This is a genomic window from Enterobacter sp. MGH119 (assembly GCF_001037675.1).
In the GTDB taxonomy this organism is placed as follows: Bacteria; Pseudomonadota; Gammaproteobacteria; order Enterobacterales; family Enterobacteriaceae; genus Enterobacter; species Enterobacter hormaechei_C.
The window spans coordinates 1-57,671 of the sequence record NZ_KQ089932.1 but is presented as its reverse complement, the minus strand read 5'-3'; the positions used below and the strand labels follow the sequence as shown (position 1 = coordinate 57,671).

Sequence of the window (57,671 nt, the reverse complement as noted above, 5' to 3'; positions counted from 1 at the left end):
CATTTGTCGCGCTCGGCGGTAGGAAAAAGCATTGCTCGTCTTGAAGAGAGGCTGGGGGTTCGTCTGTTTCATCGGACCACCCGCAGCCAGAGGCTGACCGATAACGGCGCGCTTTTTTATGAACGCTGCCTGCGCGCGCTGGAAGAGATCCGTGGCGCTGAATCGCAGCTTGAAACCGGAAAACATCAGGTCAGCGGTCGGCTGCGTGTTGCCATGCCGGTGCTGTTTGGTCGCCAGTGTATCGCCCCGCTGCTAATAGAGCTGGCGCAGGAGCATCCCGGGCTTGAGCTTGAAATGTCCTTTAGCGACCGCATCGTGGATCTTGTGGAAGAAGGGTTTGATATGGCGGTGCGCAATGGCACCCTGGCTGACAGCGCCGTGCTGGTCGCCAGAAGGCTGGGAGTGCACCGAATGGTTCTGTGTGCCGCGCCGGATTATCTGCTTAAGAATGGCCAGCCGCAAAGCGTTGATGATTTACGCCAGTATACGGCCATTAACTACACGCGTGCGGGCAGAGTCTTACCCTGGCAGCTGATGGATTACGATGGCACGTCGCGCACGTTTATTCCCCGCTCATCCCTCAATATGGATGATTTGCAGGCGATCTGCGACGCGGCGCTGGCCGGCCACGGTATTGCATGGTTACCCTGCTGGATGGTCATCAAAGAAATTCATCAGGGAAATCTTGTCCCGCTCTTTAAGCAGGCCCCGGATGTACGCTTCGACGTTCATGCCGTCTGGCAGCAGACGCCACACCTGCCGCTAAGGGTAAGAATTGCCATAGATATGCTGGTCAAACGTTTACCGGCAGTGATGTCGCTGGAGTTTCCTGCGTCCATAAAAAAGCCGCGCTAAAGCGCGGCCAGTTATGTTGTCGTGAAGCGACGATTAAATATCGATATTCGCCGCCTTCAGGGCGTTCTCTTCGATGAAGGCGCGACGTGGTTCAACCGCATCGCCCATCAGGGTCGTGAACAGCTGATCCGCTGCAATCGCGTCTTTAACGGTAACGCGCAGCATGCGGCGGCTTTCCGGATCCATGGTGGTTTCCCACAGCTGATCCGGGTTCATTTCGCCCAGGCCTTTATAACGCTGAATAGAGAGGCCGCGACGGGACTCTTTCACCAGCCACTCCAGCGCCTGTTCGAAGCTGGCTACCGGTTGACGACGCTCGCCACGTTCGATGAACGCGTCGTCTTCGATCAGACCGCGCAGCTTCTCGCCCAGGGTGCAGATACGGCGGTATTCCGGACCGGTCACAAACTCGTGCTCCAGCGGGTAGTCGGTATCGACGCCGTGGGTACGCACGCGAACAATCGGCTCGAACTGCTGCTCAGCGTTCTGCTGAACGTCGAACTTCCACTGGCTGCCGTGCTGCTCTTTCTCGTTCAGCTCGCTCACCAGGGTGTTCACCCAGCGGGTGACGGTCTGCTCGTTGCTCAGATCGGCTTCGGTCAGGGTCGGCTGATAAATCAGCTCTTTCAGCAGCGCTTTCGGATAGCGACGCTCCATACGGCCAATCATTTTCTGCGTGGCGTTGAACTCGGAAACCAGACGCTCCAGCGGCTCACCGGCCAGCGCTGGCGCGCTGGAGTTTGCGTGCAGGGTCGCACCATCAAGGGCGATCGCGATTTGGTACTGATCCATCGCGTCGTCATCTTTAATGTACTGTTCCTGCTTGCCTTTCTTCACTTTGTACAGCGGCGGCTGGGCAATGTAGACGTGGCCGCGCTCAACGATTTCCGGCATCTGACGATAGAAGAAGGTCAACAGCAGCGTACGAATGTGCGAGCCGTCGACGTCCGCATCGGTCATGATGATGATGCTGTGATAACGCAGTTTGTCCGGGTTGTACTCGTCGCGACCAATGCCGCAGCCGAGCGCGGTGATGAGCGTCGCCACTTCCTGAGAAGAGAGCATCTTGTCGAAGCGCGCTTTCTCAACGTTGAGGATTTTACCCTTCAGCGGCAGAATCGCCTGGTTCTTGCGGTTACGGCCCTGCTTTGCAGAACCGCCCGCGGAGTCCCCTTCCACAAGGTACAGTTCAGACAGCGCCGGGTCGCGTTCCTGACAGTCAGCCAGTTTGCCCGGCAGGCCTGCCAGGTCCAGCGCGCCTTTACGACGGGTCATTTCACGCGCTTTACGCGCCGCTTCACGGGCACGCGCCGCATCGATAATTTTACCCACCACGATTTTCGCGTCGGACGGGTTTTCCAGCAGGTATTCGCTCAGCAGTTCGTTCATCTGCTGTTCAACCGCCGATTTCACCTCAGAAGAGACCAGCTTGTCTTTGGTCTGTGAGGAGAACTTCGGATCCGGCACCTTCACGGAGACCACGGCAATCAGGCCTTCACGGGCATCGTCACCGGTGGCGCTGACTTTCGCTTTTTTGCTGTAGCCTTCTTTGTCCATGTAAGCGTTCAGGGTACGGGTCATCGCCGCGCGGAAGCCCGCAAGGTGCGTACCGCCGTCGCGCTGTGGAATGTTGTTGGTGAAGCAGTAAATGTTTTCCTGGAAACCGTCGTTCCACTGCAAGGCCACTTCCACGCCGATACCGTCTTTTTCAGTAGAGAAGTAGAAGATATTCGGGTGAATTGGCGTTTTGTTCTTGTTCAGATACTCAACGAACGCCTTGATACCACCTTCGTAATGGAAGTGGTCTTCTTTGTTGTCGCGTTTGTCGCGCAGACGAATCGACACGCCGGAGTTCAGGAACGACAGTTCACGCAGGCGTTTCGCCAGAATGTCGTACTCGAATTCGGTGACGTTGGTGAAGGTTTCAAGGCTCGGCCAGAAACGCACCATGGTACCGGTTTTCTCGGTATCGCCCGTGACGGCCAGCGGCGCTTCAGGCACGCCGTGCTGGTAGATCTGACGGTGAATTTTGCCTTCGCGCTGGATAACCAGCTCCAGCTTCTGCGACAGGGCGTTTACTACGGATACACCTACGCCGTGCAGACCGCCGGAAACTTTATAGGAGTTATCATCGAACTTACCGCCTGCGTGCAGAACGGTCATGATGACTTCCGCCGCGGAGACGCCCTCTTCCGGGTGAATACCGGTTGGGATGCCACGGCCGTCATCGGTGACGGAGACGGAGTTATCCGCATGGATCGTGACCACGATGTCTTTACAGTGACCCGCGAGCGCTTCGTCGATAGCGTTATCTACCACCTCGAATACCATGTGGTGCAGACCGGTGCCGTCATCCGTGTCGCCGATATACATACCCGGGCGCTTACGCACCGCATCCAGCCCTTTCAGGACTTTGATACTGGAGGAGTCATAAGAATTCGACATCAACGTTTCTCGCTCATTTCAACTTGGGTTAATCCGTTATTTTACCCTTTTCCACGGTAAACATCTTCGAATTTTCGTCCGACATGTCCATAACGTGTTCAGCGCTAATGGCGCTGACGAAAACCTGCGACTGCGTGGCTTTTAAGCGGCTGGCAAGCAGCCCGCGCCGCGCGTCGTCAAGTTCCGAGGCAAAATCATCTATCAGGTACAGGCAGCGTCGCCCGCTTTCGCGGGTGAGGAACTCCCCCTGTGCCAGGCGCAACGCACACATCAGGAGCTTGAGCTGCCCGCGCGACAGCGTGTCTTCCACCGGCGCACCGTCGGCACGAATGCGGAAATCCGCCTTGTGCGGGCCGTGCGCGGTGTAGGTCAACATGCGATCGCGCTCGAAGCTTCTCTCTAACACCTCGGCATAGTCCGTCTCTTTTTCCCAGCCACGCTGGAAAGAGAAGGTGAGAGAGAACTCGGGTAAAAACTGTTTGCAGGTGTCGGCCATGTCTTCGGCGATACCTGCGCTGTATTCGGCACGCCAGCGGCTGATTTGTTCCGCTAGAGGGATGAGTTCCATGTCCCACGGACGCAGCTGGGCGTAGCGCGTGACCTGGCGCAATGCGGCGTTACGCTGTTTAAGCAGACGCTTCAGGTTGCTCCAGGCGTTAAAGAAACCGGCTTCATTGTGAAAGCATCCCCAGTCGAGGAACGCTCTTCTGTATTTGGGGCCGCCGTTGAGTAAAGTAAACCCCTCGGGCGTAATCAGCTGCATCGGCATCAGCAGCGCCAGCTCCGCCACCTTGTGGCCATCGGTGCCGTCGATGCGCACCTTGCTGTCACCCTGCTTATCTTTGGTCAGGCCGATGGCGGTCTCTCGCTCCTCTCCCTGCAAACGCCCGTGCAGAACAAAAGAATCCTGCTCGTGGCGAATCACGCGACCAATCTGCAAACTGCGAAACGCCCGGCCGTGGCCGAGCGTATAGATGGCTTCCAGCACGCTGGTTTTGCCGCTGCCGTTCGCGCCAACCAGGAAGTTAAAGCCAGGGGATAAAGCGAGATCCGCGCTTTCGATATTGCGAAAGTCGCGGATCAACAGACGGGTGAGCGACATTACAGTCTCATTGGCATAACAACATAAGCAGCCGACTGTGATGCGGCATCTTCAATCTGTACGCTCGAAACGGAGTCAGTCAGCAGGATGCGAACGTTCTCGCATTTCAGTGCATTCAGCACATCCAGCACGTAGCTGACGTTGAAGCCGATTTCCATCTCAGCCCCGGCGTAGGTGACGTCCAGAATCTCTTCTGCCTCTTCCTGCTCCGGGTTGTTGGCGGTGATTTTGATCTGGTTTTCACTCACGTACAGACGTACGCCGCGGAATTTCTCGTTCGAGAGAATAGCGGCACGCGCAAACGCCTGCTTGAGGATGTCGCAACCCGCCTCCAGCGTTTTGTCCGGATTCTTCGGCAATACGCGGCGATAATCCGGGAAACGACCGTCTACCAGCTTCGATGTGAAGACAAAATCGCCCACGTGGGCACGAATATTGTTGCTGCCAATCTGCACGCGCAGTGGGGTATCGCCGCCGTCGAGCATGCGCATCAGTTCAATTACGCCTTTACGCGGTACGATCACCGAATGGTTTGGCAGTGAATCGCCAATCGGCATGGAACAGACCGCCAGACGGTGACCGTCGGTCGCCACGGTACGCAGCTCTTCACCTTCGGTTTCGAACAGCATGCCGTTTAAGTAGTAACGAACGTCCTGATGCGCCATGGAGAACTGCGTGGCTTCAATCAGACGCTTCATCGTCGCCTGCGGCAGGGTAAATTCAACTTCGCTCTGCCAGTCATCCAGGTTCGGGAAGTCCGCAGCGGGCAGCGTGGAGAGGGAGAAACGGCTGCGGCCAGAGCGCACCAGCATGCGGTCGCCCTCCAGCTGCACGGCGATTTCAGCGCCTTCCGGCAGCCCACGGCAAATATCAAAGAATTTACGTGCCGGAACCGTGGTCGCGCCCGCGTCGTGCGGCTGAGTCAGCGTAACGCGCGCGATCATTTCCATTTCCAGATCTGTGCCGGTCAGCGACAGCGTACCGTCCGCGACCTGAAGCAGCAGGTTTCCAAGAATAGGCAGCGTAGGGCGGCCACCTAATGGGCCACTCACCTGTTGCAGCGGTTTTAATAAATGTTCACGTTCAACGGTAAATTTCATAGCGTCACGATGATAATGTTCTGATTAAATTGGAAAAATCTTCTTTTATGTCGTGGCTTTCTTCGCGTAGCTGCTCGATCTTGCGACAGGCGTGCAGCACGGTCGTATGGTCACGGCCACCAAACGCATCACCGATTTCCGGCAGGCTGTGGTTGGTGAGCTCTTTTGCCAGCGCCATCGCCATCTGACGCGGACGCGCCACCGAGCGGGAACGACGTTTAGACAGTAAATCTGCCACTTTGATCTTGTAGTACTCAGCCACCGTCTTCTGAATATTGTCGATAGTGACCAGTTTTTCCTGCAAAGCCAATAAATCGCGCAGCGCTTCACGCACAAAATCGATGGTGATCGCACGACCGGTGAAGTTGGCGTTAGCGATAACGCGGTTCAGCGCCCCTTCCAGCTCACGCACGTTGGAACGCAAGCGCTTGGCAATAAAGAACGCCACTTCACCCGGCAGGCGAATGTCGTTCTCGTCGGCTTTTTTCATCAGGATCGCGACGCGGGTTTCCAGTTCCGGCGGCTCGATCGCCACGGTCAGGCCCCAGCCGAAGCGGGATTTGAGACGATCTTCAACGCCGTTGATCTCTTTTGGATAACGATCCGAGGTCAGAATGATCTGCTGATTGCCTTCCAGCAGGGCGTTAAAGGTATGGAAAAACTCTTCCTGCGATCGTTCTTTATTGGCAAAGAACTGAATGTCATCGATCAGCAGCGCATCAACGGAACGGTAGTAGCGTTTAAACTCTTCGATCGCATTGTTTTGCAGGGCTTTTACCATGTCCTGAACGAAGCGTTCGGAGTGCATATACACTACTTTGGCATTGGGCTTACGCGCCATAATGCCGTTGCCCACCGCATGCAACAGGTGCGTTTTACCGAGACCCGTGCCGCCATACAGGAACAGCGGGTTGTAAGCGCCACCGGGGTTATCGGCAACCTGGCGAGCCGCCGCGCGCGCCAGCTGGTTCGACTTACCTTCAACGAAGTTATCGAACGTGTGTTTCACGTTAACGTTAGAGCGGTAGGTAGGCTCAGCGGGGGCCGGAACGTTATCCCAGCCCTGACGAGCCGGTGCAACGCGAGGCGCTGGAGCGGGCGCCGCCTGTGCAGGGGCTGCCACATTGACAACTTCACGAACGGTTTGGGTGACCGGCTTTGTGCCCACTTCAAAACGCAGCTGTGGGGCATCTGACCCGCAGAAATCGTTCAGCAGTCCATTGATGTTATTAAGGTATTTATCCCTTACCCAATCGAGCACGAAACGGTTTGGCGCATACAAAGCCAGCGTGTTATCGCTCAGTTCCGCCTGCAACGGGCGGATCCACATACTGAATTCTGTGGCTGGTAACTCATCCTGCAATCGGGCAAGACACTGCTGCCAAAGCGAAAGTGACACGGCGGACTCCACTCGAACAATAAAAGAAAACTATTGAATATTCATGATTGTTGGCGCACATCGACATGACCCCATCAGGGTGATGTGCGAACCGCTATCTGCGGTTATACACGCTATCGTTGATACAGCCTGAACGATGTTGTGTTTATGCCCGACCAGGATCGCTGGATCCCGATCGGGACCGCGGATCATAGCCTAAACTGAGCCAGAGATCTTCTGTTTCTCACAGATTCTTCCCGATTTATCCACAGGAAGATCCGGAATCGGGTAAGTGTAAACGATCCTGACGCGAGTGCCTCGCGATTTAGGCCGCATATTGGAAAATTTAATGAGCACAGACAATTTTTGGCTTAAATGATCTAACGAAGATCCGGGACGATCCTTGCGCTTTGTTGGCGAGCCCGTATAATCCTCGACCCGGCGCGTGATGCTCATCTTCCTGCGTCGTCCGTTGCTCATTTTCCACGCGAAATCGTGCGGAAATACGCGGGAAATAAGGAAAGAGAATTGACTCCGGAGTGTACAATTATTACAATCCGGCCTCTTTAATCACCCACGCTGAGGCGTTAGTCGTTCGAATCTCGTTCGGGTATACGCAAAAGTCAGTGAATTTATTCAAGTTTAGGTAGAAATCGCCATGAAACGCACTTTTCAACCGTCTGTACTGAAGCGCAACCGTTCTCACGGCTTCCGTGCTCGTATGGCTACTAAAAATGGTCGTCAGGTTCTGGCACGTCGTCGTGCTAAAGGCCGCGCTCGTCTGACCGTTTCCAAGTAATAAAGCTAACCCCTGAGTGGTTAAGCTCGCATTTCCCAGGGAGTTACGTTTGTTAACTCCCACTCATTTCACTTTCGTCTTCCAGCAGCCACAACGGGCTGGCACGCCGCAAATCACCATCCTCGGCCGCCAAAATTCGCTGGGGCATCCCCGCATCGGTCTCACAGTCGCCAAGAAAAACGTTAAGCGTGCGCATGAACGCAACCGGATTAAACGTCTGACGCGTGAAAGTTTCCGTTTACGTCAGCACGAACTGCCTTCAATGGATTTCGTGGTGGTGGCGAAAAAAGGGGTTGCCGACCTCGATAACCGTGCTCTCTCGGAAGCGTTGGAAAAATTATGGCGCCGCCACTGTCGCCTGGCTCGCGGGTCCTGATAGCCCTCATTCGGGTCTATCAACGCCTGATTAGTCCGCTACTCGGGCCACACTGCCGTTTCACGCCAACATGCTCAAGCTACGGAATTGAGGCATTGCGCAGGTTTGGAGTGATAAAAGGCAGTTGGTTGACGGTGAAACGCGTATTAAAATGCCACCCTTTACACCCAGGTGGAGACGACCCCGTCCCTCCAGGACCTTTTGATACCAGAGAACACTAACGATGGATTCGCAACGCAATCTTCTTATCATCGCTTTGTTGTTCGTGTCTTTCATGATCTGGCAGGCATGGGAGCAGGATAAAAATCCTCAACCCCAGCAGCAGACCACGCAGACCACGACCACCGCAGCGGGTAGCGCCGCCGACCAGGGCGTACCGGCCAGTGGCCAGGGGAAACAGATTACGGTTAAGACCGATGTGCTTGAGCTGACTATCAACACCCGTGGTGGTGATGTTGAGCAGGCGCTGCTGTTGACCTACCCGAAAGAACTGAAGTCTACCGAACCGTTCCAGTTACTGGAAACCACGCCTGAATTTATCTACCAGGCGCAGAGCGGCCTGACCGGTCGTGATGGCCCGGATAATCCGGCTAACGGTGCGCGTCCACTGTATAACGTCGAGAATGACACGTTTGTACTGGCTGATGGTCAGAACGAACTGGTTATCCCGATGACCTACACCGACGCGGCAGGCAACACCTTCACCAAAACCTTCACCCTGAAACGCGGTGAGTATGCGGTGAACGTGGGCTACAGCGTACAGAACGCCGGTGCGAAACCGCTGGAAATCTCTACCTTTGGTCAGCTGAAGCAGTCCATCAATCTGCCGTCTCACCGTGATACAGGAAGCAGCAACTTTGCGCTGCATACCTTCCGTGGCGCGGCTTACTCCACGCCAGATACCAAGTACGAGAAATACAAATTCGACACCATTGCCGATAACGAAAACCTGAACGTCAGCTCTAAAGGCGGTTGGGTCGCAATGCTGCAACAGTATTTCGCGACGGCGTGGGTACCGAATAACGACGGTACGAACAACTTCTACACCGCGAACCTCGGCAACGGTATTGCAGCCATCGGCTACAAATCTCAGCCGGTTCTGGTGCAGCCGGGTCAAACCGGTAAACTGGCAAGCACCCTGTGGGTCGGCCCGGAAATCCAGGACAAAATGGCTGCCGTTGCGCCGCACCTGGATCTGACCGTGGATTACGGTTGGTTGTGGTTCATCTCTCAGCCGCTGTTTAAGCTGCTGAAGTTCATCCACAGCTTCCTGGGTAACTGGGGCTTCTCCATCATCGTTATCACCTTTATCGTTCGTGGCATCATGTACCCGCTGACTAAAGCGCAGTACACCTCCATGGCGAAGATGCGTATGCTACAGCCGAAGATTCAGGCTATGCGTGAGCGTCTGGGCGATGACAAACAGCGTCAGAGCCAGGAGATGATGGCCCTGTATAAAGCAGAAAAAGTGAACCCACTGGGTGGTTGCTTCCCGCTGCTGATTCAGATGCCAATCTTCCTTGCGCTGTACTACATGCTGATGGGTTCCGTTGAGCTGCGCCACGCGCCGTTCGCCCTGTGGATCCATGACCTGTCCGCACAGGACCCGTACTACATCCTGCCGATCCTGATGGGCGTGACGATGTTCTTCATTCAGAAGATGTCTCCGACCACCGTGACCGACCCGATGCAGCAGAAGATCATGACCTTTATGCCGGTCATATTCACCGTGTTCTTCCTGTGGTTCCCGTCAGGTCTGGTGCTGTACTATATCGTCAGCAACCTGGTGACCATCATCCAGCAGCAGCTGATTTACCGTGGTCTGGAAAAACGTGGCCTGCATAGCCGCGAAAAGAAAAAGTCCTGATTCGGTAACTTAACGCTAAAATAAGGGCGGTCGATTGACCGCCTTTTTTATTTGTATTGAACGAGAGCAACCATGAGCCATAACGACACTATCGTCGCCCAGGCAACCCCACCGGGACGCGGTGGTGTAGGCATTCTGCGTATCTCCGGCCTGAAGGCGCGTGAGGTGGCCGAAGCGGTGCTGGGTAAACTGCCAAAGCCGCGCTACGCTGATTATCTGCCGTTTAAAGATGCTGACGGCACACCGCTGGACCAGGGCATCGCGCTGTGGTTCCCCGGCCCAAACTCCTTTACCGGCGAAGATGTGCTGGAACTTCAGGGCCACGGCGGCCCGGTGATCCTCGACCTGCTGTTAAAACGTATTCTGACCCTGCCTGGCCTGCGCATTGCGAAGCCGGGTGAGTTCTCCGAGCGTGCTTTCCTCAACGATAAGCTCGACCTGGCGCAGGCCGAGGCGATTGCTGATCTGATCGACGCCAGCTCCGAACAGGCGGCCCGCTCCGCGCTGAACTCGTTGCAGGGCGCGTTTTCCGCACGCGTGAATCACCTTGTGGAAGCACTTACTCACCTGCGAATCTATGTCGAAGCGGCTATCGACTTCCCGGACGAGGAGATCGACTTCCTCTCAGACGGTAAAATTGAAGCTCAGCTCAACCAGGTGATGAACGATCTCGATGCCGTCCGCGCCGAAGCGCGCCAGGGCAGCCTGCTGCGTGAAGGCATGAAGGTGGTCATTGCCGGACGCCCCAACGCCGGGAAATCGAGCCTGCTGAACGCCCTGGCGGGCCGTGAAGCGGCGATCGTCACCGACATAGCCGGCACCACCCGCGACGTGCTGCGCGAGCATATCCACATCGACGGAATGCCGCTGCACATCATCGACACCGCTGGCCTGCGCGATGCGAGCGATGAAGTCGAGCGTATCGGTATCGAACGCGCCTGGCAGGAGATCGAGCAGGCCGACCGCGTGCTGTTTATGGTGGACGGCACCACAACCGACGCCGTTGACCCGGCTGAAATCTGGCCAGACTTTATCGCCCGTCTCCCGGCTAAACTGCCGATCACCGTGGTGCGCAATAAGGCCGACGTGACCGGCGAAACGCTGGGCATCAGCGATGTGAATGGTCACTCACTTATTCGCCTGTCGGCCCGTACCGGTGAAGGCGTGGAAGCCCTGCGTAGCCATCTCAAACAGAGCATGGGGTTCGACACCAGCATGGAGGGTGGCTTCCTGGCGCGTCGTCGTCACTTGCAGGCGCTGGAAGAGGCGGCTCGCCACCTTGAGCAGGGTAAAGCCCAGCTGATCGGCGCGTGGGCCGGTGAACTGCTGGCGGAAGAGCTGCGTCTGGCGCAACAGAATCTGAGCGAGATCACCGGGGAGTTTACGTCGGACGATCTGCTTGGACGGATTTTCTCGAGCTTCTGCATTGGTAAGTAATTCACGTTAATACAGGGTGATTTCCTCCAGGGAAATCACCATTGTCCAAATGGCAACTCGCCTAATCCCCTTTCACCCCCTATCCTGCATGCCTGCATCTATGGGGGGTTTATGGCGCGTTTTCTGTTTTGTAGTTTCGCATTAGTTCTGCTTTATCCGTCCGGCATTGATATGTATCTGGTAGGGCTACCGCATATTGCCCGCGATCTGGGTGCCAGCGAGGCGCAACTGCACATCGCGTTTTCGGCCTACCTCGCGGGAATGGCGTCGTCGATGGTATTTGCCGGGAAAATCGCGGATAAAGCAGGCCGCCAGCCCGTCGCGATTACGGGTGCAGTTATCTTTGCGCTGGCATCAGTACTCTGTTCAGTGGCTCAGGAAAGCACAATGTTCCTGTCAGGACGTTTTATCCAGGGCATTGGCGCAGGCGGCTGTTACGTGGTGGCCTTTGCCATTCTGCGCGATACCTTGAGCGCCCAGCGCCGCGCCAAGGTGCTGTCGATGCTGAACGGCATTACCTGCATCATCCCGGTGCTGGCACCGGTTGTAGGCTACCTGATTATGCTTAAATTTCCGTGGCAGAGTCTTTTCTGGACCATGGCAGCCATGGGCGCCATCGTCTTTATCCTGTCCGTGACGGTGCTGAAAGAGACCCATCCCGGTTCGCAACAGCCATATCACACCGCAACCCTCCATCCGGCTGAAAAGCTGGCGAATCGCTTTTTCCTGAGTCGGCTGGCAATCACCACGCTTAGCGTGGCGGTGATCCTCACCTATGTAAACGTTTCCCCGGTGTTGCTGATGGAGACGATGGGCTTCGATCGCGGTGAGTATTCGACGGTGATGGCGCTAACCGCGATGGTGAGCATGGCGGTTTCATTCTCAACGCCCTTTGCGCTCAACATCTTCCGCCAGCGCACGCTGATGCTCACCTCACAGACGCTGTTTCTCGCCGCAGGCGTGATCCTGGCGACCGCCACCTCACACGCTGTAATGCTGGTGGGCATTACTCTGATCTGCGCCGGATTCTCCGTCGGCTTTGGTGTGGCGATGAGTCAGGCGCTTGGCCCCTTCTCGCTGCGGGCTGGCGTGGCCAGCTCGGTGCTGGGCATTGCGCAGGTCTGCGGTTCTTCGCTATGGATTTGGCTGGCGGCGGTGATCGGCCTTAACGCGCTGAATATGCTGATCGGGGTTCTGATTGGCTGTAGCATACTCTGCATTACCTTACTTATGGTCATCCAGCCCGCGGCGCACTATGAAGAAGCCCATCAGCAGTCTCGATCTTAATCTTTTACTTTGCCTGCAACTTTTGTTGCAGGAGCGCAGCGTCACCAAAGCCGCGAAGCGGATGAACGTGACGCCGTCCGCGGTGAGTAAATCGCTGGCGAAGCTGCGCGACTGGTTCGACGATCCGCTGTTTGTGAAAACGCCTTTAGGGCTACTGCCCACGCCGCTGACGGTGAGTCTGGAAAAGGATTTGGCCGACTGGATGCAGATTGGCAACCAGATCCTCGATAAATTCCACCATAGCTCTCCAGGCGGGCTTAAGTTTGTGCTCGCCGCCGAAACACCGCTGATGCTGATCCGCTTTAATACCCTGCTGGAGCAGGTGAACGAGCGCTACCCACAGGCGACGGTGAAGCTGCGGCAATGGGATTACGATTCGCTGGACGCCATTACGCGCGGAGAAGTGGATCTGGGCTTCACCGGGCGTGAAACGCACCCTCGCTCGCGCGAACTGCTAAAGCTGATGCCGTGGTTTATCGACTACGAAATCCTGTTCAGTGACCGTCCGTGCGTGTATTTGCGCGAGGATCATCCCGCGCTCCAGGAAGCGTGGGATCTGGAGACGTTTCTGCGCTACCCGCATATCAGCATCTTCTGGGAACGCAGTGACACCTGGGCGCTCGACGAGGTGCTAAGGGAGATGGGCCGGGAGCGTAACATCGCCATGAGTTTGCCCGGTTTTGAACAGTCGATGTTTATGGCGGCCCAGCCGGATCACAACTACATAGCCACTGCGCCGCACTACTGCCATCACTACAACCAACTCCACCAGCGTAATCTGGTCTGTCTGCCCATTCCCATCGATGAGGCGCAGGCAGAAAAGCTCACCGTACCCTTCACGCTGATTTGGCATAAACGGAACAGCCATAATCCGAAAATCCTCTGGCTGCGTGAGACGATTAAAGCGCTGTATACCGCACCAGATCAGGTTTTTGCCTAAGATAATGTAAAGTTCGGTGCTCAGGCTTCTCTTATTTCCATTTACTGATTAAAACAGAAGCTAAGTTAAGCGATAATCATGTAACCGTTTAACCGACTACGACCATTATCAAGGAGCGAAAAATGGCTACGCACTTTGCACGAGGAACATTAACGGAAGGGCATCTCGTATCGGCCAGACTTTCTTCAGCCTGTCACAGTGAGGCGCTCAAACTACCTGAACACCGCAGGACGCGGTTTTTAGCTTCCAGAGCGCTCCTCGCAGAACTGCTTTTTATGCTCTACGGCACTAGCGAACTACCGGACATAATCACCCAGCCAGAAGGTCGCCCGGTTTTTGCGGACCCGGCACTCCCCCATTTTTCCATTGCGTACACCGGCAACATTGTTGGCGTCGCGCTGACGACTGAAGGTGATTGTGGCCTGGATATGGAGCTGCAACGCGTCACGCGTAGCTTCCATGGTGCTAACGCGCTCGATGAATACCCGCTCTCCAGCAATGAAAAGCTGTGGATACGTAACCAGAACGACCCTGTTGAAGCCAGAGCGCAGCTCATCACCCTTCGCCAGAGCATCCGCAAACTGAACGGCGCGGCGTCAGACGACGCCAGCCTGTTGCAGCTGCTCCCCGGCTCCGGACGCCTGCGCGCGACAAAAGCCTCGCTGGTAGAGGCGCTCAGCGACGCTGAGGACGTACTGATCTGGTCCGTTGCGGTGAGCCCCGCCATCGAACGGCTGAAAATCTGGGAATTTGACAGTATTCGCGGTTGGCGTAGTCTTCCGGATGTCCCTGAGCGCGCCAACGAGCCCGCCGCGCGCCTGATGCGATTAACCAGTTTACCGGCAGAAAAAGCATACACCCATAGCTGATCCGTCCAGGGTCATCATGATGAAACAGGAGTAATCATGTCTGATACGTTGAAAGTTGTTACGTTACTGGGAAGCCTGCGCAAAGGTTCTTTTAACGGGATGGTTGCCCGTACGCTGCCGCAGCTGGCGCCTGCGGGAATGGAGATCAGTGCCCTGCCGTCCATTGGCGACATCCCGCTTTATGATGCTGATGTTCAGCAGGAAGAAGGGTTCCCGCAAAGCGTGGAAGCGATAGCCGAGCAGATCCGTCAGGCTGACGGCGTGGTGATTGTGACGCCTGAGTATAACTACTCGGTGCCGGGTGGTCTGAAGAACGCCATTGACTGGCTGTCCCGTTTACCGGAGCAGCCGCTGTCTGGTAAACCTGTGCTGATCCAGACCAGCTCAATGGGCGCCATTGGCGGCGCGCGCTGCCAGTATCACCTGCGTCAGATCCTGGTGTTCCTGGATGCGATGGTGATGAACAAGCCGGAATTTATGGGCGGCGTGATTCAGAACAAGGTCGACCCGCAGACGGGTGAAGTGGTGGATCAGAGTACGCGTGACCATATCTCTGGCCAGCTGACCGCGTTTGGGGATTATATTAAGCGGGTGAAGGCGTAAGCCTTCGCCCTAACCCTCTCCCACAGGGAGAGGGAACTTTGCCCGTAGGTCAGGTAAGCGAAGCGCCACCTGACACCACCAGCATCTTAGTGTGAATCAATAAACACAATCTTCAGCACAAACAGCAGCGCAACAATAATCACGCACGGGCTGAGTTCGCGGAAGCGGCCGGTACCCATCTTCATCACGCAGTAAGAGATAAAGCCCAGCGCGATACCTTCGGTGATCGAGAAGCTGAACGGCATCATCACCGCGGTAATAAACGCCGGAACGGCTTCCGTCAAATCTTCCCACTTCACGCGCGCCAGGCTTGAGGTCATCAGCACGCCGACGTAAATCAGCGCGCCAGCTGCCGCGTATGGTGGCACCATCCCCGCCAGCGGAGAGAGGAAGATCACTAGCAGGAACAGCAGACCCACAACTACCGCCGTCAGGCCAGTACGACCGCCCACGGACACACCGGAAGAGGATTCAATGTAAGCGGTAACAGACGAGGTGCCGATGAAAGAGCCAGCGACGGACGAGATGCTATCCACATACAGCGCCTGCTTCATGCGCGGGAATTTGCCTTTTTCATCCGCCAGACCCGCTTTGTCGGTCACGCCAATCAGCGTACCGGAGGAGTCAAACAGGTTGACCAGCATGAAGGAGAAAATCACCCCGGCCAGACCCAGGTTCAGCGAGCCCGCCAGATCAACGTGACCAATCACGGTAGAGACGCTTGGTGGCGCAGAGACGATACCGTTGTAATGTACGTCACCCAGCATCCAGCCCAGCAGCGTGGTCACAATGATAGAGACCAGCACCGCAGCATGGATGTTGCGCGACGCCAGGATCGCGATGATAAAGAAGCCCAGCACGCCCAGCAGCACGCTGTGAGAGGTCAGGTTACCAATGCTCACCAGCGTTTCCGGGTTCGCCACGATAACGCCAGCGTTTTTCAGCCCCATCATGCCGATAAACAGACCGATACCGCTGGTGATACCCACGCGCAGGCTCACGGGAATGTTCGCAATCATCCAGTAGCGCACACGGAAGATGGTCAGCAGCAGCAGGCCGACCGCGCCCCAGAAAATAGCGCCCATCCCGACCTGCCACGGCAGACCCATCGCCTGAACCACCACGAACGCAAAGAACGCATTCAGACCCATTGCCGGGGCCAGCGCCACGGGCAGATTAGCGAAAACGCCCATCAGGATGCTGCCAAGCGCCGCGATCAGACAGGTGGTCACGAAGACGGCGCTGGTGTCCATGCCAGCCACGCCCAGAATTTGCGGGTTAACGAAAACGATATAGACCATCGTCAGGAAGGTAGTAAAACCGGCGATCACTTCGGTGCGTGCCGTTGTGCCGTGCTCGCGCAGTTTGAACACGCGCTCAAGCAGCCCCTGACCAGACGTCTGGGTAGTGTGTTGTTGACTCATCATCAATTTCCGAACAAGGAGGGAAAATTCGTCGCTATCCTATACCAAAATGCGACAATAGTGGCGGTTACGGGATACTTTTTTCATTGATTTTGCTTATACGGCAACGATTGCGTCCCGGTGAACTGCCGTACGAAAACGTTAAACTTGTTAAAAGGGAAAGGCATGTCCGGAATTGAAGCGGTATTTTTCGACTGTGACGGTACGCTGGTCGACAGTGAGGTCATTTGTTCCCGCGCGTATGTCGCCATGTTCCAGGAATTTGGTATTACGCTCGATCTCGAAGAGGTGTTTAAACGCTTTAAGGGCGTGAAGCTGTACGAGATCATCGACATCATTAACGAAGAGCACGGGGTGGATCTGGCGAAAGCGGATCTGGAACCGGTGTACCGCGCCGAGGTCGCACGCCTCTTCGACGCCGAGCTGGAAGTTATCGCTGGCGCTAACACGCTGCTGGATGCGATGACGGTGCCGATCTGCGTGGTCTCTAACGGCCCGGTCAGCAAAATGCAGCACTCGCTCGGCAAGCTGAACATGTTGCACCACTTCCCGGAAAAACTGTTCAGTGGCTACGATATCCAGCGCTGGAAGCCGGATCCGGCATTGATGTTCCACGCGGCGAAGGCGATGAACGTCAACGTGGAGAACTGCATCCTGGTGGATGACTCGTCTGCGGGCGCGCAGTCGGGGATTGATGCGGGGATGGAGGTGTTTTACTTCTGCGCCGATCCGCACAACAAGCCGATCGATCATCCAAAAGTGACGACCTTTACCGATCTGGCGCAACTGCCAGCGTTGTGGAAGGCGCGCGGGTGGGATATTACTCGCTGAGTTTTCCCCTCACCCCGGCCCTCTCCCACAGGGAGAGGGAGAAAACCGAATGGTCCCCTCTCCCTGTGGGAGAGGGTTAGGGTGAGGGTAAAAATCACTCTTTCGGATCTTTGCCCGCCAGCAGCTTGTCCAGCTCGTCGCCGCCCACGTGTCGGAAATCCTGCCCCTTCACGAAGTAGAAGATGTATTCACAAATATTCTGGCAGCGGTCACCGATACGCTCGATTGAGCGCGCGCAGAACAGCGCGGTGAGTACGCTTGGAATGGTACGGGAATCTTCCATCATGTAGGTCATCAGCTGACGCACTATGCCTTCGTATTCCTGGTCAACTTTCTTGTCTTCACGGTAGATACGGACCGCTTCGTCCAGATCCATGCGCGCGAAAGCGTCCAGCACGTCGTGCAGCATCTGCACGGTGTGGCGACCGAGAGACTCCAGACTCACCAGCAGCGGCTGGTGCTGCTGGGAGAATTTCTCCAGCGCGGTGCGGCAGATTTTATCCGCCACGTCACCAATACGCTCCAGCTCGGCGATAGTTTTGATGATCGCCATCACCAGACGCAGGTCGCTCGCCGTCGGCTGACGCTTCGCAATGATGCGCACGCAGGCTTCGTCGATGGCGACTTCCATCATATTGACGTTGTGGTCGCCTTCAATAACGCGCTTCGCCAGCTCGCTGTCCTGGTTGTGCATCGCCGTGATCGCATCAGAAAGCTGCTGCTCGACCATGCCGCCCATGGTCATCACCTGGGTGCGAATGCTTTCCAGCTCTGCGTTAAACTGGCCGGAAATGTGTTTATTAAGATTGAGGTTGTCCATGGTTTCTCCACATGCACTAAGGCAAATCAACCGTAGCGGCCAGTAATATAATCTTCGGTTTGTTTCTTCGCCGGACGGGTGAACAGCGCATCCGTATCGCTGAACTCAATCAACTCGCCCAGGTACATAAACGCCGTGTGGTCAGAACAACGTGCAGCCTGCTGCATGTTGTGGGTCACGATCACCACGGTGTAATCCTGCTTCAGCTCGGTGATCAGCTCTTCGATACGCCCGGTTGAGATCGGGTCCAGGGCTGAGCACGGCTCATCCAGCAGCAAGACTTCCGGGCGAATGGCGATACCGCGCGCAATGCACAGACGCTGCTGCTGACCACCGGAGAGAGAGTACCCACTCTGGTGAAGTTTATCTTTGGTTTCGTTCCATAATGCGGCCTTGGTCAATGCCCACTGCACGCGCTCGTCCATATCCGCACGGGAGAGCTTCTCAAACAGACGCACACCAAAGGCGATGTTGTCATAGATCGACATCGGGAACGGCGTGGGTTTCTGGAATACCATCCCCACTTTCGCACGCAGCAGGGCGATATCCTGGGTATTGGTCAGGATGTTGTCACCGTCCAGCAGAATTTCACCTTCTGCGCGCTGCTCCGGATAGAGCGAATACATTTTGTTAAAGGTGCGCAGCAGCGTGGATTTACCACAGCCGGACGGACCGATGAATGCCGTTACCTGGTTCTTCGCGATATCCAGATTGATATTCTTCAGGGCATGGAATTTGCCGTAGTAGAAGTTCAAATCACGAACCTGAATCTTACCCGGGGCAGTATCAACCATACTCATTGACTCATTTCCTCATTCGGCGCCGCGAGCTGCCGCGCCGTAAAAATTTAACCGTGTTTCTTCTTCGCGAAAATGACGCGCGCCAGAATGTTCAGCAACAGTACGCAAAGGGTGATGATCAGCACCCCGGCCCAGGCCAGCTGCTGCCATTCCGCGAATGGGCTCATCGCAAATTTAAAGATCGTCACCGGCAGGTTGGCGATCGGCTGCATCATGTCCGTGCTCCAGAACTGGTTGGAGAGGGCGGTAAACAGCAGCGGTGCGGTTTCACCGGCGATACGGGCGATAGCCAGCAGGATACCGGTCATGATCCCCGAGACGGATGCTTTCAGGGTGATCGCCGAAATCATTTTCCATTTCGGCGTGCCCAGCGCGTAAGCCGCTTCACGCAGGCTGTCCGGCACCAGTTTCAGCATGTTTTCAGTAGTACGAATAACGATAGGCACCTGCAACAGCGCCAGCGCAATCACACCCGCCCAGCCGGAGAAGTGTTCCATTTGCGCCACCACGATGGTGTAAACAAACAGACCCACGACAATCGACGGGGCAGAAAGCAGAATGTCGTTAATAAAGCGGATGACTTCAGCGATCCAGGACTTGCGCCCATACTCCGCCAGATAGATACCCGCCATGATGCCCAACGGTGTACCGAAAACGGTCGCCCACAGGATCAGCAGGCCGCTACCCGCCAGGGCGTTTGCCAGACCACCGCCCGCCGTGTTCGGCGGCGGCGTCATTTCCGTGAACAGCGCCAGGGACATTCCATCGATGCCTCGGGTGATGGTTGACATCAGGATCCAGATCAGCCAGAACAGGCCGAACGCCATCGTGGCCATGGAAAGCGTCAGCGCAATGCGGTTTTTAATCCGGCGCTTTGACTGCATTTTGCGACGGGATTCCGCAAGCTGAGCGGTATTTTGCATATCGAGAGTTGCCATTAGCGTGCCCCCTCGTTTTTAGCCAGACGCATAATCATCAGCTTGGAGATAGCCAGCACAATAAAGGTGATAACAAACAGGATCAGGCCCAGTTCCATCAGCGCCGCGACGTGCAGCCCGGATTCCGCTTCGGCAAATTCGTTCGCCAGCGCAGAAGTAATACTGTTCCCCGGCATATAGAGCGAAGCGCTGTCGAGCTGGTAGGTGTTACCGATGATAAAGGTGACCGCCATGGTTTCACCGAGCGCGCGACCTAAGCCCAGCATAATGCCGCCAATCACCCCATTTTTGGTGAACGGAAGGACGATGCGCCAGATAACTTCCCAGGTGGTGCAGCCGATGCCGTAGGCGGACTCTTTCATCATCACCGGGGTTTGTTCGAAGACATCGCGCATGACCGCCGCAATGTACGGAATAATCATGATGGCGAGGATCACACCCGCCGCCAGAATGCCGATACCGAATGCCGGGCCGGAGAACAGCGCCCCCACAAACGGAACGGCAGAAAGCACGTTACCGACCGGCTCCTGGAAGTACGTTGCAAACAGCGGAGCAAAAATAAACAGGCCCCACATGCCGTAAACGATACTTGGGATGGCCGCCAGCAGTTCAATGGCGATACCCAGCGGACGCCGCAGCCAGCCTGGCGCCAGTTCCGTCAGGAACAAGGCAATACCGAAGCTCACCGGAACCGCAATTAGCAGGGCGATAAAAGAGGTCACCAGCGTGCCGTAAATCGGCACCAGCGCACCGTAAATATCGTTCGGCGCATCCCACTCTTTGGTCCACAGGAAGGCGAAACCAAATTTTTGAATGCTCGGCCAGGAGGAGAAAATCAGGGACACGATAATGCCGCCCAGCAGCAATAGCACAATCAGCGCAGCCAGTTTCACCAGCGCGCTGAAAATCATGTCACCTTTTTTACCCGGAGGGTTAAATGCAGGCTTGGTTGCAGCCATAAATTACTCTTCTTTATGAGACGTCTTACGAATATGCCCGGTGGCGCTGACGCTTACCGGGCCTACAGAGTAAACCGTAGGGCGGGATCGCTGCGCGCCACCCGCCATCTTCGTTAAAAATATCCTGTTAGTACAGCGCTTTACCGCTGCTGTCTTTCACGTTGGTTTTCCATGCAGCACGAATCTGCTCAACCACGCTGTCTGGCAGGCTGGCGTAATCCAGGTCATTAGCCTGTTTGCCGCCGTTTTTGTATGCCCAGTCGAAGAACTTCAGCACTTCTGCGCCCTGCTCTGGTTTCTTCTGCTCTTTGTGAACCAGAATGAAGGTGGTAGAGGTGATTGGCCACGCGTCTTCACCTTTCTGGTTAGTCAGGTCCTGAGCGAAGGATTTGCTCCAGTCAGCGCCTTTGGCGGCGTTGGCGAAGTTCTCTTCGGTCGGGCTAACCGGTTTGCCGTCGGCAGAAACCAGTTTGGTGTAGGCCAGATTGTTCTGCTTAGCGTAGGCGTACTCTACGTAGCCGATAGAGCCAGGCAGACGCTGTACGAAGGCTGCGATACCGTCGTTGCCTTTACCGCCCAGACCGGTTGGCCAGTTAACGGTAGAGCCGGAACCGACTTTAGATTTCCACTCTTCGTTCACTTTCGCCAGATAGCTGGTGAACACGAAAGAGGTGCCAGAGCCGTCAGCACGACGAACCACCGCGATATTCTGCGAAGGCAGCTTAACGCCCGGGTTCAGCTTAGTGATGGCTTCGTCATCCCATTTTTTGATTTTGCCCAGGTAGATGTCACCCAGGGTTTTGCCGTCCAGCACCAGCTCGCCTGATTTCAGGCCAGGGATGTTAACAGCCAGCACAACGCCGCCGATCACGGTCGGGAACTGGAACAGGCCTTCCTGATTCAGTTTCTCATCAGACAGCGGAGCGTCGGATGCGCCGAAATCAACGGTATTCGCGGTAATTTGTTTTACGCCACCGGAGGAGCCGATACCCTGATAGTTGACCTTGTTACCGGTCTCTTTCTGGTAGGTATCCGCCCATTTGGCATACACCGGCGCAGGGAAGGTTGCACCAGCGCCAGTCAGGCTTGCTGCTGCGAAGGCAGAGAAAGCGCTCATCGATAAGGTCGCGGCGACAACAGTTGCGACAGTGGTACGCATAACTTTCATAATGTCTCCTGCAAGGATTTCGTAAATCATTGTTTAAGTGGCTACGATGAGCAAAATAGGACAAACAGGTGACAGATAAATGTACGAAATATGACAGTTTTATGACAATGAGAGAGTGTAAAATAAGCCACTGATATTAATGATTATTTGTTCAGGGGAGCATCATAGAGTTGTCATATAGAAAGGGATAAGCCTGGTGCAAAAGAGGAAAAATGACAACGGCTGTCATAAACAGCCGTTGGGTGATTAATGTTCAATTTCCAGCGTGACCGTTGCGTACGCTTCAAACGTTCCAGGTTTTGGCTGCGCCCCCGTTGCGCTTGCAGGCGCAGCGGAAAAGGTAAGCGAATTGTTTTCGGCGCCGTTATTGTTTTCTCCCCTATCCATGTCCATCCTGCCGCCGTTGACGCTGACCTGACGATCCCACTTGTCGTATACCACAATGCCTACATCATCATTGCCGTTGACTTTCATCATCGTGGCATCGGCGTCGACAGGGTCTCCATGGAAAGTGGAGTAGACAATATTCTCATCCAGCATGCCTGTGCACTGTACCTGAATCGTCTTTTTTACCTTGTGACTCGTCACGGCGGTGCCTTTGGTAGCGGAAAATTCCGGGGCCGGGATTTTGCCAAAATCTATCTCAAGCGTCTGCCCGGGCGCGATCTCGCAGTTTTGCGGCACGACGATATCGCCAGCGATTTTGATCTCTGCCATTTTTTCGGTGCTGGAGGTCGAGGAGGCCGCATCCAGCCCGCCATAAAGATCGGCGACTATCGTACCTGGCACACTCACCCGGCCAATAAACGGCTTGTTAATTAAGAATGATATTTTTATTTTTGAACCGGTATTGAGTGTTGGTTCGCTCCCTTCCTCACCAGGCGCATAACAATAGGAGCTATGAGACATTACGTTTGGTTCTGCGCTGAAAGGTACCGGTATATAATCTCTGCCGAGCACAAGTATCGACGTGGCGATGCTGAGGTTGTTATTAAGGGTAAAATAGGTATACCCGTTCTTTACCACATCTTCACTTAACGACGATCGTGCGGTGTAGTAGATTTGGCGAAAGCCCGTAGAGTAATGCGTAAGACAGTTGCATTGCGCTTTGTAACTCGCAGATGAACTGAGCGTTTCCAGATCCCTGATCTCTGTACCTGCTTTATTTTTATCCGCCGGGATCGACTGCCCGTTCAGATTAAGGTTATAGATATAAGCGCCACCTTCGGAGTGACAAATCCCGTCGCCCGTGGTGTACGCTTTGCATACTGGCGCCATAAATATTATCAACGCGCTTAAAAACAGAGGTGTCCTGAATTTCATCTTATTTCCCTATTGGCATACTGCCGATATTTGTATCAGTTCGACGCCTTCTGGCGGGGTAAAGTGGTAGTTAACCGGGCAGGTCATCGTGTTATCTGCGCCCCACTTCAGGACAAACGCCCCCTCTTCCGGCATGCCGGACAGATAAAGCTCGCCATTTTCGCCCACAATGCCGGTTACGCTGCCGTGGGGTAAATCAGCCGAGGCCATGGCGCCAAACGGCACCGGTTTGCCACTCTTCTGCCGCACATTGAACAGGACGCGATAGCCCACGTGAGTGACAAACTCCGCCCGTACCACCGCGCCGCGCGTCGGGATAACGCTGAGGATACTGTTGTCGATTTCGACGTTGGCCTTCGCAAAGTAATCGCTGTCGATCTCCACTCTGTTTTCATCGTAGGCGTTGAGCTGCGTCTGTACCGTATAGCCGCGCCAGTCCGTCGCCTTACCCGTACCATTCTCCAGCGCCAGGCCGGAAGCTCCCGGGGCTTTAACCAGCGCGACGGTTTCCCCCAGTTCCTGAGAGAAAGTTATGCCATCGCTGTGGGCCAGAATCCCGCCCTTCATTCCATAGTTGAGGCGCTGGTTGTCCTGGGTATAGTCGTAACTGGCGTTTACCGAACCATAGGTGCCGTCATAGCCCACCCCTGCGCTGTTGTTGTAATCTTCGTTATCCGCATCGTAAGACTGCTGAACGTTCCAGGAGAGGTTGTGCGCATCCAGCGCGTTACCGCTCAGCCCCACCTGGTGCATCCCTTTTCCGTGGTTGTTTTGGGTGTACCCATAGTTGACGTAGCTGTCATGCAGCCAGCCTGACAACGGTATGGAGAGGGAGAGCATAAAAATCTGTTCGCTGCCCTGACTGTCGCTGACGTCAGTGTCGGTGCTATTTTGGGCCGAGGTGAGTGAATCGGTGTAGTTCCAGGAGACGTTCCAGGAAATAGCGCGCCAGCTATTGCTGTAGCCCAGCTGCACCAGCCGCTCGACTTCATCCGTCTTCCAGTACTGCTGGCGGCTAAGGGTAAGATAAATATTTCCCATCCCGTCGCCAAAGGTCTGCGTCCATGTTCCCTCCAGACGGCTACGGCGGTTACCTGTCGTCCAGAAGTCGCTCTCGTTATTCTGCCGGGACGCCCATTCGTTCAGGGTGTAGTAGCCCTCTGTGGAGTAGCGGTAGCCCACCAGCCGAAACGTTGTGTTCGTTTCATCAAAACGTTTGGAATAGAGAAAACGGTAAGATTGCCCGCTTTCGTCATCGTCCTCAAACCGCGAGCGGGCATGCGTTACGTCCAGCGAAAGGGCGCCCAGCGAACCCATATCTTTCCCCACGCCAAGCGCGGCGGAGGTGTAATCGCTGGTTCCCTGCACGCCCCCGTAGAGGGTAATACCCGCAGGAAAACCGTGTAACACCTGCGCCTGAAAAACGGTCGGCTGAAAATCGTTTTGATCGCGCAGTTCACCCGCGCTGATATCGACATCGGTTTGGTCTTCACGCTTCAGGATCGCCAGTGAGGCGTAAGGCTGGGTAAAATGTTGCTCGCTGCCATCCTCTTCTTTGATGGTAACATCCAGATCGCCACCCGAATTGGTGGTGTTTAAATCCTTGAGCGCAAACGCTCCCTGCGGTACGGCAGACTGGTAAATGATGTAACCGTTTTGCCGCACAATCACGGTCGCATTGCTTTTCGCCACGCCGCGAACCACTGGCGCAAACCCCGTCAGGCTCGAAGGCAGCATGTCATCATCCGTGTAGAGACGCATCCCTCGCAGTTGCGTGCTGTCAAACACGTCGCTTGCGGTCCATGTATCCCCCAGCATAATTTGGCTGCGTAACGCGGCGATATCGCGCTGTAAATAGGTATTGATCGAATGATACGAAGACTCGCCATCGGTCACGTTTAGCGTACTGTAGTTACGTAAACGCCATGCCCCCAGGTTGGCACCGTTGCGCAGGTTCAGATAATAAAAATCGTTGTTATCATCCTCGTTCGAATGCACCGTGCTGGAGCCGGAAAAATCGTAGTTCACCATCAGCGCATTGATGCCCTCATCCCAGCGTGAGGGATTAATATAGCCGCGCGCCGATACATCAATATAGATTTGCGGCAACGTGACGTTAAGCTGGAGTTTATCCGTATCAAACGTCCAGGCTGAGCCAGGAACGAGCGGCGCGGGGTCCAGACAGGCTTTGTCATCTATGTCGTTAAGGGCCTTGATAGCCGCCACTTTGACCCCAAGCTCAGCGAGCACGGTTTTGATGTCTGAGAAGCAAGGATGCAGGTTGCTGGTGGCAGTATCTTCGACAAAGGTCACCTCCCGGCGGTCAACATATTCGCCGTTTACATAGATGCTTACCTTATAGTTCCCGGCAGGCAGACTGTTCGCGCGATTAAACTGGTGGATATCCACGTCCACCGGATGATCGATTTCAAGCAGCGCAGGGTTAAACATATCCCTCGCGGCCACCTCGCCGGATAAACCAAGCACCATCCCGGAAGCAAGCGCGATGAAAATACGGTAACACTCCATAAATAAACCATCCTTTGCTTAAAGCGCTGCTTTTAAATCCTGACTAATCGCACCGAAATCATTCACATACCGCCAAACCAGCGCATGGCCATTCACGCCTTCCGGTAAGGGTAAACGCAGGGTTTCAAAGGGATGGACGATATTGAGCGGCACATCTTTGCCGTCCACTGTCACATTCATAACGTTGATATTTAGCGGCGTGGGATTTTCAACTACCAGCTGCCGATTTTCTCTGTGCCACTTCACCTGCGTGGCGGCGCGCTCCGGGGTAATGTTCAACGAGGCCGGACGCCAGATCAGCTTGATACGTGTCTTAATGGCGATTTCCATCGCGTTCGGCTTATTGCTCGCCGGGGGAATATTTTTGATGTTCAGCCAGAACACCGACTCCCGATCCTGCGGTAAATTGCCCTCGGTTTTCATAATGCGCAGAATTTTTTCCTGCCCAGCCTCCAGACGAGATACCGGTGGAATGACGGTAAACGGTGGTTTTTTCGCGGTTCCTGTATTACTGAAGGGGTCAACCCATGTTTGAATAAGATAAGGGATAGCCGCTTCGTTATTTTTGACAGTAATGGTTGCGTCGGATTTATCACTCGAATAAACCACTCGTGTGCCACCGATAACCACACCTGCCGATGCCATTGTAGAAATACCCGTAAGACAACACGCTAATAATACATTCACTATACGCCCTGGCATAATCCAATGTCCTTATATATAAAGGAGCCTGTAAATAAGTTCTTAACAGGCTCCGAATCCATAACCGCTGATTATTTCAGGTATTCAATAGTAAACTGAGAGTCAGCATTCGCAGTACCCGGCGTCACTGTTGCCAGAGTCTGGACGAATTTCGCCTTGAATCCCATATCCGCTTTACCATCTGCAATGGCAACGTATTTAGAATTGTTATACAAAGGGATCGCGGTATCATCGCTCAGGTTGAACAGTTTTATCGCCACGCCCGTCGCCGCAATGGCGTCGCCGCTGCCAGTGAACTCACCGTCCGTACCGTCTTCGTTCACCGGCGTACCGATTGAAAGATAACCTTTACCGATGGTATCTTTATCTTCCGTCCCGTCAAAGCGTACCGCCGCCTGAGTATAGGTTGCCGGGCAGCCTTCCAGACGGATGTGGAAATCTTTAACAGACGCGGTGGAATCAATACCCGCGAAGGTTTTTACCGATACACGACCAATATTAACAGTCTGATTACTGGTATCAGTCGTGACTGTACAAGTAGAATCAATCACCTCGCCACGGAAATGAACAGTACCGTCAGCCGCTAATGTCGCACCTGAAAACAGGACGGAAGATAAAACCAGTGAAGTGGCTATAACGTTTAATTTCATGAAACTCTCCATAATTTACATTATTTGTATGCGTCTCATTTATACATTCAAATAAAACACACCATCCTTTAAAGCGTGGCGATAGTACAGTTCATTCCTGCTCTATGACAAATATGTTTTCCCACATGAAATATCTTTAAAATGGAACAATAAAAATTAAAAATAAAAAAACCCTTAAAAATAAGAACAAAACATAATTAAAAAATGCTATTGATATCTCTTCTCTATTTTTTTAAGAATTTATCAATATCTTTTCTTTGTCATAGCTAAATCAGATTCTTTTTTAAGCAGACATAGGTGAAATGAGCAGATAGAGCAAAAATGTAAGAAAAAATGAAAAAAGAAACAGGTTGCGATAAAAAGAAATAATCGCTGAGGGGAGGGCTATGAGGCTGCCAGAATACTGGCAGCCTCGGGTAGGCTGGAGATTATTCTACGGTGACGGACTTCGCCAGGTTACGTGGCTGGTCTACGTCGGTGCCCTTGATCAGCGCGACGTGATAAGCCAGCAGTTGCAGCGGTACGGTGTAGAAGATCGGCGCAATCACCTCTTCCACATGCGGCATCTCGATGATGTGCATGTTGTCGCTGCTGGCGAAACCGGCATCTTTATCCGCAAAGACGTACAGAACACCACCACGGGCGCGCACTTCTTCGATGTTAGATTTCAGTTTTTCCAGCAGTTCGTTGTTAGGTGCCACCACGATAACTGGCATATCCGCATCGATCAGCGCCAGCGGGCCATGCTTCAGCTCGCCTGCCGCATAGGCTTCAGCGTGAATATAAGAGATCTCTTTCAGCTTCAGCGCGCCTTCCAGCGCAATCGGATACTGATCGCCACGGCCCAGGAACAGGGCGTGATGTTTGTCAGAGAAATCTTCCGCCAGAGCTTCAATGCGTTTGTCCTGAGAGAGCATCTGCTCAATACGGCTCGGCAGCGCCTGCAGACCGTGAACGATGTCATGCTCAACAGAGGCATCTTCACCTTTCAGACGCGCCAGTTTCGCCACCAGCATCAGCAGAACCGTCAGCTGAGTGGTAAACGCCTTGGTGGAGGCCACGCCGATTTCGGTACCCGCTTTGGTCATCAGCGCCAGATCGGATTCACGCACCAGCGATGAGCCCGGGACGTTACAGATGGCCAGAGAACCCAGATAACCCAGCTCTTTAGAGAGACGCAGCGCCGCCAGGGTATCTGCCGTTTCACCTGACTGGGAAAGGGTGATCATCAGGCTGTTACGACGTACGGCAGATTTGCGATAGCGGAACTCAGACGCAATTTCTACGTCGCACGGCACGCCCGCCAGAGATTCAAACCAGTAGCGAGAGACCATACCGGAGTTGTAGGAGGTGCCGCAGGCCACGATCTGAATGTGCTCGACTTTGCTCAGCAGTTCGTTGGCATTGGCGCCCAGCTCGCTCAGATCCACTTCACCATGGCTGATGCGACCAGTCAGGGTGTTTTTAATGGCGTTTGGCTGTTCGTAGATCTCTTTCTGCATGTAGTGACGGTAAGCACCTTTGTCGCCCGCGTCGTATTGCAGGTTTGATTCGATCTCCTGACGCTTAACCTGCTCGCCTTTTGTGTCGAATACGGTCACGCTGCGACGTGTCACCTCGGCAATGTCTCCCTCTTCCAGGAAGATAAAGCGACGGGTAACCGGCAGCAGCGCCAGCTGGTCGGAAGCGATAAAGTTTTCACCCATGCCCAGACCAATCACCATCGGACTACCGGAACGCGCGGCCAGCAGCGTGGACGGGTCGCGGGAATCCATGATCACCGTACCGTAAGCACCACGTAGCTGAGGGATAGCGCGCAGCACCGCATCACGCAGTGTACCGCCCTTTGCCAGCTCCCAGTGCACCAGGTGAGCAATCACTTCGGTGTCGGTTTCAGAGACGAAGGTATAGCCGCGCGCTTTCAGTTCTTCACGCAGCGGTTCGTGGTTTTCGATAATGCCGTTATGCACGACCACGATGTGTTCAGACACATGCGGGTGTGCGTTGCCTTCAGATGGCTCACCGTGGGTCGCCCAGCGGGTATGCGCAATACCGGTGCCACCGTGCAGCGGATGTTCTTCCGCAGCCTGGGCCAGCATCTGCACTTTACCGAGACGGCGCAGACGGGTCATATGACCTTCTGCATCAACGACAGCCAGCCCGGCTGAGTCGTAACCACGGTATTCCAGACGACGTAAACCTTCGAGAAGGATTTCAGCAATATCACGCTGCGCAACTGCGCCAACAATTCCACACATAGTTATATTTCCTGATTATGGCGTTATGCCATGCGTTGTCGCTGACCTGTATTTGCCCTTTCCGGGCGCCCCGAGCCTTGTAGAGAGTGGGGTTATTTTTATGGGTACTGCTTGTGGGGGGAGGATTATGTTATCCCCTCACCCCGGCCCTCTCCCCAAAGGGGCGAGGGAGAAAAACACCGCACCGAACAATCCCCTCTCCCCTGTGGGGAGAGGGTTAGGGTGAGGGGTATAAATCCGTTACTTCTGCTTCACCGGGCGTTTCCAGCCCTGCTTGCTGACCTGCGGAACGCGGCTTAACACCAGCTCGTTCTCGGCCACATCGCGCGTAACGGTTGTCCCGGCGGCAATGGTCACGCCTTTGCCCACGGTAACAGGCGCCACCAGCTGGGTATCGGAGCCTACAAACACGTCATCACCAATGATGGTTTTAAACTTATTGGCGCCGTCATAGTTACAGGTAATCGTCCCTGCACCAATGTTTACGTTGTCGCCAATTTCCGCATCGCCCAGATAGGTCAGATGACCCGCTTTAGAGCCCTTACCCAGACGCGCTTTTTTCATTTCCACGAAGTTACCTACGTGAGCACCTTCCAGCAGCTCAGCGCCCGGGCGCAGACGCGCAAATGGGCCAATCGTACAGGCCGCCTCAAGATGGGCATCTTCCACCACGCTGTACGGGCTGATTTCGCAGTCGTCACCGATCGCGCTGTTTTTAATCACACAGCCGGTGCCGATTTTGACGCGGTTGCCCAGCGTGACGTTACCTTCCAGGATAACGTTAGTATCTATTTCAACGTCGCGCCCGTGGGTCAGCGTGCCACGCAGATCGAAACGCGCCGGATCGCGCAGCATAACGCCCGCGAGCAACAGCTTTTCTGCCTGCTCGGACTGGTAAATACGCTCAAGACGGGAAAGCTGGAGACGGTTGTTTACCCCGTCCGTTTCGCTGATACGCGCCGGATGAACGGCAGCAATCTCACGCCCTTCCTGGTAAGCCATCGCAATGATGTCGGTGATGTAGTATTCACCCTGCGCGTTGTTATTGTTGAGTCTGGACAGCCAGCGCTTCATATCCGCACCGTTCGCAATCAGGATGCCGGTGTTGATCTCCTGAATCTGGCGCTGTTCGTCAGTGGCATCTTTATGCTCAACAATCCCCGTCACGTTGCCGTTTTCACGCGTAATGCGGCCATAGCCGGTTGGATCGTCCAGCACGACGGTCAACAAACCGATGCCACCCTGCGGTTTGGCTTCACGCAGCCGAGTAAGGGTTTCAACGGAGATCAGCGGGACGTCGCCGTAGAGCATCAGGATATCTTCATCATCAGCGAAGAAGGGTGCAGCCTGCTGCATTGCATGACCCGTACCCAGCTGTTCTGCCTGAAGCACCCAGTTGAGATTGTCGTCACGCAGCGTTTTTTTCAGCAGATCGCCGCCATGTCCATAAACCAGATGCACCTGGCTGGCGCCTAATTCATTCGCTGCATCAATAACATGCTGAACCATTGGCTTTCCTGCCAGCGTGTGGAGCACTTTAGGCAGATCGGAATACATGCGGGTACCTTTGCCTGCGGCAAGGATCACCACGCTCATCGCACTGTTTAACATACGCATCCTGACGGTAGTTTGTGTGAGAAGTAAAAACGTTTGATGCTTAAAATTCTACATCTTTTTCATCATGAATTAAGGCCGAAAAAAAAAGCCAGCCTGGGATCCAGACTGGCTTTTGTGCTTTTCAAGCCGGTGTTACATCGCTTTTTTGGTCAACTCGATAACGCGCAGTTTCGCGATCGCTTTGGCCAGCTCCGCAGACGCCTGAGCGTAATCCACGTCACCATGAGAGCTGTTAATGTGCTCTTCAGCCTTACGCTTCGATTCTAGGGCTCGCGCTTCGTCGAGATCCTGGCCACGAATAGCGGTATCGGCCAGAACGGTCACACTGCCTGGCTGCACTTCAAGAATGCCGCCGGACAGATAGATAAACTCTTCATGACCGAACTGTTTAACGATGCGGATCATACCAGGCTTAATGGCGGTGAGCAGCGGTGCGTGACCCGGGAAAATACCCAGTTCACCTTCACTACCCGTTACCTGGATTTTCTCGACCAGACCAGAGAACATTTGTTGCTCTGCGCTGACGACGTCCAGGTGGTAAGTCATTGCCATATCACCCTCCGATTAAGGCGTTAAAGTTTTTTGGCTTTTTCCACGGCTTCTTCGATGGAACCAACCATGTAGAACGCCTGCTCTGGCAGGTGATCGTATTCGCCTTCCATGATGCCTTTAAAGCCACGGATGGTGTCTTTCAGGGAAACGTATTTACCTGGAGAACCGGTGAATACTTCCGCAACGAAGAACGGCTGGGACAGGAAGCGCTGGATCTTACGCGCACGTGCTACCACCAGTTTGTCTTCTTCAGACAGTTCATCCATACCCAGGATGGCGATGATGTCTTTCAGTTCCTGATAACGTTGCAGCAGGGACTGTACGCCACGCGCGGTGTCGTAGTGCTCCTGGCCAACAACCAGTGGATCCAGCTGACGGCTGGTGGAGTCCAGCGGGTCAACGGCCGGGTAGATACCCAGAGACGCGATCTGACGGCTCAGAACCACGGTTGCATCTAAGTGAGCAAAGGTGGTTGCTGGAGATGGGTCAGTCAAGTCATCCGCAGGTACGTATACCGCCTGAACGGAGGTGATAGAACCAGTTTTGGTAGAGGTGATACGTTCCTGAAGAACACCCATCTCTTCCGCAAGCGTAGGCTGATAACCTACCGCTGAAGGCATACGACCCAGCAGTGCAGATACTTCAGTACCGGCCAGGGTGTAACGGTAGATGTTATCAACGAACAGCAGAACGTCACGGCCTTCGTCACGGAACTTCTCAGCCATCGTCAGGCCAGTCAGCGCAACGCGCAGACGGTTTCCTGGTGGCTCGTTCATCTGGCCGTAAACCAGGGAAACTTTGTCCAGAACGTTGGAGTCGGTCATTTCATGGTAGAAGTCGTTACCCTCACGAGTACGTTCACCAACACCCGCAAACACGGAGTAACCGGAGTGCTCGATCGCGATGTTACGGATCAGCTCCATCATGTTTACGGTTTTACCTACACCCGCACCACCGAACAGACCAACTTTACCGCCCTTCGCGAACGGGCACATCAGGTCGATAACTTTGATGCCGGTTTCCAGCAGTTCCTGAGAGCTGGACAGCTCTTCGTAGGAAGGTGCCGCGCGGTGGATAGCCCAACGCTCTTCTTCACCGATGTCGCCTTTCATGTCGATTGGTTGACCCAATACGTTCATGATACGACCCAGTGTTGCTTTACCTACCGGGACTTCGATCGGGTGCTCAAGGTCTTTTACTTCCAGACCACGACGCAGACCGTCGGAAGAACCCATGGCGATGGTACGCACGATACCGCCGCCGAGCTGCTGCTGAACTTCCAGCACCAGGCTCTCGTTACCATTCTGTACCTCAAGCGCGTCGTACACGCGTGGTACGGCGTCCTGAGGGAACTCGACGTCCACCACGGCGCCGATTACCTGGACAATCTTTCCAGTAGCCATCTTGAATCCTCTACGTAATTCGTAAACCTGGTTAAACCGCGGCGGCCCCCGAGACGATCTCGGTGAGTTCCTGAGTAATGCTGGCCTGACGAGCTTTGTTGTAAACCAACTGCAGCTCTTTAATCAGGCTGCCGCCATTATCGGTCGCGGCTTTCATCGCCACCATTCGTGCGGCCTGCTCGCTGGCCAGGTTTTCTACAACGCCCTGATAAACCTGAGATTCAACGTAACGACGCAGCAGGGTATCCAGCAGCGGTTTCGGATCGGGTTCATACAGGTAATCCCAGGCTTTCTGTTTCAGCTCGTCATCTTCTGATGCCGGTAACGGCAGCATCTGAGTGAGCGTAGGCACCTGAGACATGGTGTTAATAAATTTGTTGCTGACAACGTACAGTCTGTCCAGACGGCCTTCATCGTAGGCCTGCAACATCACTTTAACCGGGCCGATCAGTTCGGACAGGGACGGGTTATCACCCATACCGGTCACCTGAGCGACAATGTTGCCACCAACGGAGTTAAAGAAAGAGACGCCTTTAGAGCCAATCAGTGCCAGATCGCACTGAACGCCTTTATCGGACCAGCCTTTCATATCCGCCAGCAGTTTTTTGAACAGGTTAATGTTCAAGCCGCCACACAGACCACGGTCAGTCGACACCACCAGGTAGCCCACGCGCTTAACGTCGCGTTCTTCCAGGTAAGGGTGCTTATATTCCAGATTACCGTTTGCAAGGTGACCAATCACTTTGCGCATGGTCTCTGCATAAGGACGGCTGGCCGCCATGCGATCCTGCGATTTACGCATTTTGGAAGCGGCGACCATCTCCATCGCTTTAGTGATCTTTTGCGTGTTCTGGACGCTTGCGATCTTACTACGTATCTCTTTTGCGCCGGCCATGAGCTTCTCCTCAATGCCAGACGGCTTGTCCTGAGACAAGCCGCCGGACGATTACCAGGATTGGGTTGCTTTGAAGGAATCGAGGATAGCTTTCAGCTTGCCTTCGATTTCGTCGTTATAGCCACCGGTCTGGTTGATCTCTTGCATCAGCGGAGCGTGATCACGGTCGACGTAAGCCAGCAGAGCGGCTTCGAAGCTACCGATTTTCGCCAGTTCCACATCTTCGAGGTAACCGCGTTCAGCCGCGAACAGTACCAGGCCCTGCTGAGCAACAGACATTGGCGCGTACTGTTTCTGCTTCAGCAGCTCGGTCACTTTCTGACCGTGGCTCAGCTGTTTACGGGTTGCTTCGTCCAGATCGGATGCGAACTGAGAGAACGCAGCCAGTTCACGATACTGTGCCAGCGCGGTACGGATACCACCGGACAGTTTCTTGATGATCTTGGTCTGAGCAGCACCACCCACACGGGATACGGAGATACCCGGGTTAACCGCCGGACGAATACCGGAGTTAAACAGGTTGGTTTCCAGGAAGATCTGACCATCGGTAATGGAGATTACGTTGGTCGGAACGAACGCAGAAACGTCACCCGCTTGGGTTTCAATGATCGGCAGGGCGGTCAGAGAACCTGTTTTACCCTTCACTTCACCTTTGGTGAAGTTCTCGACGTATTCCGCGTTAACGCGGGAAGCACGCTCCAGCAGACGAGAGTGGAGGTAGAATACGTCGCCCGGGAATGCTTCACGTCCTGGTGGACGACGGAGCAGCAGGGAAACCTGACGATAAGCAACAGCCTGTTTAGACAGGTCATCGTATACGATCAGCGCATCTTCACCGCGGTCACGGAAGTATTCGCCCATTGCGCAACCGGCGTATGGTGCCAGGTATTGCAGTGCAGCAGATTCAGACGCGGTTGCTACCACAACGATGGTGTTAGACAGTGCGCCGTGCTCTTCCAGTTTACGAACCACGTTGGAAATGGTGGACGCTTTCTGGCCGATAGCCACGTACACACATTTGATGCCGGAATCACGCTGGTTGATGATGGCGTCGATTGCCATCGCGGTTTTACCGGTCTGACGGTCACCGATGATCAGTTCACGCTGACCACGACCGATTGGGATCATGGCATCAACGGACTTATAACCCGTCTGTACTGGCTGATCAACAGACTGACGGTCGATAACGCCTGGTGCGATAACTTCGATTGGGGAGAAGCCATCGTGCTCAACCGGACCTTTACCGTCGATTGGCGCACCCAGGGTGTTAACAACGCGACCCAGCAGGCCACGGCCAACCGGCACTTCAAGAATACGGCCAGTACACTTAACCTTCATGCCTTCGGCGAGGTCAGCGTATGGACCCATCACAACGGCACCTACGGAGTCGCGCTCCAGGTTCAGTGCGATAGCGTAACGGTTACCCGGCAGGGAAATCATCTCACCCTGCATACAATCGGCCAGGCCGTGGATGCGGATAACACCGTCACTTACAGAAACAATAGTACCTTCGTTGTGAGCTTCACTCACAACATTGAACTGAGCAATGCGCTGCTTGATCAGTTCGCTGATTTCGGTGGAATTCAGTTGCATGCTCCAGTCCCCTTAAGACTGCAAGACGTCTGCAAGGCGCTCAAGACGGCCGCGTACGCTGCCATCAATGACCATATCACCCGAGCGGATGATTACGCCAGCCATTACAGACTTATCGATTTTGCAATTCAGCTTAACTTTGCGTGACAGACGTTTTTCCATCGCGGCGGTGATTTTCGCAAGCTGTTCGTCACTCAGTTCAGCCGCGGAAGTTACTTCAACTTCAGCGGTAGCTTCACTAAGGGCACGTAAGTGCTCAAACTGCTCGAGAACATCCGGGAGCACACGGAGACGACCATTTTCCGCCATCACCTTAATCAGGTTCTGGCCGTTGGCATCCAGTTGCTCTCCGCACACGGCGATAAACGACGCGGCGAGGGTTTCAGGCGCTAACGCACCAGAAAGCAACTCGGCCATTTGTTCGTTTTTCGTCACCTCAGCGGCAAACGCCAGCATATTCTGCCAGCGATCGACATTTTGGTGTTCGACAGCAAAGTCAAAAGCTGCTTTGGCGTAGGGGCGAGCTACCGTAACAAATTCAGACATCAGCCCCTCCCTCCTTACAGTTCAGCGACAAGTTTGTCCACGATGTCGCTGTTAGCAGCTTCATCCACGGAACGTTCGATGATCTTCTCGGCGCCAGCAACAGCCAGAATCGCAACCTGCTTACGCAGTTCTTCACGAGCACGTTTACGCTCAGCTTCAATTTCAGCCTGAGCCTGTGTCACGATCTTAGTACGTTCCTGTTCTGCTTCAGCTTTGGCTTCGTCCAGGATCTGAGAACGGCGTTTGTTAGCCTGTTCAATGATTACCTGAGCTTCAGCTTTCGCTTTTTTCAGCTGGTCTGTCGCGTTGGCCTGTGCAAGGTCCAAATCTTTCTTAGCGCGTTCTGCGGAAGCCAGACCGTCAGCAATTTCTTTCTGACGTTTTTCGATGGCAGCCATTAAAGGCGGCCATACATACTTCATGCAGAACCAGACAAAGAGAATAAACGCGATGGCCTGGCCGAGGATTGTTGCGTTCATGTTCACAGCACAATACCTCTTAAATTTCTGTGGCTTGGGGATTTAAAACAACTACTACGCGACAGCAAACATCACGTACAGACCCAGACCTACAGCGATCATTGGGATTGCATCCACCAGACCCATAACGATAAAGAACTGAGTACGCAGCAGAGGAATCAGATCAGGTTGACGCGCTGCGCCTTCCAGGAATTTGCCCCCGAGGATGCCGATACCGATCGCAGCACCGATAGCCGCCAGACCCATCATCACAGCGGCAGCCATGTACAGCAGATCCATATTCAGGTTTTCCATGACAGTCTCCAGTTTGTTTCAATTAAAACGTAGTAGTGTTGGTAAAAAATCAGTGCTCTTCAGACGCCATCGACAGATAGACGATCGTCAGAACCATGAAGATAAAGGCTTGCAGCGTAATGATCAGGATGTGGAAAATGGCCCATGGCACATTCAGAATCCACTGTGACCACCACGGCAGAAGACCCGCGATCAGAATGAAAATCAGCTCACCCGCATACATGTTGCCGAACAGTCGCAGACCCAGTGAAACAGGTTTGGACAGCAGGCTAACGCCTTCCAGAATCAGGTTGACCGGAATAAACGCCCAGTGGTTGAACGGCTGCAAGGTAAGCTCTTTCACAAAGCCGCTTACGCCTTTCATTTTGATGCTGTAGAACAGAATGAGGATAAATACGCCCAGCGCCATCGACAGGGTGATGTTCACGTCGGCAGACGGAACCACGCGCAGTGCAGGCAGGCCGAGTACGTGCTCACCGATCCAAGGTAAGAAATCGATAGGCAGGAGGTCCATCAGGTTCATCAGGAAGACCCAAACGAACACGGTCAGGGCCAGCGGAGCAATCAGTTTGCTCTTACCATGGTACATGTCTTTCACGCTGCCATGGACGAAGCCGATGATCATCTCGATGAACGTCTGGAATTTCCCTGGAACACCGCTGGTCGCCTTTTTAGCAACGCTACGGAACATGGCCAGGAACAGAAGACCCAAAACCACCGAGAAGAACATGGAGTCGATGTTGATCGTCCAGAAGGTGGCCGGGGGGTTATGTGGATCCACCAGCGAGAATGTACGCAGGTCCAGCTGAAGGTTATTCAGATGGTGACCTATGTAATCCTGCGGCGTCATATTTTCTGAAGCCATGATGCCTTTTACCCTTTGTTATTGATTACAGCTGGAGCCAGAACTTGTACCACCAGCACCAAAACCCACGTTGCTATCAGCGGCATGAATACCACTTTCAAAACCGCCAGCGCCATCACCAGTAGAGCAAAGGTCAGCAACACCTTACACACTTCGCCGAGAGCGAAGGACCAGGCCACGCGGCCTTTGGCAGGTGTATGCGCCTGATGACGCCAGGCAAAAATCATAAACAACACGTTTGGCAGAACCACCGCCAAACCTCCGCACGCGGCGGAGATGCCCCAGAAGGGGTCTTTGAGGCTAAACAGCAGTCCACTTGCTATCACAGCCAGAAACTGAATGAACAGAAGCTTACGAGCAACGTTTCTACTCAAGAGCGACACAGACATCACGTTTTTACTCCTGCTCCCTTCGAGGTATGCCGCGTGTCGTATAAAACGTCCTTTAAGGCTCAGAGTCAAGCATCAAAAAGCGGTCAAATTATACGGTGCGTACCCGTGATTTCAAACATTAAGTAGCGAAAAGGTGAATAAATGTTTAAATATTTTTCCCCAGTCCTATTTTTCAACTTTTGACCTAAGCGTTGACCTTCAGGCAAAACTGCAAACAGCGCGGAAACGTTGGTGATAAAGCGTGCACGAGATCACAAAATACACATTTGCGATAAAGTGGTATTTATCAAAGACGTAAAACGATTAATTTCATCTGCATGAAATTAAAGCAAAAAAAACGCAACTATTTTTAAAACAGAGCCGTATACAACAAAAACCTTTTATTGACATTCTTAATAAATATTTAACATTCCATTCTTGTTGCTTTTACCCACTTTTAGCAGACTGATAATTTCATGGTTGACTATCCTCTGAGTGAACGAATCACGTCAGGTTAACCATAAGAAAATCCATGGTAACAACAAGGTTAAATTAACGACGACCAAATCAGACTGGATGTGCTGCTTTTTAACACGATCAGAACAGCACAAATTCCACATTTTTTATTAATTTTTTAAAAAGTGTTTGGCTTAATTATCACCAGATGACGCTCACCTTCGAGCTGAGGGATCTGGAGTTTCTCAATGGATTCGACAACAAAACCGTCCGGAAGCTGCTCGATTTCGTCCCCCGGAAGTTGCCCTTTCAGCGCATAAAAACGCCCCTTCTCCGCTGGCAGGTGTTTGCACCAGCTCACCATGTCATTGAGTGAGGCAAACGCGCGGCTGATAACACCGTCAAACGGTGGCTCTGCCGGGAACTCCTCTACCCTGCTCTGTACGGGCGTAATGTTTTCCAGCTTCAGCTCATGCTGAACCTGGCGTAAAAAGCGTACGCGCTTGCCCAGGCTGTCCAGCAGCGTGAAATGACTCTCCGGTCGAACAATAGACAACGGAACGCCCGGCAAGCCCGGACCGGTGCCCACATCGATAAAACGTTCACCGTTCAGATACGGCGCCACGACGATGCTATCGAGAATATGGCGAATCAGCATCTCGTTGGGATCGCGTACGGAGGTGAGGTTGTACGCTTTATTCCATTTGTTCAGCATATCGACATAGGCCACCAGCTGATTTTTCTGGTGATCGGTGAGCGAAATACCTGCCTGTTCCAGCAGACGAGAGAGTTTATTGAGCACGGTGGATACCTGTTGAGAAACTTAAGTGGCGGGTGGCGCTTCGCTAACCCGCCCTACGGGTTCAGTAGGCCCGGTAAGCGCAGCGCCACCGGGCTATTTACAGAGCATTACGCGCTACGGCGCAGCATGCCCTGCTTTTTCAGCCACACCAGCAGAATCGAAATCGCGGCAGGTGTGACGCCAGAGATACGTGAGGCCTGGCCAATCGATACAGGTTTGTGATCGTTCAGCTTAGCGATCACTTCGTTGGAAAGACCCGTCACCTGACGGTAGTCCAGCATTTCCGGCAGCAGCGTGTTTTCGTTGCGCTGCTGTTTTTCGATCTCATCCTGCTGACGCGCGATGTAGCCTTCGTACTTCACCTGAATTTCGACCTGCTCGGCCGCTTCAGCGTCTTCAAGGCCCGGTGCGAACGCCGTCAGTTTGACCAGATTCTCGTAGGTGACTTCAGGACGGCGCAGCAGATCTTCCCCACTGGCTTCGCGCGACAGCGGTGCTGTTAAGTGAGCATTCACTTCAGCAGCAGTTTCCGCCTGCGGATTCACCCAGGTGGTTTTCAGGCGCTGACGTTCCTGTTCAATGTGTTCCAGCTTCTCGTTGAAGCGCGCCCAGCGCTCGTCATCCACCAGACCCAGCTCGCGGCCCACCTCGGTCAGACGCAGATCGGCATTGTCTTCGCGCAGCATCAGGCGATATTCCGCACGAGAAGTAAACATGCGGTACGGTTCTTTGGTCCCCAGCGTGCAGAGATCGTCGACCAGAACGCCCAGGTAAGCCTGAGAACGCGCCGGTGCCCAGCCCTCTTTCTCGGCAGAGAAGCGAGCGGCGTTCAGACCGGCCAGCAGCCCTTGCGCGGCAGCTTCTTCGTACCCGGTGGTGCCGTTAATCTGGCCTGCGAAGAACAGACCCTGGATGAATTTGCTTTCCAGCGTCGGCTTCAGGTCACGCGGATCGAAGAAATCGTACTCAATAGCGTAGCCAGGACGAACGATCTTCGCGTTTTCCATGCCCTGCATTGAACGCACAATCTGCATCTGCACGTCGAACGGCAGGCTGGTGGAGATGCCGTTCGGGTAAATTTCGTTAGATGTCAGCCCTTCCGGTTCGAGGAAGATCTGGTGCTGATTACGATCGGCAAAGCGCATCACTTTGTCTTCGATAGACGGGCAATAACGCGGGCCGATCCCTTCGATCACACCAGCATACATTGGGCTGCGATCGAGATTATTGCGGATCACGTCATGGGTTTTTTCATTGGTGTGCGTGATGTAGCACGGCACCTGCTGCGGATGTTGCGCCGCATTGCCCATGAACGAGAACACCGGCATCGGGTTATCGCCGTGCTGCTGTGCCAGCACGCTGAAATCAATGGTGCGCGCATCAATACGCGGCGGCGTGCCGGTTTTCAGGCGGCTTACGCGCAGCGGCAGCTCACGCAGACGACGAGATAACGGAATTGACGGCGGATCGCCAGCACGACCACCGCTGTAATTGTCCAGACCAATATGGATTTTACCGTCCAGGAATGTCCCGACCGTCAGCACCACCGCTTTTGCGCGGAATTTGAGACCCATTTGGGTCACGGCGCCAACAACACGATCGTTCTCCACGATAAGATCTTCTACCGCCTGCTGGAAGATCATCAGGTTCGGTTGGTTTTCCAGCGCGGTGCGCACAGCCTGACGGTAAAGCACACGGTCTGCCTGTGCACGGGTGGCGCGAACAGCCGGACCTTTACTCGCGTTTAGTATCCTAAACTGAATGCCCGCATGATCGATCGCTTTCGCCATCAGGCCGCCAAGTGCGTCCACTTCTTTTACCAGGTGTCCTTTCCCAATGCCGCCAATCGCCGGATTACAGGACATTTGTCCCAGCGTGTCGATATTGTGTGTCAAAAGCAGGGTCTGCTGACCCATTCGCGCTGCGGCCATTGCGGCCTCAGTGCCTGCGTGACCCCCGCCAATGATGATGACGTCAAAAGGATCCTGATAAAACATGGTGGTCTGCCTCGCGTAAAGCGGTATGAAAATGGATTGAAGCCCGGGCCGTGGATTCTACTCAACTTTAGTCTTTCGAGAAAGCATTGGGATCCTGGGCTATTAAAAAGAAGATCTTTTTATTTAGAGATCTGTTCTATTGTGATCTCTTATTAGGATCGCAGACCTTTGTGGATAAGTCCGATCCCATAAATAAGATCATGCAGTTAGGAAGGATCGTTTGCTGTGAATGATCGGTGATCCTGGACCGTATAAGCTGGGATCAGATCGCCACTTTATACACAGGTCAAAAACTAAACCAACGTTGTTATTTGGATAACTACGGCTTAATACGAGCTTTTAACCAGAGTTATCCACATCTGTTCGCACGATCTTTAATCGTTTTTGAGTAAATTTTTCCATTCCGCGAGCCAGATCTCGGCTGGATCTTCGGGAATATCATGATCGAGGATGTTGATCTTCAGCGTTTCACCCAGCTGTTTTGCTCCGCAGGCGGTCACCGCAGCTTCTACTTTCTCTATGGCGCCACAGAAAGTGTCATATTCACGGCTGCCGATCCCCACAGCGCCAAACCGGACGTTTGACAGATCGGGCTGTTGTTCCAGCAGTTCGTCATATAAAGGTTGCAGGTTATCTGGCAGATCGCCCGCGCCGTGCGTGGAGGTGATCAGCAGCCAGACCCCGTCAGTCGGGAGATCTTCCAGCAGCGGTCCGTGCAGCGTTTGTGTAGAAAAGCCCGCGTCTTCCAGCTTCTCAGCCAGATGTTCCGCTACATATTCCGCACCGCCCAGGGTGCTGCCGCTGATAAGAGTAATGTCCGCCATTGATCGCTCGCTCAGATAAAGAGGCGGCCATTGTACGCTGTGAACGAGCTGGGATCTACCTGTGGAAAATGTGGGAATGAAATTTCCCGATCACGGGCGGATAGTACGCATGATCGGGTTTTGCAGGGAGATCAGGGTTTCAGTGGACTGAATTTCATCGATTGTTTGGATCTTGTTGATAAGTACCTGCTGGAGGGCGTCAATGGATCGGCACATGACCTTTATAAAGATGCTGTAGTGCCCGGTGGTGTAGTACGCCTCAGTGACTTCATCCAGCGCGTTCAGTTTCTCCAGCGCGGAGGGGTAATCTTTGGCGCTTTTCAGAATAATGCCAATGAAGCAGCAGACGTCGTAGCCGAGTTGCTTCGGGCTGACATCAATGCGTGCGCCGGTGATGATCCCGGCCTGCTTCATTTTCTCTACGCGAACGTGAATGGTCCCCGGGCTGACGCCAAATTGTTTAGCTAGTTCGGCATACGCGGTGCGTGCGTTGGCCATGAGCGCTTCCAGAATGCCGCGGTCCAGATTGTCGATCTGATAATTTTCCATAGGTTTTTCTTATGAAGATTAATGATTCCTTCTATTCTAGCGTCTTATTTTAACGAATCAAAAGTGAAGGAGGCTTTTTGTTGATGGGTTATTGAATTAAGCGCCTGTTCTGTTGCTTAATCAGTATCAACAGGACGCAGGAGTATAAATAATGAAAACCGCTTACATCGCAAAACAACGCCAGATCAGTTTCGTTAAATCCCATTTTTCTCGCCAGCTGGAAGAGAAGCTTGGCCTTATTGAAGTTCAGGCGCCGATTCTGAGCCGCGTGGGTGACGGGACGCAGGATAACTTGTCTGGTTGCGAAAAAGCGGTACAGGTAAAAGTGAAAACACTGCCAGACGCTCAGTTCGAAGTGGTTCATTCCCTGGCGAAGTGGAAGCGTCAAACCCTGGGACAACACGACTTCAGCGCGGGCGAAGGGCTTTACACGCACATGAAAGCCCTTCGCCCCGATGAAGACCGCCTCTCCCCCATTCATTCTGTCTACGTTGACCAGTGGGACTGGGAGCGCGTAATGGGTGACGGCGAGCGCCACGTTGGCACGCTGAAGTCTACCGTTGAGGCGATCTACGCCGGGATCAAAGCGACCGAAGCGGCCGTAAGCAAAGAGTTTGGTCTGGCACCGTTCCTGCCGGAAACGATCCACTTTGTTCACAGTCAGGAGTTGCTGAGCCGTTTCCCGGATCTGGATGCCAAAGGCCGTGAACGCGCGATTGCCAAAGAGCTTGGCGCTGTATTCCTGATCGGCATTGGCGGAAAATTGTCTGATGGTAAACGTCACGACGTCCGTGCGCCGGATTACGATGACTGGAGCACAGTGGGCGAAAGCGAATATGCTGGTCTGAACGGCGATATTCTGGTCTGGAACCCGGTTCTGGAAGATGCGTTTGAACTCTCTTCAATGGGGATCCGCGTGGATGCTGAAGCACTGAAGCGTCAGCTGGCCGTGACCGGTGATGAGGATCGTCTGCAACTGGAATGGCACCAGGCGCTGCTGCGCGGTGAAATGCCGCAGACCATCGGCGGTGGTATTGGCCAGTCTCGTCTGACCATGCTGCTGTTGCAACTGTCCCATATCGGTCAGGTGCAGTGTGGGGTCTGGCCGCAGCAGGTACGTGAGAGCGTCGGTTCTCTTCTTTAATTAACGTCGCCAGCGTCTGAGCAGGCGGCTACGCAACCCGGTATCAAAGCGCCAGATATGATCGAAGATGCGCATGATGCCGGGTTTTCCATGTGCAGACATCGCCACGGCATGGAAACGGTGCTGGTGCACGCGCTGCATCTCCTTCACTTTATTCACGACCTCGTCCGGCAGCCGCTGGGCAATAAAATCGGAAATCACCACCGCATCCGCGTCGTACCAGTCACCGCCCTGCATGCGCTCAATGATACTGCGAAAACAGCTGGCCAGATCGGTGCCGCCGCGAAAGCGCTGGCTTAAAAAGCGGATCGCCTGCTCCAGCCCCTGCGGGCTGGTCAGTTCATACCCCACCACTTCGCTGGAAAAGAGCATGATGTAGCAGCGACGACGATCGGCGAGCGCCACGCGCATCAGGGCCAGGCAGAACGCTTTTGCGCACTGTTCATTAAAGCCCCCCATCGATCCGGACGTATCGACGCAAACAATGAATGGGCCGCGCGGTTGCTCATCAAAATCCTGGTGCACCACCGGACGCTGGCTGATCTTCTCGCGCCAGGCTTCGCCATGCAGTCGATAGGTAATGAGCTGTTTTTCCACCAGCCGACGATAAAACTCATACTCCAGTTCGGTCATTCCCAGCGTGCTGAGTTCCGTTGGCAGCAGGCGCAGGATGTCATCGCTTTGCTGTAGCCCGTCCACCTGCTCCGGTACGGTGGAGGGTTCGCGTACCAGCGTTCGGAAGGTCTCCATCGGCGCATCTTTCTTTGGGACCGACCGGGCCTCCCGGGAGCGGCCGAGCTTTTCTGCGAGCTTCATCAGCTCCGGCTGTTGCGCCAGAAAGTCGCCGTACTTCACGATCAGCTGATAATCGCCCCGCTTTAACTGGCCGGCACTCATATCCCAGAGTCGACCAGCGGCGTTTTCATTCTCCACCAGCACCTGTTCTAACTGGCCGCTCAGGGTCATTCGCTCCTGGACCTCACTGAGCAACTGTTCGCGCTCTTCGTCCAGCAACTGCTGATTGAGGGCCGTGGCCTGGACCACAAGGCTCAGTCGCCAGCGCTGTAAAAACAGCGTATGCAGGGCGGAAGTGAAGCTGGGGTTGTCCGTGACCAGCGCTCTGGCCTGGCTGGCAAACGGGGAGTGAACGTTATCAAGCAGCGTCAGAGTTTGCTGTAGCTGGGCAATAAACTGCGGCGTTGAAAGCCGCTGGCACTGCTGGTAACCAGCCACTTCCTCTGTCAGTTCCGGCGGGACTTCCGTCTCCTTAAACCGCTGGCGCAGGTTATCGCGCCAGCGGGGAAGATCGTCCGTCATTGCTTTTCGAAGCTTCGGGAATTTTTCAAAGAAGGCCGCCAGCTGCGGTGAAGCGAGCAGGGTAATGACGACCTCTTCGATCAACCCTTCCTCGCTAACCGCTAGCATGACGTTAAGCGTGTCCAGCGTTAGCATTGACGAGCCTGTTTGATCTGCGCGCTGACATCCTGCAAGCTGGCTTCAATGCGACCTAACCAGTCGCTATGGATAAAGAGGCATTTCTGCTGCTCGCTGAAGCGGGTGTGCTGCTGATGCCATTCGTTATCCAGCGCGTCGAGCTGCTGTTTGATCTCCTCCGGCACAGTGTCGGAGGCCGTGCCCGGCAGAGCCAGGCGCGATCCCTGAAGGCTGACGTCGCGGATCACAAGGTGCTGGCTGCTGTCGACTTCCATCGACAACGGCTGTGCAAAGCCGATACCGTTGAGTTTACCGCGGATCTCACCGCCCTTATCCAGCCACTGAACCAGCGCAACGCGTTCGATAGTCACATGCACAACCTGCATATCATGAAGCTTCAGCGGCTGCTGAAGAAGAAGCGTTAGCGAGGCGTCAGTCAGCCCGGCTGGCAGTTCGTAGTGCGGTTTACGGGCAAACATCCCGCCAAGACGGTTCACCTTCAGCGCGGTTTTGTCACTTTGCTGCTGCTGGAGCTGAAGGCGACGTTGAGCAATCGCCCCCAGTTGATTAAGCATGGATTGCTGACCCCACGCGTGTCCGGTCATCAAAACGTCCAGCTGCTGCTGCATCAGATTCATCCCTTCTGCGTCGTGCCACAGGCAGTCTTTCAGCAGGATCAGATCGATGGGAGCGACAGCATCGCGGCCGCTAAACAGGGCGCTGGCCTGCAGCAGGCGGATCGCTTTTTTCCAGCGGCGATCGGAAACATAGGGGGCAGAGGGCAGTAAATCAAGCTGCTGGCGCAGCATGAAGATCAGCTCAAAAACGGGATCGGGCAGTTTTATCTTGCCGATCTCCTCCTGCCACTGGTGGTATTCCTCGTCCGTGACCTGCAATGACGCTGCCACCGGATTTTCGTTTTCATCCTGCTGGCTTACCAGCATAGAACGGAAGTTTGATTTATCCTGGACTTTATCCAGCCACAGGCGGATCAACATACGGTCATACAGCGCTTCCAGGCTGCTGTCGGCTTCGGGCAGTTCGTTTGACGCGGCCACCAGCAGGCGCATGGGGATCTTCTCTTCGCTGGCGCCGTTGCGGAATCGGCGTTCGTTAATTGCCGTCAGCAGGGTATTCAGAATGGCCGGGCCGGCTTTCCAGATCTCATCAAGAAAGACGATTTCCGCTTCCGGGAGATAGCCCGCCGTCAGACGTTCATAGCGTCCCTCATCTTTTAGCGCCTGAATGGAGAGTGGGCCGAAAACTTCTTCCGGCGTGGAGAAGCGCGTCATCAAATACTCGAATGCGCGCGCGTTTTGGAAAGCGAATTTGAGGCGGCGTGCGATCAGACTTTTGGCAATGCCCGGCGGCCCCAGCAGAAACACGCTTTCCCCGCTCAGCGCCGCCAGTAAACAGAGACGAATGGCGTGGCTACGCTCGTAAAGGCCTTTTTCCAGCGCACTGCTAAGGCGGGAAATTCTTTCTGCTAATAAATGTGAGTGAGCCATAATAGTTTTGCATCCTTTCGCCGTCGTGGCGGCTAATTGAAGCGAGTATAGACGTTTCGGTCTGGCCTGGTAATAGGCTGAAGTGCGGCGCTATTTTCTTTGCGCTACATTAATGTGGCTGCATTTAGGGGTACGATTTTGCATTGAATCGTGCATACTGTGCGCTTTTTGTGGGCCAAGGGACTAAGCACACATTTGTTATTCAAACGAAAAGACTAGTCTATGAGCACTGATAATAAGCAATCATTACCCGCAGTAACGCTTGCGGCGATCGGGGTTGTCTACGGTGATATCGGCACCAGCCCGCTTTATACGCTTCGTGAATGTCTGTCCGGTCAGTTTGGTTTTGGTGTAGAGCGTGACGCCGTATTTGGTTTCCTCTCGCTCATCTTCTGGCTGCTGATCCTGGTGGTCTCCCTTAAATATCTCTCTTTCGTTATGCGGGCTGATAACGCGGGCGAGGGCGGTATTCTGACCCTGATGTCCCTTGCCGGGCGCAATACGTCTGCAAGAATGACCTCCGTGCTGGTCATCATTGGCCTGATTGGCGGCAGCTTCTTCTATGGAGAAGTCGTGATTACGCCGGCGATTTCGGTAATGTCGGCCATAGAGGGGCTGGAGATTGTCGCGCCACAGCTTGATACTTGGGTGGTGCCACTCGCTATTATCGTGCTGACGTTGCTGTTTGCTATACAAAAACACGGTACCGGGCTGGTGGGTAAGCTGTTCGCGCCTATTATGCTGGCCTGGTTCCTGATCCTGGCGGCGCTGGGCTTACGCAGTATTATCGCCAACCCGGATGTCCTGCACGCGCTGAACCCATTGTGGGCGGTGCATTTCTTCCTGGAATATAAAGTGGTGTCGTTTGTGGCGCTGGGCGCGGTGGTACTTTCCATTACCGGTGTTGAAGCGCTGTATGCGGATATGGGCCACTTCGGGAAACTCCCTATTCGCGTCGCATGGTTTAGCGTGGTCTTGCCTTCACTGGTGCTGAATTACTTCGGTCAGGGCGCGCTGCTGCTTGCACACCCTGAAGCGATTAAAAACCCGTTCTTCCTGCTGGCGCCGGACTGGGCGCTGGTTCCGATGCTGATCCTGGCTACGCTGGCGACGGTCATTGCCTCTCAGGCTGTCATTTCCGGCGTATTCTCCCTGACGCGTCAGGCCGTGCGGTTGGGTTATCTCTCCCCAATGCGCATTATCCATACCTCAGAGATGGAGTCTGGCCAGATCTACATTCCGTTCGTCAACTGGCTGCTCTACTTCGCGGTGGTGATTGTCATCGTCAGCTTTGAGCACTCCAGTAATCTGGCGGCGGCGTACGGTATCGCGGTAACCGGAACGATGGTGTTGACCTCTATTCTCTCCACCACCGTGGCGTACCGTAACTGGCACTGGAATAAGTTCCTCGTGGGGCTGATCCTGGTTGGCTTCCTCTGTATCGACGTGCCGCTGTTTTCTGCGAATCTCGACAAGATTGTCTCCGGTGGCTGGCTGCCGCTGACGCTGGGTCTGGTGATGTTTATTGTGATGACGACGTGGAAGAGCGAACGTTTCCGCCTGCTGCGTCGTATGCATGAGCACGGTAACTCTCTGGAGGCGATGATTGCCTCGCTGGAGAAATCCCCACCGGTGCGCGTGCCGGGCACGGCGGTGTATATGTCTCGCGCGCTGAACGTAATCCCGTTTGCGCTGATGCATAACCTCAAGCACAACAAAGTGCTGCACGAGCGCGTGATCCTGCTGACGCTGCGTACTGAAGATGCGCCGTACGTTCACAACGTGCGTCGCGTACAGATTGAACAGCTGTCGCCAACCTTCTGGCGCGTGGTGGCAAGCTACGGCTGGCGCGAAACGCCGAACGTGGAAGAGGTGTTCCACCGCTGCGGTCTGGAAGGCCTGAGTTGCCGCATGATGGAGACGTCGTTCTTTATGTCCCACGAGTCGCTGATCATCGGCAAGCGCCCATGGTATCTGCGCCTGCGCGGCAAGCTGTATCTCATTCTGCAACGTAACGCCCTGCGTGCGCCTGACCAGTTTGAGATCCCGCCTAATCGCGTGATTGAGCTGGGCACGCAGGTCGAGATTTAAGACTCCGTGCGGGCTGATGCCCTCACCCCGACCCTCTCCCACAGGGAGAGGGCGCAACCATAAAATACGGTAACCTGACGGTTACCGTTTTGCATTTACCTCCTCTGCATTTCACTTAGCGAAACGTTTCGACGTTGATCACAAATCCGTTACGTCATGATGGTTTTCTGAACACTTCTGCGGCTACACTGTTTTTAGCGAAACGTTTCGCTAGTGGAGCAAAAAATGAAGAAAGGCACAGTACTCAACTCAGAAATCTCATCGGTGATTTCCCGTCTTGGGCATACCGATACGCTGGTGGTTTGCGATGCAGGCTTACCGGTTCCGCGCAGCACAACCCGTATCGATATGGCGTTAACGCAGGGCGTGCCCTCGTTCATGCAGGTACTGGAAGTGGTCACCGCGGAGATGCAGGTTGAGGCGGCCATTCTCGCGGCGGAAATCAAACAACATAATCCGCAACTCCACGAAACGTTGCTCAGCCACATTGAGCAACTGCAACAGCACCAGGGAAACACCATAGAAATTCGTTACACAACGCACGAGCAGTTCAAACAACAAACCGCAGACAGTCAGGCGGTGATTCGCAGCGGGGAGTGTTCCCCGTATGCGAATATCATTCTCTGTGCTGGCGTCACCTTCTGAGGCCATCATGGACGCATTACTGCAACTCAAAGGGATCGATAAATCGTTCCCGGGCGTAAAAGCCCTCTCCGGCGCGGCGCTGAACGTCTATTCCGGGCGCGTCATGGCGCTGGTGGGCGAAAACGGCGCCGGCAAATCCACCATGATGAAAGTGCTGACCGGTATCTACCAACGCGATGCCGGTTCGCTGCTGTGGCTGGGTAAAGAGACCACCTTCAACGGCCCGAAATCCTCTCAGGAAGCGGGCATCGGCATTATTCACCAGGAGCTGAACCTGATCCCGCAGCTCACCATTGCGGAGAACATCTTCCTCGGCCGTGAGTTCGTGAACCGGTTTGGCAAAATCGACTGGAAAACCATGTATGCCGAAGCGGACAAACTGCTGGCGAAGCTGAATCTGCGCTTTAAGAGCGACCGACTGGTGGGCGACCTTTCCATCGGCGATCAGCAGATGGTGGAAATCGCGAAGGTGCTGAGCTTCGAGTCGAAGGTCATCATTATGGATGAACCGACCGACGCCCTGACCGATACCGAAACCGAATCCTTGTTCCGCGTGATCCGTGAGCTGAAATCCCAGGGCCGCGGCATTGTCTATATCTCACACCGCATGAAAGAGATCTTCGAAATCTGCGACGACGTCACCGTCTTTCGCGACGGGCAGTTTATTGCCGAGCGCGAAGTAGCAACCCTGACCGAAGATTCGCTGATCGAAATGATGGTGGGACGTAAGCTCGAAGATCAGTATCCACATCTGGAGAAAGCGCCGGGTGAGATCCGCCTGAAGGTGGATAACCTCTGCGGACCGGGCGTGAATGACGTCTCCTTTACCCTGCGCAAGGGCGAGATCCTTGGCGTCGCGGGCCTGATGGGGGCGGGGCGTACTGAACTGATGAAAGTGCTCTATGGCGCACTGCCGCGCACCAGCGGCTACGTTACCCTTGACGGTCATGAAGTGGTCACCCGCTCGCCGCAGGACGGGCTGGCGAATGGCATCGTCTATATCTCTGAAGACCGTAAGCGCGACGGCTTAGTGCTGGGCATGTCGGTAAAAGAGAACATGTCCCTGACTGCGCTAGGCTATTTCAGCCGCAGCGGCGGCAGCCTGAAACACAAAGATGAGCAGCAGGCGGTCAGCGATTTTATCCGTCTCTTTAACGTTAAAACCCCATCGATGGAGCAGGCGATTGGCCTGTTGTCCGGCGGTAATCAGCAGAAAGTGGCGATTGCCCGCGGGTTGATGACGCGCCCGAAAGTACTGATCCTCGATGAGCCCACCCGCGGCGTGGACGTGGGCGCGAAAAAAGAGATCTATCAGCTGATTAACCAGTTCAAGGCCGACGGTCTGAGCATCATTCTGGTCTCTTCCGAGATGCCAGAAGTATTAGGCATGAGCGATCGCATTATCGTCATGCATGAAGGGCATCTCGGCGGTGAATTCACTCGCGAGCAGGCCACCCAGGAAGTTCTGATGGCTGCCGCTGTGGGCAAGCTTAATCGCGTGAATCAGGAGTAAGAAGATGACTACCCAGGCTGTTTCTGGTCGCCGCTATTTCACAAAGGCATGGCTGATGGAACAAAAATCGCTGATTGCCCTGCTGGTGCTGATCGCGATTGTCTCGACCATGAGCCCGAACTTTTTTACCGTCAATAACCTGTTCAACATTCTTCAGCAGACCTCTGTCAACGCCATTATGGCGGTGGGGATGACGCTGGTGATTTTGACCTCGGGTATCGATCTGTCCGTCGGTTCCCTGCTGGCCCTCACCGGCGCGATCGCCGCGTCGATTGTCGGTATTGAGGTCAACGCGCTGGTGGCCGTTGCCGCTGCGCTGGCGGCAGGTGCGGCAATTGGCGCCGTAACCGGCGTAATTGTGGCGAAAGGTCGCGTTCAGGCGTTCATCGCCACGCTGGTGATGATGCTGCTGCTGCGCGGTGTGACCATGGTGTACACCAACGGCAGCCCGATTAATACCGGCTTTACCGATAACGCCGATCTGTTTGGCTGGTTCGGTATCGGTCGCCCGCTGGGTGTCCCGACCCCGGTCTGGATCATGGCTATCGTTTTCCTGGCGGCGTGGTACATGCTGCACCATACCCGTCTGGGTCGTTATATCTATGCGCTGGGCGGTAACGAAGCGGCAACGCGCCTGTCCGGTATCAGCGTTAATAAAGTCAAAATTATCGTTTACTCCCTGTGCGGCCTGCTGGCGTCTCTGGCGGGCATCATCGAAGTGGCGCGCCTCTCTTCCGCACAGCCAACGGCGGGTACGGGCTATGAGCTGGATGCCATCGCGGCAGTGGTTCTGGGCGGTACGAGCCTTGCGGGCGGTAAAGGTCGCATTGTTGGGACATTGATCGGCGCACTGATCCTCGGTTTCCTGAATAATGGTTTGAATTTGTTAGGTGTTTCCTCCTATTACCAGATGATCGTTAAGGCAGTGGTGATTTTGCTGGCGGTACTGGTAGACAACAAAAAACAGTAACTGACGACACTACAGGACATCTTAGATATGAACATGAAAAAACTGGCTACCCTGGTTTCTGCTGTCGCGCTGAGCGCAACCGTAAGTGCTAACGCCATGGCGAAGGACACCATCGCGCTGGTTGTCTCTACCCTGAACAACCCGTTCTTCGTCTCCCTGAAGGATGGCGCGCAGAAAGAAGCAGATAAACTGGGCTACAACCTGGTGGTGCTGGATTCTCAGAACAACCCGGCGAAAGAGCTGGCTAACGTTCAGGACTTAACCGTTCGTGGCACCAAAATCCTGCTGATCAACCCAACCGATTCCGACGCGGTCGGTAATGCCGTGAAGATGGCAAACCAGGCGAAGATCCCGGTAATCACCCTTGACCGTCAGGCAACGAAAGGGGATGTGGTCAGCCACATTGCGTCTGATAACGTACTGGGCGGAAAAATCGCCGGCGACTACATCGCGAAGAAAGCCGGTGAAGGCGCGAAAGTGATTGAGTTGCAGGGTATCGCCGGGACTTCCGCGGCCCGTGAACGTGGTGAGGGTTTCCAGCAGGCTGTAGCGGCGCACAAATTCAACGTGCTGGCGAGCCAGCCGGCAGACTTCGACCGTACAAAGGGTCTGAACGTCATGCAGAACCTGCTGACCGCGCATCCTGATGTGCAGGCGGTATTCGCACAGAACGACGAAATGGCGCTCGGTGCGCTGCGTGCGCTCCAGACTGCGGGTAAATCAGATGTGATGGTTGTCGGATTTGACGGCACGCCGGATGGTGAAAAAGCAGTAAATGATGGCAAACTGGCTGCGACCATCGCTCAGCTGCCTGAGCAGATTGGCGCGACAGGCGTGCAAACTGCCGATAAAGTGCTGAAGGGCGAAAAAGTTCAGGCCAAATATCCTGTTGACCTGAAACTGGTCATTAAGCAGTAAAGGCGATTCAGGCAGTCGCTGGCTGCCTGAGGGACACCAAATAAAAGAAAAGTGTGGCATACGCCACCGGGTAATACCGGTGGCGCTCTCAGATGGACACCTCAATACATGAAAACCGCAGGCAACCTCGTCGTCCTTGGCAGTATCAATGCCGATCACATTCTTAACCTTGAAACGTTCCCCACTCCGGGCGAAACCGTCACCGGCAATCAGTATCAGGTGGCGTTCGGCGGTAAGGGCGCAAACCAGGCGGTTGCCGCCGGACGCAGCGGGGCGAATATCGCGTTTATCGCCTGTACGGGTGATGACGATACCGGCGAGCGCGTACGCAAACAGCTCGCAAGCGACAACATCGACATCGCACCCGTCAGCGTGGTTGCAGGGGAATCTACCGGCGTGGCGCTGATTTTCGTCAATGCGGAAGGTGAGAATGTCATCGGTATTCATGCAGGGGCTAATGCCGCGTTAACGACTGAACGCGTCGAAGCGCAGCGTGGAATCATCGCCGGAGCGGAAGCCCTGCTGATGCAGCTGGAGTCACCGGTTGAAAGCGTGCTGGCCGCTGCGAAAATTGCGCATGAAAATCATACCTCTGTCGTACTTAACCCGGCACCTGCCCGTGTATTATCAGACGAGCTGCTGGCGCTGGTGGATATTATCACCCCGAACGAAACCGAAGCGGAAAAGCTGACGGGTATCCGTGTCGAAAATGATGACGATGCAGCGCGTGCCGCGCTTGCGCTGCATGATAAAGGCATCGGCACCGTGATCATCACCCTCGGCAGCCGTGGGGTGTGGGCTAGCGTCAATGGCGAAGGTCGTCGCGTGCCGGGCTTTAAGGTCAAAGCCATTGATACCATCGCCGCAGGAGACACCTTCAACGGTGCACTGGTAACGGCGCTGCTGGAAGGAAAAGCAATGGATGACGCGATCCGCTTCGCGCATGCCGCCGCTGCGATCGCGGTGACGCGTAAAGGCGCTCAGCCTTCTGTTCCATGGCGTAAAGAGATTGATGAATTCTTAAGTCAGCAGGGGTAACGCTTGGCCACAATGAAAGATGTCGCCCGTATGGCGGGCGTTTCTACCTCGACTGTTTCCCACGTTATCAATAACGATCGCTTCGTCAGCGAGGCGATTCGGGAGAAAGTTGACGCTGCAATTAAAGAACTCAACTATGCGCCGTCTGCGCTGGCCCGCAGCCTGAAGCTCAACCAGACGCGCACCATCGGCATGCTGATCACGGCCAGTACCAACCCTTTTTATTCTGAACTGGTGCGCGGCGTGGAGCGCAGCTGCTTCGAGCGCGGCTACAGCCTGGTGCTGTGCAATACCGAAGGCGATGAGCAGCGCATGAACCGTAACCTGGAAACGCTGATGCAAAAACGCGTCGACGGGCTGCTGCTGCTCTGTACCGAAACGCATCAACCTTCGAAAGAGATCATCCAGCGCTACCCTTCTATTCCCACGGTGATGATGGACTGGGCGCCGTTCGACGGCACCAGCGATCTGATCCAGGATAACTCGCTGCTGGGCGGCGATATGGCGACTCAGCATCTGATCGATAAAGGTCATACCCGCATTGCCTGTATTACCGGCCCGCTGGATAAAACCCCGGCGCGCTTGCGTCTGGAAGGCTATCTTTCGGCCATGGAACGTGCGGGGCTTGCCATTCCTGATGGCTATCGCATCACCGGCGATTTCGAATTTAACGGTGGATTTGAAGCAATGCAGAAACTGCTGGCGCAAGAGCCGCGCCCGCAGGCGGTGTTTATCGGTAATGATGCGATGGCATTCGGAGCTTATCAGGCGCTTTATCAGGCGGGATTACGTGTCCCGGACGACATGGCGATCGTCGGTTACGATGATATCGAACTGGCGCGCTACATGACGCCGCCGCTGACCACCATCCATCAGCCGAAAGATGAACTGGGCGAGCTGGCCATCGATGTGTTGATCCACCGCATGGCCCAGCCCACGCTGCAACAGCAACGTTTGCAGCTTACTCCTGTTCTGATGGAACGCGGTTCGGTTTAGCCTTCTCTTTGTGACGCTCTTTAATCAGGTTCCGGCCGTCTTTTGGTTTTAACAACATAAAGACCACCGCCGATACCACGGTAAGCGCGCCCATGGTGATAAAGGTATAGTGGAACTGCTCAACGGTATTAGTACCGTCAAACCCTTCATAAAACCGCAGTACCGCCGCGCTTACGGCAACCCCGAGGCTGATCGACAGCTGTTGAGTGACCGCCAGTACGCTGTTGCCGCTGCTGGCATTCTCGTCGGTGAGGTCCGCAAGGGTGATGGTGTTCATCGACGTAAACTGCGTCGACATGGCCATACCCAGCACAAACAGCGGCAGGATCAGCATCCAGATTGGTAACGCCGCAGATTGCAGAGAGAACTGCGCAATCATCAATCCGATAAAGATCGTCACGCCAACCAGCGTCTTACGATAGCCAAACCAGCGCAGCACCTGCGTGACCGTCGATTTTGCCAGAATCGAGCCCATCGCCGTGGGCGCCATCATGCAGCCAGCAATCAGGGCCGGATAGCCGAAACCGACCTGGAGCATCAGCGGCATCAGGAACGGTACGCAGCCCGTGCCCAGACGCGAGGCAATATTGCCCGCGATCCCGACGGAAAACGTTCGGGTGTTAAACAGAGATAAAGAGATAAGCGGTGTCGGATGGCGACGCGCATGACGTATATATAGAAGGAACAGCAGAATCCCGCTAAGGATGACGGCCAGCGCCAGCCACGTCGCTACGATTTTCTCGCCAAACAGCTCCATCCCGCTGGAGAACAGGACCAGGCTCAGGCCAAACAGGAAGAAGCCGCCCATATCGAAGCTGCGTCTTGGCGTGGTGAAGTTCGGCATATATTTACGGGCATAAATCAGCCCTGCCACACCAATCGGAATATTAATCAGGAAGATCCAGTGCCAGCTTGCCCAGGTCACCAGTACGCCACCGAGAACCGGGCCAAGTATCGGGCCGACCAGCCCCGGCATAGTCACAAAGTTGAGCACCGGGAGCAGTTCGCTGCGCGGATAGGCGCGCAATAACGCCAGACGCGCGACGGGCATCATCATCGCGCCGCCTATCCCCTGTAGAACGCGGAAGATAACCAGTTCCGTCAAAGAGGTGGAGAGGGCGCAAGCCAGAGAACCGAGGGTGAACAACGTCACCGCCAGCATGAATACTTTACGCGTGCCGAAACGATCGGCCAGCCAGCCGCTGACCGGAATAAGCATCGCCACCGTCAGGGTGTAGCTGATGATGGCGGATTGCATCGCCAGCGGGGAGCGGTTAAGGCTTTGGGCTATGGCGGGAAGGGCGGTATTGAGGATAGTGGCATCAAGTGCCTGCATAAAGAACGCCATGGCTGCAATCCACGGCAATCCGGCCATACTGCGTGCTTTTTTCTCTGTCATTTATTTACCTGCTGGTGGGTTGGCGCGGCCAGCAACGCCTGGCACGCACTCAGGGCTCGCTGCCCGTCGCTCTCCTGAATGGCATCGACTATCGCCTGATGCAGATCCAGCTTCACCACCTCATCCTGTGTGATAGAGGTAAAGTAAGTGTGGTACACAGAATGGAATAAAGAAGCAAAGGAGGTCAGGAAAGGATTTCCGCTCATATTATAGATATGTTCATGCCAGGCCATATCGACCGCTATCCAGCGCTCGCGGTTAAAGTGCTTTTTCAGATCCACCATCTCTTCCATCAAAGTATTGAGCTGCGCTTTTTGCTCTGCTGTGCCGAGCGTGGCGGCAAGCAGACAGGCCTGAGGTTCAAGACTGCTGCGCATGACCAGAAAGTGATCGACGACCTGATTAAAGTTATCTTCGGTCATCCACCAGGTGAGCAACTCCTGATCGAGAAAGTTCCAGTTTCCCTGAGGCATAACGCGGGTGCCAATGCGCGGGCGTGGAAGCACCATCCCTTTCGCCGTTAATGTTTTTACCGCTTCGCGAACGGCTGTACGGCTAACGCCAAACTGATCTCCCAGCTCCATCTCGCTGGGCAGGATGCTACCTGGAGCATATTTACCCGCTAAGATCAGCTGCGCCAGTTTCTCTGCCAGCACATAGGACAGGTTTTTTTGAGCTGCCAGCTGTTGTGCGCTTAATGGCATCGCTTTTATTCCTTAGATATTGATGCGGCTAATTATGCCATCTCAGGTGTGATTGTGGTTGCAGATACATCAAATAGAACAATTTGTAGCTGGATCTCATCGCTTTTGGTGAAAAAAAACACGGTCAGAAACTTTTTTTAAATTTCCTCTTGTCACTTCAGAAGAACTCCCTATAATGCGCCTCCACTGACACGGAACAACGGCACGCAAGCCGCCGGGTCAGCAGAGAAAAGCAAAACAAACGCTTGACTCTGAAGCGGGAAAGCGTAATATGCACACCCCGCGCCGCAGCGAAAACGAAGCGGCACTGCTCTTTAACAATTTATCAGACAATCTGTGTGGGCACTCAAAGTGACATGGATTCTTAATGTCCTCGGACACTAAATGAATACCAAGTCTCAACGAGTGAACACGTAATTCATTACGAAGTTTAATTCATTGAGCATCAAACTTTTAAATTGAAGAGTTTGATCATGGCTCAGATTGAACGCTGGCGGCAGGCCTAACACATGCAAGTCGAACGGTAACAGGAAGCAGCTTGCTGCTTCGCTGACGAGTGGCGGACGGGTGAGTAATGTCTGGGAAACTGCCTGATGGAGGGGGATAAC

52 protein-coding genes and 1 rRNA gene (1 of these 53 running past the window's edge) are annotated in these 57,671 nt (G+C 54.4%); 20 read left to right on the top strand and 33 right to left on the bottom strand.

Going from position 1 to position 57,671, the window contains the following annotated elements:
• Nucleotides 1-855, top strand: the 3' portion of a protein-coding gene (locus SK53_RS17195) for a LysR family transcriptional regulator (RefSeq protein ID WP_047055137.1). 81 nt of this gene lie to the left of the window's left edge; the window shows 855 of its 936 coding nt (coding positions 82-936); the start codon falls outside the window, past its left edge; the stop codon is at nucleotides 853-855.
• A gap of 33 nt (nucleotides 856-888) precedes the next feature.
• Here SK53_RS17195 and gyrB read toward each other — a convergent pair whose 3' ends face one another.
• Genes gyrB through dnaA form a run of 4 tightly spaced genes read right to left on the bottom strand, consistent with a single transcriptional unit; the run spans nucleotide 889 to nucleotide 6,901 of the window.
• Complete coding sequence (gyrB, locus tag SK53_RS17190; protein ID WP_003861119.1) at nucleotides 889-3,300, bottom strand: DNA topoisomerase (ATP-hydrolyzing) subunit B; 2,412 nt, start codon at nucleotides 3,298-3,300, stop codon at nucleotides 889-891.
• A 28-nt stretch (nucleotides 3,301-3,328) separates the two neighbouring features.
• Nucleotides 3,329-4,402 carry a DNA replication/repair protein RecF gene (recF, locus tag SK53_RS17185; RefSeq protein WP_003861121.1) on the bottom strand — a complete coding sequence of 358 codons (1,074 nt, stop codon included), beginning with the start codon at nucleotides 4,400-4,402 and terminating at the stop codon, nucleotides 3,329-3,331.
• Nucleotides 4,402-5,502, bottom strand: a complete 1,101-nt coding sequence (dnaN, locus tag SK53_RS17180; protein WP_003861122.1) for a DNA polymerase III subunit beta — start codon at nucleotides 5,500-5,502, stop codon at nucleotides 4,402-4,404. The genes recF and dnaN overlap by 1 nt, the downstream gene beginning before the upstream one ends.
• Nucleotides 5,503-5,506: 4 nt before the next feature.
• Nucleotides 5,507-6,901 (bottom strand): chromosomal replication initiator protein DnaA, encoded by a 1,395-nt coding sequence (gene dnaA, locus SK53_RS17175; protein ID WP_003861124.1) that lies wholly within the window; start codon nucleotides 6,899-6,901, stop codon nucleotides 5,507-5,509.
• A 637-nt stretch (nucleotides 6,902-7,538) separates the two neighbouring features.
• Here dnaA and rpmH point away from each other — a divergent pair.
• The 9 genes from rpmH to SK53_RS17135 all read left to right on the top strand — a co-directional run bounded on the left by rpmH (nucleotide 7,539) and on the right by SK53_RS17135 (nucleotide 15,058).
• Nucleotides 7,539-7,679, top strand: a complete 141-nt coding sequence (gene rpmH, locus SK53_RS17170; RefSeq protein ID WP_000831330.1) for a 50S ribosomal protein L34 — start codon at nucleotides 7,539-7,541, stop codon at nucleotides 7,677-7,679.
• 16 nt (nucleotides 7,680-7,695) lie between these two features.
• A complete protein-coding gene (rnpA, locus tag SK53_RS17165; protein WP_003861126.1) occupies nucleotides 7,696-8,055 on the top strand; it encodes a ribonuclease P protein component in 360 nt (119 codons plus the stop codon).
• On the top strand, nucleotides 8,019-8,276 hold the full coding sequence (gene yidD / locus SK53_RS22935; protein ID WP_001307474.1) for a membrane protein insertion efficiency factor YidD: 258 nt from the start codon (nucleotides 8,019-8,021) through the stop codon (nucleotides 8,274-8,276). The genes rnpA and yidD overlap by 37 nt, the downstream gene beginning before the upstream one ends.
• 2 nt (nucleotides 8,277-8,278) lie before the next feature.
• Complete coding sequence (gene yidC, locus SK53_RS17160) at nucleotides 8,279-9,922, top strand: membrane protein insertase YidC (RefSeq protein ID WP_003861138.1); 1,644 nt, start codon at nucleotides 8,279-8,281, stop codon at nucleotides 9,920-9,922.
• 72 nt (nucleotides 9,923-9,994) lie between these two features.
• On the top strand, nucleotides 9,995-11,359 hold the full coding sequence (gene mnmE / locus SK53_RS17155; protein ID WP_015570136.1) for a tRNA uridine-5-carboxymethylaminomethyl(34) synthesis GTPase MnmE: 1,365 nt from the start codon (nucleotides 9,995-9,997) through the stop codon (nucleotides 11,357-11,359).
• 111 nt (nucleotides 11,360-11,470) lie between these two features.
• Nucleotides 11,471-12,646: an MFS transporter gene (locus SK53_RS17150; RefSeq protein ID WP_048209828.1), complete on the top strand. Its 1,176-nt coding sequence runs from the start codon at nucleotides 11,471-11,473 to the stop codon at nucleotides 12,644-12,646.
• Complete coding sequence (gene yidZ, locus SK53_RS17145; protein WP_048209827.1) at nucleotides 12,615-13,586, top strand: HTH-type transcriptional regulator YidZ; 972 nt, start codon at nucleotides 12,615-12,617, stop codon at nucleotides 13,584-13,586. The genes SK53_RS17150 and yidZ overlap by 32 nt, the downstream gene beginning before the upstream one ends.
• A 122-nt stretch (nucleotides 13,587-13,708) precedes the next feature.
• On the top strand, nucleotides 13,709-14,455 hold the full coding sequence (locus tag SK53_RS17140; RefSeq protein WP_032608136.1) for a 4'-phosphopantetheinyl transferase family protein: 747 nt from the start codon (nucleotides 13,709-13,711) through the stop codon (nucleotides 14,453-14,455).
• A gap of 36 nt (nucleotides 14,456-14,491) precedes the next feature.
• The gene (locus tag SK53_RS17135; protein ID WP_048209826.1) at nucleotides 14,492-15,058 is read left to right on the top strand and encodes an NADPH-dependent FMN reductase; all 567 of its coding nucleotides are present in this window, start codon (nucleotides 14,492-14,494) and stop codon (nucleotides 15,056-15,058) included.
• An 86-nt stretch (nucleotides 15,059-15,144) separates the two neighbouring features.
• Here the strand turns inward: SK53_RS17135 and adeP are convergent, their stop codons facing one another.
• The gene (adeP, locus tag SK53_RS17130) at nucleotides 15,145-16,482 is read right to left on the bottom strand and encodes an adenine permease AdeP (RefSeq protein WP_139153202.1); all 1,338 of its coding nucleotides are present in this window, start codon (nucleotides 16,480-16,482) and stop codon (nucleotides 15,145-15,147) included.
• A gap of 165 nt (nucleotides 16,483-16,647) precedes the next feature.
• Between adeP and yieH the strand changes: the two genes are divergently transcribed.
• A complete protein-coding gene (yieH, locus tag SK53_RS17125) occupies nucleotides 16,648-17,313 on the top strand; it encodes a 6-phosphogluconate phosphatase (RefSeq protein WP_003861151.1) in 666 nt (221 codons plus the stop codon).
• Between the two features lie 94 nt (nucleotides 17,314-17,407).
• On the opposite strand, the gene phoU is transcribed toward yieH, so the two are convergent.
• The 24 genes from phoU to asnC form a co-directional block, all read right to left on the bottom strand.
• A complete protein-coding gene (gene phoU, locus SK53_RS17120) occupies nucleotides 17,408-18,133 on the bottom strand; it encodes a phosphate signaling complex protein PhoU (protein ID WP_003861153.1) in 726 nt (241 codons plus the stop codon).
• A 26-nt stretch (nucleotides 18,134-18,159) separates the two neighbouring features.
• Nucleotides 18,160-18,933: a phosphate ABC transporter ATP-binding protein PstB gene (pstB, locus tag SK53_RS17115; protein WP_003861154.1), complete on the bottom strand. Its 774-nt coding sequence runs from the start codon at nucleotides 18,931-18,933 to the stop codon at nucleotides 18,160-18,162.
• Nucleotides 18,934-18,980: 47 nt separating this feature from the next.
• The gene (gene pstA, locus SK53_RS17110; protein WP_003861156.1) at nucleotides 18,981-19,871 is read right to left on the bottom strand and encodes a phosphate ABC transporter permease PstA; all 891 of its coding nucleotides are present in this window, start codon (nucleotides 19,869-19,871) and stop codon (nucleotides 18,981-18,983) included.
• A complete protein-coding gene (gene pstC, locus SK53_RS17105; protein ID WP_003861158.1) occupies nucleotides 19,871-20,830 on the bottom strand; it encodes a phosphate ABC transporter permease PstC in 960 nt (319 codons plus the stop codon). Before pstC ends, pstA begins: the two co-directional genes overlap by 1 nt.
• 127 nt (nucleotides 20,831-20,957) lie before the next feature.
• Nucleotides 20,958-21,998 (bottom strand): phosphate ABC transporter substrate-binding protein PstS, encoded by a 1,041-nt coding sequence (pstS, locus tag SK53_RS17100; protein ID WP_022652104.1) that lies wholly within the window; start codon nucleotides 21,996-21,998, stop codon nucleotides 20,958-20,960.
• A 246-nt stretch (nucleotides 21,999-22,244) separates the two neighbouring features.
• Entirely contained in the window at nucleotides 22,245-23,321 is a 1,077-nt protein-coding gene (gene stgD / locus SK53_RS17095; RefSeq protein ID WP_048209824.1) for a fimbrial protein StgD, read from the bottom strand.
• Nucleotides 23,322-23,330: 9 nt separating this feature from the next.
• Nucleotides 23,331-25,850 carry a fimbria/pilus outer membrane usher protein gene (locus SK53_RS17090; protein WP_048209823.1) on the bottom strand — a complete coding sequence of 840 codons (2,520 nt, stop codon included), beginning with the start codon at nucleotides 25,848-25,850 and terminating at the stop codon, nucleotides 23,331-23,333.
• 18 nt (nucleotides 25,851-25,868) lie between these two features.
• Complete coding sequence (locus SK53_RS17085) at nucleotides 25,869-26,552, bottom strand: fimbrial chaperone (protein ID WP_022652100.1); 684 nt, start codon at nucleotides 26,550-26,552, stop codon at nucleotides 25,869-25,871.
• Nucleotides 26,553-26,623: 71 nt separating this feature from the next.
• The gene (locus tag SK53_RS17080) at nucleotides 26,624-27,202 is read right to left on the bottom strand and encodes a chaperone-usher fimbrial major subunit (RefSeq protein ID WP_003861165.1); all 579 of its coding nucleotides are present in this window, start codon (nucleotides 27,200-27,202) and stop codon (nucleotides 26,624-26,626) included.
• Between the two features lie 428 nt (nucleotides 27,203-27,630).
• Complete coding sequence (gene glmS / locus SK53_RS17075) at nucleotides 27,631-29,460, bottom strand: glutamine--fructose-6-phosphate transaminase (isomerizing) (protein ID WP_048209822.1); 1,830 nt, start codon at nucleotides 29,458-29,460, stop codon at nucleotides 27,631-27,633.
• Nucleotides 29,461-29,700: 240 nt separating this feature from the next.
• A complete protein-coding gene (gene glmU, locus SK53_RS17070) occupies nucleotides 29,701-31,071 on the bottom strand; it encodes a bifunctional UDP-N-acetylglucosamine diphosphorylase/glucosamine-1-phosphate N-acetyltransferase GlmU (RefSeq protein WP_023315069.1) in 1,371 nt (456 codons plus the stop codon).
• A 138-nt stretch (nucleotides 31,072-31,209) separates the two neighbouring features.
• Nucleotides 31,210-31,629: a F0F1 ATP synthase subunit epsilon gene (locus SK53_RS17065; RefSeq protein WP_003862360.1), complete on the bottom strand. Its 420-nt coding sequence runs from the start codon at nucleotides 31,627-31,629 to the stop codon at nucleotides 31,210-31,212.
• 20 nt (nucleotides 31,630-31,649) lie between these two features.
• A complete protein-coding gene (atpD, locus tag SK53_RS17060) occupies nucleotides 31,650-33,032 on the bottom strand; it encodes a F0F1 ATP synthase subunit beta (RefSeq protein ID WP_003862362.1) in 1,383 nt (460 codons plus the stop codon).
• A gap of 31 nt (nucleotides 33,033-33,063) precedes the next feature.
• Nucleotides 33,064-33,927, bottom strand: a complete 864-nt coding sequence (gene atpG, locus SK53_RS17055) for a F0F1 ATP synthase subunit gamma (protein ID WP_003862364.1) — start codon at nucleotides 33,925-33,927, stop codon at nucleotides 33,064-33,066.
• A gap of 51 nt (nucleotides 33,928-33,978) precedes the next feature.
• Entirely contained in the window at nucleotides 33,979-35,520 is a 1,542-nt protein-coding gene (atpA, locus tag SK53_RS17050) for a F0F1 ATP synthase subunit alpha (RefSeq protein WP_003862367.1), read from the bottom strand.
• 12 nt (nucleotides 35,521-35,532) lie between these two features.
• Nucleotides 35,533-36,066, bottom strand: a complete 534-nt coding sequence (gene atpH / locus SK53_RS17045) for a F0F1 ATP synthase subunit delta (RefSeq protein ID WP_048209821.1) — start codon at nucleotides 36,064-36,066, stop codon at nucleotides 35,533-35,535.
• Between the two features lie 14 nt (nucleotides 36,067-36,080).
• A complete protein-coding gene (gene atpF / locus SK53_RS17040) occupies nucleotides 36,081-36,551 on the bottom strand; it encodes a F0F1 ATP synthase subunit B (RefSeq protein ID WP_003862370.1) in 471 nt (156 codons plus the stop codon).
• Between the two features lie 48 nt (nucleotides 36,552-36,599).
• Complete coding sequence (gene atpE / locus SK53_RS17035) at nucleotides 36,600-36,839, bottom strand: F0F1 ATP synthase subunit C (protein WP_000429386.1); 240 nt, start codon at nucleotides 36,837-36,839, stop codon at nucleotides 36,600-36,602.
• Between the two features lie 49 nt (nucleotides 36,840-36,888).
• A complete protein-coding gene (gene atpB / locus SK53_RS17030) occupies nucleotides 36,889-37,704 on the bottom strand; it encodes a F0F1 ATP synthase subunit A (RefSeq protein WP_003862373.1) in 816 nt (271 codons plus the stop codon).
• A gap of 8 nt (nucleotides 37,705-37,712) precedes the next feature.
• Entirely contained in the window at nucleotides 37,713-38,093 is a 381-nt protein-coding gene (atpI, locus tag SK53_RS17025) for a F0F1 ATP synthase subunit I (protein ID WP_003862375.1), read from the bottom strand.
• A gap of 616 nt (nucleotides 38,094-38,709) precedes the next feature.
• The gene (gene rsmG / locus SK53_RS17020) at nucleotides 38,710-39,333 is read right to left on the bottom strand and encodes a 16S rRNA (guanine(527)-N(7))-methyltransferase RsmG (protein WP_003862377.1); all 624 of its coding nucleotides are present in this window, start codon (nucleotides 39,331-39,333) and stop codon (nucleotides 38,710-38,712) included.
• 107 nt (nucleotides 39,334-39,440) lie between these two features.
• Nucleotides 39,441-41,330: a tRNA uridine-5-carboxymethylaminomethyl(34) synthesis enzyme MnmG gene (mnmG, locus tag SK53_RS17015; RefSeq protein WP_022652098.1), complete on the bottom strand. Its 1,890-nt coding sequence runs from the start codon at nucleotides 41,328-41,330 to the stop codon at nucleotides 39,441-39,443.
• 374 nt (nucleotides 41,331-41,704) lie between these two features.
• Nucleotides 41,705-42,154 (bottom strand): FMN-binding protein MioC, encoded by a 450-nt coding sequence (gene mioC, locus SK53_RS17010; RefSeq protein ID WP_003862381.1) that lies wholly within the window; start codon nucleotides 42,152-42,154, stop codon nucleotides 41,705-41,707.
• Between the two features lie 90 nt (nucleotides 42,155-42,244).
• On the bottom strand, nucleotides 42,245-42,703 hold the full coding sequence (gene asnC, locus SK53_RS17005) for a transcriptional regulator AsnC (protein WP_003862383.1): 459 nt from the start codon (nucleotides 42,701-42,703) through the stop codon (nucleotides 42,245-42,247).
• Nucleotides 42,704-42,854: 151 nt separating this feature from the next.
• On the opposite strand from asnC, the gene asnA reads away from it, so the two are divergent.
• Nucleotides 42,855-43,847 carry an aspartate--ammonia ligase gene (gene asnA, locus SK53_RS17000; RefSeq protein WP_003862385.1) on the top strand — a complete coding sequence of 331 codons (993 nt, stop codon included), beginning with the start codon at nucleotides 42,855-42,857 and terminating at the stop codon, nucleotides 43,845-43,847.
• On the opposite strand, the gene viaA is transcribed toward asnA, so the two are convergent.
• Both viaA and ravA read right to left on the bottom strand, forming a co-directional pair.
• The gene (gene viaA, locus SK53_RS16995) at nucleotides 43,848-45,299 is read right to left on the bottom strand and encodes an ATPase RavA stimulator ViaA (protein ID WP_048209820.1); all 1,452 of its coding nucleotides are present in this window, start codon (nucleotides 45,297-45,299) and stop codon (nucleotides 43,848-43,850) included.
• The gene (gene ravA / locus SK53_RS16990) at nucleotides 45,293-46,789 is read right to left on the bottom strand and encodes an ATPase RavA (protein ID WP_003862389.1); all 1,497 of its coding nucleotides are present in this window, start codon (nucleotides 46,787-46,789) and stop codon (nucleotides 45,293-45,295) included. Before ravA ends, viaA begins: the two co-directional genes overlap by 7 nt.
• A gap of 222 nt (nucleotides 46,790-47,011) precedes the next feature.
• On the opposite strand from ravA, the gene kup reads away from it, so the two are divergent.
• The 7 genes from kup to rbsR all read left to right on the top strand — a co-directional run bounded on the left by kup (nucleotide 47,012) and on the right by rbsR (nucleotide 54,960).
• Nucleotides 47,012-48,880, top strand: coding sequence for a low affinity potassium transporter Kup (gene kup / locus SK53_RS16985; protein ID WP_003862390.1), 1,869 nt, complete (start codon nucleotides 47,012-47,014; stop codon nucleotides 48,878-48,880).
• Nucleotides 48,881-49,105: 225 nt separating this feature from the next.
• Complete coding sequence (gene rbsD, locus SK53_RS16980; protein ID WP_003862392.1) at nucleotides 49,106-49,525, top strand: D-ribose pyranase; 420 nt, start codon at nucleotides 49,106-49,108, stop codon at nucleotides 49,523-49,525.
• Between the two features lie 7 nt (nucleotides 49,526-49,532).
• Nucleotides 49,533-51,038, top strand: a complete 1,506-nt coding sequence (rbsA, locus tag SK53_RS16975; protein ID WP_003862393.1) for a ribose ABC transporter ATP-binding protein RbsA — start codon at nucleotides 49,533-49,535, stop codon at nucleotides 51,036-51,038.
• A gap of 4 nt (nucleotides 51,039-51,042) precedes the next feature.
• Complete coding sequence (gene rbsC, locus SK53_RS16970) at nucleotides 51,043-52,008, top strand: ribose ABC transporter permease (protein WP_003862395.1); 966 nt, start codon at nucleotides 51,043-51,045, stop codon at nucleotides 52,006-52,008.
• Between the two features lie 27 nt (nucleotides 52,009-52,035).
• On the top strand, nucleotides 52,036-52,926 hold the full coding sequence (rbsB, locus tag SK53_RS16965) for a ribose ABC transporter substrate-binding protein RbsB (RefSeq protein WP_003862397.1): 891 nt from the start codon (nucleotides 52,036-52,038) through the stop codon (nucleotides 52,924-52,926).
• 108 nt (nucleotides 52,927-53,034) lie between these two features.
• Nucleotides 53,035-53,964, top strand: coding sequence for a ribokinase (gene rbsK, locus SK53_RS16960; protein ID WP_003862399.1), 930 nt, complete (start codon nucleotides 53,035-53,037; stop codon nucleotides 53,962-53,964).
• A gap of 3 nt (nucleotides 53,965-53,967) precedes the next feature.
• Nucleotides 53,968-54,960 (top strand): ribose operon transcriptional repressor RbsR, encoded by a 993-nt coding sequence (gene rbsR / locus SK53_RS16955; protein ID WP_003862402.1) that lies wholly within the window; start codon nucleotides 53,968-53,970, stop codon nucleotides 54,958-54,960.
• Here rbsR and mdtD read toward each other — a convergent pair.
• Together mdtD and SK53_RS16945 are read right to left on the bottom strand one after the other, a co-directional pair.
• Nucleotides 54,926-56,359 (bottom strand): multidrug transporter subunit MdtD, encoded by a 1,434-nt coding sequence (gene mdtD / locus SK53_RS16950; RefSeq protein WP_003862403.1) that lies wholly within the window; start codon nucleotides 56,357-56,359, stop codon nucleotides 54,926-54,928. The genes rbsR and mdtD overlap by 35 nt on opposite strands.
• Entirely contained in the window at nucleotides 56,356-57,063 is a 708-nt protein-coding gene (locus SK53_RS16945; protein WP_003862405.1) for a FadR/GntR family transcriptional regulator, read from the bottom strand. The genes mdtD and SK53_RS16945 overlap by 4 nt, the downstream gene beginning before the upstream one ends.
• A gap of 455 nt (nucleotides 57,064-57,518) precedes the next feature.
• Between SK53_RS16945 and SK53_RS16940 the strand changes: the two genes are divergently transcribed.
• Nucleotides 57,519-57,671: ribosomal RNA gene (locus SK53_RS16940) — 16S ribosomal RNA — on the top strand; the annotation flags it as partial.

Bases quoted from the DNA above. Each gene is read 5' to 3' on its own strand.
- mnmG (WP_022652098.1), bottom strand. From the start codon at position 41,330: ATGTTTTATCAGGATCCTTTTGACGTCATCATCATTGGCGGGGGTCAC.
- rbsK (WP_003862399.1), top strand. From the start codon at position 53,035: ATGAAAACCGCAGGCAACCTCGTCGTCCTTGGCAGTATCAATGCCGAT.
- viaA (WP_048209820.1), bottom strand. From the start codon at position 45,299: ATGCTAACGCTGGACACGCTTAACGTCATGCTAGCGGTTAGCGAGGAA.
- rpmH (WP_000831330.1), top strand. From the start codon at position 7,539: ATGAAACGCACTTTTCAACCGTCTGTACTGAAGCGCAACCGTTCTCAC.
- phoU (WP_003861153.1), bottom strand. From the start codon at position 18,133: ATGGACAACCTCAATCTTAATAAACACATTTCCGGCCAGTTTAACGCA.
- SK53_RS17150 (WP_048209828.1), top strand. From the start codon at position 11,471: ATGGCGCGTTTTCTGTTTTGTAGTTTCGCATTAGTTCTGCTTTATCCG.
- stgD (WP_048209824.1), bottom strand. From the start codon at position 23,321: ATGAAATTCAGGACACCTCTGTTTTTAAGCGCGTTGATAATATTTATG.
- glmS (WP_048209822.1), bottom strand. From the start codon at position 29,460: ATGTGTGGAATTGTTGGCGCAGTTGCGCAGCGTGATATTGCTGAAATC.
- kup (WP_003862390.1), top strand. From the start codon at position 47,012: ATGAGCACTGATAATAAGCAATCATTACCCGCAGTAACGCTTGCGGCG.
- rbsB (WP_003862397.1), top strand. From the start codon at position 52,036: ATGAACATGAAAAAACTGGCTACCCTGGTTTCTGCTGTCGCGCTGAGC.
- pstB (WP_003861154.1), bottom strand. From the start codon at position 18,933: ATGAGTATGGTTGATACTGCCCCGGGTAAGATTCAGGTTCGTGATTTG.
- ravA (WP_003862389.1), bottom strand. From the start codon at position 46,789: ATGGCTCACTCACATTTATTAGCAGAAAGAATTTCCCGCCTTAGCAGT.
- pstS (WP_022652104.1), bottom strand. From the start codon at position 21,998: ATGAAAGTTATGCGTACCACTGTCGCAACTGTTGTCGCCGCGACCTTA.
- SK53_RS17140 (WP_032608136.1), top strand. From the start codon at position 13,709: ATGGCTACGCACTTTGCACGAGGAACATTAACGGAAGGGCATCTCGTA.
- atpE (WP_000429386.1), bottom strand. From the start codon at position 36,839: ATGGAAAACCTGAATATGGATCTGCTGTACATGGCTGCCGCTGTGATG.
- rbsD (WP_003862392.1), top strand. From the start codon at position 49,106: ATGAAGAAAGGCACAGTACTCAACTCAGAAATCTCATCGGTGATTTCC.
- gyrB (WP_003861119.1), bottom strand. From the start codon at position 3,300: ATGTCGAATTCTTATGACTCCTCCAGTATCAAAGTCCTGAAAGGGCTG.
- SK53_RS17085 (WP_022652100.1), bottom strand. From the start codon at position 26,552: ATGCCAGGGCGTATAGTGAATGTATTATTAGCGTGTTGTCTTACGGGT.
- mioC (WP_003862381.1), bottom strand. From the start codon at position 42,154: ATGGCGGACATTACTCTTATCAGCGGCAGCACCCTGGGCGGTGCGGAA.
- SK53_RS16945 (WP_003862405.1), bottom strand. From the start codon at position 57,063: ATGCCATTAAGCGCACAACAGCTGGCAGCTCAAAAAAACCTGTCCTAT.
- rbsA (WP_003862393.1), top strand. From the start codon at position 49,533: ATGGACGCATTACTGCAACTCAAAGGGATCGATAAATCGTTCCCGGGC.
- atpG (WP_003862364.1), bottom strand. From the start codon at position 33,927: ATGGCCGGCGCAAAAGAGATACGTAGTAAGATCGCAAGCGTCCAGAAC.
- adeP (WP_139153202.1), bottom strand. From the start codon at position 16,482: ATGAGTCAACAACACACTACCCAGACGTCTGGTCAGGGGCTGCTTGAG.
- atpB (WP_003862373.1), bottom strand. From the start codon at position 37,704: ATGGCTTCAGAAAATATGACGCCGCAGGATTACATAGGTCACCATCTG.
- atpI (WP_003862375.1), bottom strand. From the start codon at position 38,093: ATGTCTGTGTCGCTCTTGAGTAGAAACGTTGCTCGTAAGCTTCTGTTC.
- yidD (WP_001307474.1), top strand. From the start codon at position 8,019: ATGGCGCCGCCACTGTCGCCTGGCTCGCGGGTCCTGATAGCCCTCATT.
- atpD (WP_003862362.1), bottom strand. From the start codon at position 33,032: ATGGCTACTGGAAAGATTGTCCAGGTAATCGGCGCCGTGGTGGACGTC.
- pstC (WP_003861158.1), bottom strand. From the start codon at position 20,830: ATGGCTGCAACCAAGCCTGCATTTAACCCTCCGGGTAAAAAAGGTGAC.
- mnmE (WP_015570136.1), top strand. From the start codon at position 9,995: ATGAGCCATAACGACACTATCGTCGCCCAGGCAACCCCACCGGGACGC.
- asnC (WP_003862383.1), bottom strand. From the start codon at position 42,703: ATGGAAAATTATCAGATCGACAATCTGGACCGCGGCATTCTGGAAGCG.
- SK53_RS17080 (WP_003861165.1), bottom strand. From the start codon at position 27,202: ATGAAATTAAACGTTATAGCCACTTCACTGGTTTTATCTTCCGTCCTG.
- SK53_RS17065 (WP_003862360.1), bottom strand. From the start codon at position 31,629: ATGGCAATGACTTACCACCTGGACGTCGTCAGCGCAGAGCAACAAATG.
- pstA (WP_003861156.1), bottom strand. From the start codon at position 19,871: ATGGCAACTCTCGATATGCAAAATACCGCTCAGCTTGCGGAATCCCGT.
- rbsC (WP_003862395.1), top strand. From the start codon at position 51,043: ATGACTACCCAGGCTGTTTCTGGTCGCCGCTATTTCACAAAGGCATGG.
- atpH (WP_048209821.1), bottom strand. From the start codon at position 36,066: ATGTCTGAATTTGTTACGGTAGCTCGCCCCTACGCCAAAGCAGCTTTT.
- yidZ (WP_048209827.1), top strand. From the start codon at position 12,615: ATGAAGAAGCCCATCAGCAGTCTCGATCTTAATCTTTTACTTTGCCTG.
- SK53_RS17090 (WP_048209823.1), bottom strand. From the start codon at position 25,850: ATGGAGTGTTACCGTATTTTCATCGCGCTTGCTTCCGGGATGGTGCTT.
- dnaN (WP_003861122.1), bottom strand. From the start codon at position 5,502: ATGAAATTTACCGTTGAACGTGAACATTTATTAAAACCGCTGCAACAG.
- SK53_RS17135 (WP_048209826.1), top strand. From the start codon at position 14,492: ATGTCTGATACGTTGAAAGTTGTTACGTTACTGGGAAGCCTGCGCAAA.
- glmU (WP_023315069.1), bottom strand. From the start codon at position 31,071: ATGTTAAACAGTGCGATGAGCGTGGTGATCCTTGCCGCAGGCAAAGGT.
- asnA (WP_003862385.1), top strand. From the start codon at position 42,855: ATGAAAACCGCTTACATCGCAAAACAACGCCAGATCAGTTTCGTTAAA.
- atpA (WP_003862367.1), bottom strand. From the start codon at position 35,520: ATGCAACTGAATTCCACCGAAATCAGCGAACTGATCAAGCAGCGCATT.
- mdtD (WP_003862403.1), bottom strand. From the start codon at position 56,359: ATGACAGAGAAAAAAGCACGCAGTATGGCCGGATTGCCGTGGATTGCA.
- yidC (WP_003861138.1), top strand. From the start codon at position 8,279: ATGGATTCGCAACGCAATCTTCTTATCATCGCTTTGTTGTTCGTGTCT.
- yieH (WP_003861151.1), top strand. From the start codon at position 16,648: ATGTCCGGAATTGAAGCGGTATTTTTCGACTGTGACGGTACGCTGGTC.
- recF (WP_003861121.1), bottom strand. From the start codon at position 4,402: ATGTCGCTCACCCGTCTGTTGATCCGCGACTTTCGCAATATCGAAAGC.